Source organism: Kitasatospora sp. NPDC054795, assembly GCF_053611565.1.
On the sequence record NZ_JBSHAP010000034.1, the window covers coordinates 1 to 43882 of the forward strand.

Here is a 43882-nt window from a genome sequence, read left to right on the forward strand (position 1 = left end):
GGCCCGGACCCGGTCCGGGCCCGCCCCCGTCTTCCCCGCGTGTCCCGTTCTCCCGCCTTCCCGCACGTCCTGGCCGCCGCTCTGCGCGCTGGATCTTTAGGCCTGAAAGTCGCTATCCGAAACCGGTGATCAAACCATAGGAATGGCTCCACGGCCTGACCGGCCCCCCGACCAGAAGGAGCCTCACCCATGATTCGCCTTCGTACCACCTGTATGGCCGTCGCCGCTACCGCCGCGATGCTCGCCCTGGCCGCCGCGCCCGCCCAGGCCGCCCCGGGTGACGTCACGACCTCGTGCGCAAGCGTGGTCACCCCGGCCGGCTTCGTCGACGTGAACTGGGGCTACAGCAGCAGTTGCGGCACGCAGAGCTTCAGCCCGAACATCAAGCAGATCAAGCAGCTCACCGGACTGCCCGTCGGCACCGTGGTCCAGGCCTGCTCCACCACCTACCCGCCCGCGGGCTGGGTCCAGACCAGCTCCTACTACACCAGCAGCTGCGTCGCCTGGTCGAACCCGAGCCTCAACAACAACGCCTGGCAGCTGAAGCGCGTCTCCTGATCCGGCGCCCCCGGCGGCTCCGCTGATCCGCCGGCTCCGCCCGGACCCTCGGTCGGGTGCCTGACCCGAGGACCTGACCGAGGGCGCCGGGACCGGACGCGCCGGTGCCGACGTGATCAGCGGGCATGCTCGGGGCCGATCGAAGACCGTGCAGTTGTTGAGGTGTCGGTTGTCGCTCCACCCCGGCCCCGGTGAGCAAGTCCCTTCTCCGACCGCTCGGATCGCGCGGTCGGGCAACCCCGTCGGCACGACCGCAATGCGGGTCGGAGACCGGCTGGACGGGCTGTGGTGCAACGGGGCTCCGCGTACCGGTACCCGCGGCGACGGACGTCCGGTCCGTCCGTCCGGGCAAGAACCCCACCCGGCCCAGGACCAGGATCCTCGCTGCCGGCAACGAAGCCTGCCGCCCGACGGAGCACCTCCAGCGGCACGAGTCGTCGGAGTGCCGCCCCGGCCCACAGGCCGAGGCTCTGGGGCAGAGATCCTCGTGCAGAACTACTACCGCGGCAGGGCAGGCCGCCTGCGCCGGCGCACCGCCGGCGACGGCAGCCCGCCACCCTCCGCCTCGGCGATCGTCTCCCCCACGACACGACGGCTCGCTACGTCCCCCGCGGGCACATCATCAGCTGGAAGGGGTTCGCCGCACGTGTCACCGAAACGAAACCCCGTTATCGAGACCGCCGACCGCCTTCCAGACCTACCCGGACGAGAACGACATCCCCGGCCGAAGTCCTGCCGAACCCTTGGCACCTGAGCCCGATCACCCGAGATCACCGACAGAGTGAAGCTCGGGCGCCGCTCGCGGACGCGCGACGGTGAACGCGCTCGGCTCCTGCCACGCTGCACAGGAAGTCGGCGGGTCCGACTTCCTGTGCACGGCGCGGAATTCAGGTACTGGCTGCTTGGGTGCGGCAGTGGGTGAGGGCGTAGGTGAGGCGGGTGGGGGTCGATCCCTCCTACGTCTCCTACGCTGAACTTGCTCCTCCTGGCCGGACCCCGCCAAGCGAGAAGTTCGCACGTGATGCCGATCGGGTGCTTGAGACGGGCGGAACCCTGCTGCTGATGTGGCTCCAGGTCAAGCACTCGGCCTTGCTGGAGGGCTTTCCCGAGTACGCGGCCAATGAGACGCGGGCCAGTGAGATCCGGATCTTCGAACTCGGCATCATCCCCGGCTTGCTCCAAACGAAGTCCTATGCAGCGGCTCTTGCTAGGGCAGATGTTCGTCGAAGGGACATCACTCCCAAGCAAGCAGAAGAGAGGCTGACCTTTCTGTTCGCACGACAGGAGGCCCTGGCGCGACGTGATCCGCCGCTCATCCATGCCGTCATGGACGAGAGCTGCCTCCGGCGGATCATCGGTGGCCCCGAGGTCATGCGGGAACAGCTTGAGCAACTTGAACAGCTCTACGAGCAGGGGCGTGTGGTACTTCAGGTAGCGCCGTTCAGCATGGGAGAGCACAGGCCGTTCGCCCTGCCCATGCGGCTGCTGACGCTCCCCGATGGCTCCCTGTTTGGCTACTCTGAGTCTGAGGGGCGAGGGCACGTTGAACGTGATGACGACAGGCTCCGCGACTGGCGTAGGAGATACGATCGCCTCCAGGTAGGGGCGCTGGCCGAGTCGGCGACCCTCGAATTGATACTCCACGCTCGGAAGGACTCTCATGGCTGATTTCGACTTGACTACCGCTTCGTGGGTGAAGTCGACGTACAGCCAGCAAGGCGGCGACTGCCTTGAGGTTGCGCGTGGCTCTCGTGCATTGATGCCGGTCCGTGACTCCAAGGATCCTCAGGGCCCGGCTCTCGTCTTCCCGGCCGAGGCCTGGGTGTCGTTCGTTGCCGCTGTTCTTAGCGGCGAGTTCGGCGAGGTCTGAGCCCCCGCCCGGAGCGGAAACCAGCACCGTCCGCCCACCGGGTGGTGCTGAACGGCTGCGAACCGGACGTCACCACGCTCCGCAACGGCCGCCCCCGCTGACAGACCTCGCCGCCGACAACGAACAGAACCTGACGTTCGCGGACCGCCTAAGCGAATCTGACCCGTCGAAACCGCCAGTTTGAGGTCCTTATGTCCCAGGCGCTCGAACCGGCGGCGACCCGGTCATACATGCAGGCAACCCTGACGAACAGTGCGAGTTGGGGATAACTGAGAGGATGACCATGCACGACGGCACCACCCTCGACCAGGGCGGCTACAGCTGGGCCAAGTCCAGCTACTCGGCCGGTGAGAACGGCAACTGCGTCGAGGTCGGCCGGACCCCGGCCGGCATCATCCCGGTTCGCGACACCAAGCAGCACCGGCGCGGACCCGTCCTGGAGTTCACCCCCGCGGCGTTCCAGGCGTTCCTTGACGCCGTCAAAGCAAATGAGTTCCCGGTTCAGCTGTAACGGGTGAATGACGGATGGGTGGGCCCTGGCGAATCAGCCGCCGGGGCCCACCCATCTTCTTGCATACCACCTAGCCACGACAATGAACGCAAGTGGCCCTCACAACAATTCGGCAAGCTCACCTAAAACCGTCAACTGACGCACAGCAGCGCAGCCCTGTCCCAGGGGGCTGGCCAACGGCCGGCGTCCTACCTCACTTGGTGGCCGACCCTGCCCGAAGGCGCCACCGCGCTGCAGCCCGGCGGCGTCCGAACCACAGGCCCCTCCTGCCAGAAAGGTTCGGGCCGGGTCGGCGCCGTCCTGCCAGAGGTGCCTGCGATGGCGGCACGGCCGACCCGGAACTCCCCGATGACCTGCTGCACCTGTCGAACCACCGAGACACCGTTCCCCGAGCGCCCCGACCGGCACGCCGCCGAACCGGGCTTCGCACTCGCCCTCGCCTACAACGGCGAACTGCCGGTCGGGTACGCCTACGGCAACACCGGCGCGGTCCTACCGGCCGTCGCCCCCTCCCCCGTCGCACCCGCACCACCGGCCGCCGGTAGCACGGCCTCCCCCCGGTGCCGCTCCGGCGCCGGGGGCAGAGCGGCACCGGCCGCACCACCGGTGCCTTCAGGTGCCTTCAGGTGGCTTTCGGCGGACCGACGGTGCCGGCCGCCGGAGCAGCAAGGGCCCGGAGCAGCAGCAGCCCCAACCCCAGGTCGACGACCACGCCCAACGCCTGCAGCCAGTCGGCCGTCTTCCCCGGCGAGTAGATCTCCAGGTAGTCGGACAGCGCGTGCACCAGCACCAGCACCACCACCGGCAGCAGCACCACCCAACGCGCCGTCACCCCAAGGCTGGTCACCCCGCCGACCGCCAGCAGACCCCAGGCCCGGAGCAGCACCAGCACCACCACCGCGCCGGCCAGGTTGACCACGGTCGGCCCCAACTGCGGGAACCACCCCGGATCCAACGGCGGCAGTGCCTTCGCCACCACCACGATCGTCGCCTGCCGGACGGCCGCGGCCCCGACCGCCCCCGCCACCGGATGCCGGCGCACCTGGCTCCCCCATCGCGTCAGCACAGCTCGATGGTAGGCACGACACCGTCAAGTCGGCGTCAGTTCAGCGGAGTTGGAATCGTTCGCCGCACCGCCGAGACGGCTTCGGGGAGGCGGGAAGGACGCCCGTGGACCCCGCCCCGCCTCCTACGTCCGATCCGACGGCCCGCACACCGGCACTGCCGCGGCCCCTGCGCCGAACCTCCCCGTCCCCGGAGCCGCCCGGATGCCGCCCCCCGGCCCCGGCGGCGCAGGAAGTCGGCGGGGCCGACTTCCCACGCGCGGCCCCGGCGGGTTGGGCGGCCCAGGGCGAAGGGGCGTGGAGGGCGGGCGGGCCCACGCGGCGGGGCTGCGGGGTCAGGCCGGGTGGACGAGGCGGCTTTCGTAGGCGAGGACCACGGCCTGGATCCGGTCGCGGAGTTCGAGCTTCTGCAGGATCCGTCCCAGGTGGGACTTCACGGTCGCCTCCGCGAGGTACAGGGTGGCCGCGATCTCCGCGTTGGACAGGCCGCGGCCCACCTGGACGAGCACCTCGCGTTCGCGGGCGCTGAGCCGGCCCAGCCGCTCGTCGTGCTCGGCGTTGCGCCCGTCGGGGATGTGCGGGCGGAGGTTCTCCAGCAGGCGGCGGGTGATCCGCGGGGAGATCACCGCGTCGCCCGCGGCGACGTTGCGGATCGCGGTGAGCAGTTCCTCGGGCCGGGCGTTCTTCAGCAGGAAGCCCGAGGCCCCGGCGTTGAGTCCGGCGAAGGCGTACTCGTCCAGGTCGAAGGTGGTGAGGATGAGCACCCTGCTGTGCGGGGAGGCCGCGACGACCTGCCGGGTCGCCTCGATGCCGTCGGTCCCGGGCATCCGCACGTCCATGAGGACGACGTCGGGGCGCAGCTCCCGGGCGAGGCGTACGGCCTGGGCGCCGTCGGCGGCCTCGCCGACCGGTGCCATGTCGGGCTGGGCCTCCAGGACGGTGCTGAAGGCCATCCGGAGCAGGGCTTCGTCGTCGGCGATCAGGATGCGGATCGTCATGCGGGCGCCGTCGCCCTCGCCGCCGCTTCGCCGCTGTCGAGCAGCAGGCGGGTGCGGACTGCCCAGCCGCCGTCCGGGAGCGGTCCGGCCCGCAGTGTCCCCCCGTAGGCGGCCGAGCGCTCGCGCATGCCGGGGATGCCGTGGCCTGACGGTGCGGTGGCGGGGTGCGGGTGCGGCGGTCGGGGGCCGTTGTCGGTGACGTCCACGGTGACGGCCGCGGTGGAGCACTGGATGCGGACCGTGGCGCGGGTGCCGGTGGGGGTGTGCTTGAGGGTGTTGGTCAAGGCTTCCTGTACCAGTCGGTAGACGGTGAGTTGGGCGGTGGCGGGGATGTGGGCGTGGCCGCCGTGGACGTCGAGGCGGGTGGGCAGTCCGGCGGCGCCCATCTGGTCGGCGAGGGCCTGCAGTTGGGCGATGCCGGGCAGTGGGTGGCGCTGCGCGTCCGGTTCGTCGGTGCGCAGGACGCCCAGCGAGCGCCGCATGTCGGTGAGGGCCTGGCGGCCGGTCTCGGAGATCTGGAGCATCGCGGTGGTGGCCCTGTCGGGCGAGCGGTGCTGGGCGTAGACGGCGGCGTCGGTGAGCGCGACCATGACGGACAGGTTGTGGGTGACGATGTCGTGCATCTCCCGGGTGATGCGCGTCCTTTCCTCGGCGACGGCCAGTCGCGCCTGCTGTTCCTGTTCGTGCTCCAGGCGGGCGGCCCGTTCCTCCAGGGCGGCGAGGTAGGCGCGCGTGGTGCGCACGTTCACGCCGAGGACGGCGGCGGCGACGACCGTCGCGGTGACCGCGACGAAGGGGGTCAGGAACGCGCCTTCCGTCGCCCAGCGCAGGCAGGCCAGCAGGGCGCCCGCCTCCACGAGGGCACCGGCGACGAGCGTGCCACGCCGGCCCGAGGTGGCGGCCACCGTGTAGAGGGCCACCAACAGGGCGACGTCCGCGGGCAGTTGGACTCCCGTCAGCCACTGGACGAGGGCCGCGGCCGCCACCGCGCCGAACACCGTGCGCGGGGCCCGGCGCCGCCACAGCAGGGGCAGCGCGAGGGCGGCGGTGAGGGCCACGGCCACCGGCAGCTCGTGCGGCGGGCGCGTGGTCGCGGCGTTGAGGAGCAGGAGCGCCGGCAGCAGCGCGTCCCGCACCGCGGGCGGCAGCCGGGAGCCCCGGCGCCCGGCGGCTCTCACCGGTCGCGCCGCTCGTGCGCGGGCACGGTCGGCGTACTGCGTCAGTCGTGGGGCGGTCCTCGCCCACCACGCCCGCACTCGCGCCCGCACAGGCACCTGGTTCCGGTGGGCCTGGCCGGGTTCCGCGGCCGCCTCGGTCATCGCACGTCCCTGTCGATTCGGCGTCATGGTGGCCCCGGCCGGGGCCACCGCCGCGGACGGCCGGTTGCGGGTCGGGCACGGGGACCGTACGCCTCGCGCCGCCCCGGCACGCACCTCGGCCCGGCGTGCACCGCTGCCCGGCACGTACCGCGGCCCTGCTCACGGTAGGCCGCCGGCCCGCGCGGCACATGCGTCCACCGTCTGATCGTGCCGGGCCGGGATACGCCCGCAGGAGGAGTCCCGATACCTCCCGTGGTCGCAGTGCGGCCGCCGATCCGGCGTGCTCGACCACTGCCGCGGTCGTACGGGGACGTTGCGCGGTTTGCGACCCCGGTCGCAGGCGGCGGCGACCCGTGAGCGATGCGGCGGCGCACGCCCGGCGCCGAGCATGGCCGGGTGACCGAGAACATCGCGGGACTGCCCATGTCCCCCCTGGAAATCCTCGCCCTGCTGGGTGCCGTCGCGCTGGTGGCGGCGCGCTGGCTTCCCCCCGCCGCCCGCCCGCGCGTGACGATCGCGGCGGGGACGCTCCTCGTGCCGTCCGCGCTCGCGCTGGCCGTGACGGGGATCCGCTGGCAGCTGCTGCCGGTCCTGGCCGGCGCCGCCCTCGCGGCGCCGTTCGCCCTCGCGCCCCTGCTGCGAGGCCGCCGCCGCACCGGCCGGCCGGCACGGCGGGCCCGCTGGTGGCTGGCGCTGCCGGGATCGGTGGCCTGCGCCGGCCTGATCGCCACCGGCCCGGTGGCCGCCTGGGCCCTCCCCGTACCCGTGTTCCCCGAACCGTCGGGCGCCTTCGCGGTCGGCACCCGCGTGCTGCAGTGGACCGACCCGCGCCGCCCCGAGACCTTCACCGCCGATCCGAACGACCTGCGCACCGTCGTGGTCCAGCTCTGGTACCCGGCGCGGAAGAGCCCCGCGGGCACGCGGCGGGCCCAGTACCTCGGACGCACCGAGCGCGAGGCGCGCACCGTCTCCGAGGCTCTCGCCCGCGGCGTCGGCCTGCCGGGCTTCCTGGTCGACGGCGTGCCGCGGGCCCGCAGCCGTTCGGTCTTCGACGCCCCGGTGGCCGGTGGCGGCGGGCGGTTCCCGGTCGTGCTGTTCTCCCCCGGGTCGGGCGGGGTGCGCACCCAGAACACCGCCTGGGCGGAGGAACTGGCCAGCCACGGCTACGTGGTCGCCGCCCTCGACCACCCGTACGACTCCGCCGCCGTCGTCCTCGCCGACGGCCGGACGATCACCACCGAGACCGCCTCCAGCGGCGACCGGGACAAGGACGACGAGCTGGCGGCCGGCTGGACGGCCGTCCGGGCCGCCGACCTCGGCTTCGCCCTCACCCAGCTGGACGCCCTGGACCGAAGCGGGATCGCCGACCCGCTGACCGGACGCCTGGACACCGGCCGGGTCGCGGTGAGCGGCCACTCCATGGGCGGCGCCGCCGCCCTCCAGGCGGCCCGGCAGGACCGCCGGTTCGCCGCCGCCATCGACCTGGACGGCTCCCCCCACGGCCCCACCACGCCCGCCCTCGACCGGCCGACGCTCGCACTCACCCAGGCCCTCACCCCGGGAACCGACCCGCGCTACCTGCCCCGCCTCACCGAGGCGCTCAAGGCGAGCACCGCGACGAGCTACCGCCTCACCGTCCCCGGCGCCGCGCACCTCACGTTCATGGACGGCCCCCTGTACCTGCCGCCCGTGCCCTCGCTCGTCGGCTCCCTGGGCCGCACCGAGAGCCCGCGCGTCGTCGCCGCGGCCACCCTCGCCTTCCTGGACGCCGTTCTGCGGGACCAGCCCGGCGACCCGGCCGGCGCCCTGCGGGCCTACGGCGACCTCACCGTCCACCGCCCGGGCGGCCGTGGGTGAAGCCGGGTGACGGGCGGCCCGGGGCCGGCCCGGTGACGGGCGGCCGACTCGGCGCCGGGCGGCCCGCTCAGTGCCGGGCGGCCGGTTCGGCCGCGAGCGCGCCGAGGAGGCCGAGCGCCTCCTCGGCCCGGCTGCCGGGCGCCGCCGTGTAGACGACCAGCAGGTGGTGCGCGGTGCCGGGGGCGCGGAAGGTCTCGTAGTCGAGGGCGACCTCCCCGACGGCCGGATGGTGGAAGCGCTTGCGGCCGTGGCTCTTCTCGTGCACATGGCGCCCGGCCCACAGGGTGCGGAACTCCTGGCTGCCGAGGGAGAGTTCGCCGAGCAGGCGGACGAGTTCGGGATCGTGCGGCCGCCGCCCGGCGGCCATCCGCAGGATGCCGACGGTGGTGCGGGCGGCCTCCGCCCAGTCGAGGTGGACCTCGCGCGCGTCCGGGTCGAGGAAGAGCCGGCGGGCCATGTTCCGTTCGCGCGGCGGCAGACGGGGGAAGTCGGCGATCAGCGCGGCGGCCATCCGGTTCCAGGCCAGCACGTCGTTGCGGTCGTTCATGACCAGGGCGGGGGTGTCCGCCATCGCCTCGACCACCCGCCACAGCGCCGGGCGCAGCGCCTCCGAACGCCCCGGGGCCCATCCCGCCGACCGTCCCGCCACTCGGCCCGCCGCCCCGCCCGCCGCCCGGCGCGGCGGGCGGGCCAGGTCGTACAGGTGGGCGCGTTCGGCGGGGCCGAGCCGCAGCACCCGTCCGATGGCGTCCAGTACCTCGTCGGAGGGCCGGTCGGCGCGGCCCTGTTCGAGGCGTACGTAGTAGTCGGTGCTGAGCCCGACCAGTTCCGCGACCTCCTCGCGCCGCAGTCCCGGCACCCGCCGGCGGCCGGTCGGCGGCAGCCCGGCGTCCTCGGGGGTGAGCAGGGCGCGGCGGGTGCGCAGGTACTCGCCGAGGCTGCCGGCGAGCGGGTTCGGGTCGGCCATGCGTTCCAGTATGGGGGCGCCGGGGGGTGCCGTTCGGGGGTGCGGGGCCCGCAGGGTGGCCCTGTCGGACCCAGGGAACGGGACTCCCTTCCCGCCGCTCGCACGGCCCGCCGACGATCGGCGCATGACCACCTCCGCAAGCCCTCCCACCTCCGCGGGCTCTCCCACCTCCGCAAGCCCTCCCACCTCCGCGGGCGGCCTCCCGACCGCGGCGGGCGCCGGCCGGGACCGCTACCGGGCCACCGTCGCCGCGGTCGGCTGCGCCGGCGTGATGCTGCCGTTCTCGGTGACCGGCGCCGCCGTCGCGCTGCCCGACATGGCCGCCCGCCTCGACGCCTCGACCGACGCCGCCCAGTGGATGCTGAACGCCTTCAACATCACCTTCGCCGCGCTGCCGCTGGCCGCGGGCGCCCTCGCCGACCGGCTCGGCCGGCGCCGGGTGCTGCTGGCGGGGATCGCGCTGGTCGGCGCGCTGTCCCTGGTGGTCGCGCTCGCGCCGTCGATGGCGGTGGTGGACGCGGCCCGCGCGGTGCAGGGCTGCGGGGCGGCGGCCGTCCTGGCGGCGGGCGCGGCGGTGCTGGCCCACTCGACGTCCGGGCGGCGGCGCCGGGTGGCCTTCGGCGTGCTCGGCACGTCCTTCGGCACGGGCCTGGCGGTGGGGCCCCCGGCGGCCGGCGCGCTGGTGCAGGCGGGCGGCTGGCGGACGGTGTTCCTGCTGGTCGCGGCGCTGGCCGTGCCCGCGTACCTGTGCGCCGTCCGGGCGCCGGAGTCCCGGGCGCCGGGCCGCGCGCCGATCGACCTGGGCGGGCTGGGCTGCTTCACCGCGGGTCTCGCCGCGCTGTCGTTCGCCCTGGTCCGGGCCGGCGGCGCCGGCTGGACGGCGCCGGGCACCCTGCTGCCGCTGGCCGGCGCGGCCCTGCTGGTGGCGGCCTTCGCGGTGGTGGAGCTGCGCCGGGGGCCGCGGGCGATGTTCGACGTCCGGCTGTTCCGGCGGCCCGAGTTCCTCGCGGTCGTGTGCCAGCCGTTCACCGTGACCCTCGGCTTCGTGGTGCTGCTGGTCTACCTGCCCGCCTACCTCCAGGGGGTGGGCGGGCGTTCCGTGCTGACCAGTGGTCTGCTCCTGCTGCCGCTGACGGTGCCCGTCCTGCTGCTGCCGCTGCCGGCCGGGCGCCTGGCCGCGGCGTTCTCCGTCCGTACGGTGCTGACCGGTGCCTCGGCGCTGATCGCGCTGGGCGCCCTGCTGCTGGTCACGGTGCGCGGCGGCGCGGGGTGGGCGGCGCTGACGGTACCGCTGCTGCCGTTCGGGGCCGGGGTGGGGCTGGCGTTCGGGGTGATGGACGACGCGGCGGTGGGCACGGTGCCGGTCGAGCGCGCCGGGGCCGCGGCGGGCGTCTTCAACACGATGCGGATCACCGGCGAGTCGGTCGCGGTCTCGGGCGCGGCCGCGCTGCTCACCACGCTGACCGCCGCTCACCTGCCCGGCCTGCCGGGCGGCGAGGCGGCCCGGCTCGCCGCGCGGGCCGTCCAGGGGCAGGTGGACCCGGCCCTGCGGGAGGCGCTGGCGGCCGGGTTCACCGGGGCCCTGCACGTCCTGGGGGTCGTCCTGGCGGTGCTGTCCGCGGCGGGGGCGGTGCTCACCCACCGGGCGCTGCGGGAGCGGGGCGGGCGGGATTCGAAGGTGCGCCGGGGGTGAGCCGGGGGTGCGCCGGGGCGGTGCGCCGGACGGGCCAATGCCCCGTTGACGGCCGTGCCGCGCCCCTCTACAACGGAGCACAGGCCCCCATCCGCAACGGAGCACCGGCCCGGACACGCCGGCCCCGCCGCGGGGCACCGTCCACCGGGGCGTGCCCGACAGGTCCCGAGTTCCTGACAGGTCCCGAGAGTTCCTGAGTTCCTGAGTTCCTGAGAGCCCGTGAGGAGCAATGCCATGGCTCCGGACGACAACCGCTGCCCGGTGCTGGACATGACCGCCCGGCGCGTCCACCAGCAGAACGCGGAGCTGCGCGCCGCCGGGCCCGCCGTACGGGTCGAACTCCCCGGCGGCATCATCGCCTGGTCCGTGACCCGCAGCTCGGTGATCCGTGCCCTGACCGGCGATCCCCGGATCTCCCGCGACCCGCGCAGGCACTGGCCCGGCCTGGCCTCGGTGCCCGAGGGGTGGCCGATGGGGCCGATCGCGTTCCAGCAGAACTTCTTCAACCTCTACGGCCGCGAACACCGCTCGGCACGACGGCAGATGGCGCCCTCCTTCTCGCCCCGCCGGGTGTCCGGGCTGCGGCCCGGGATCGAGGCGACGACCGCCGCCCTCGTCGGCGCGTTCCGCGGCCTGGGCCCCGGCGAGGCCGTGGACGTCCGCCGGGCGCTGTCGCTCCCGTTGACCATGACGGTGATCTGCGACCTCTTCGGCGTGCCCGCCGACATGCGGCCGCGGATCGGCACATCGATGGACGCCCTGCTGACGACGACGGCCACGGCCGAGCAGATGACCGCCTCCCGGGCGGCGATCAACGTGGTGCTGGCCGACCTGCTGGAGCTCAAACGGCGCTCCCCCGGGCCCGACCTCGCCACCGACGTGGCCGCCGTCGCCACCGGCGGCGGGACGGGCCGCAGCGAGGAGGAGTCCCGCGACATCCTCTTCCTGATGCTGGGCGCCGGGTACGAGACCGCGGTCAACCTCATCACCAGCGCCGTCCAGGCGCTCCTCACCCACCCCGGCCACCTGGCCCGGGTCCGCGAGGGCGGCCTCGGCTGGGGGGACGTCATCGAGGAGACCCTGCGCCACGAGAGCCCGGCGATGCACATCCCGCTGCGCTACCCGCTGGAGGACATCGACCTCGGCGAGGGCGTGGTCGTCCGGCGGGGCGAGCCGATCCTGCTCGGCTTCGGCGCGGCCGGCCGGGACCCGGAGGTCCATCCGCGGCGGCCGGACGACTTCGACCCGACGCGCCCCGACAAGGAGCACCTGGCCTTCGGCCACGGCCCGCACTTCTGCCTGGGCGCGCCGCTGGCCCGCCTGGAGGCCGAAGTGGCCCTGGACGGGCTCTTCGGCGCCTACCCGGGCGCCGTCCTGGACCCGTCCAGGGCGGCGCCGGCCCGGATGGAGTCCGTCATCATCAACGGCCCGTCCGAGCTCTGGATCGTCCCCACGCCCGCCCCGGCCGCCTGACCTCTGCCGCGAACGCCCGTTGTGTGCACAGTCGTTGCGGTACGTTCCGTGACATCAACCGAAGACAGGCGACCCCGGCGGTGCTACCAACACCCCGGGGTCCGGCAACAGGAGCAACCACTCCCGATGCGCGTTCATCGTAGCGCCCACGTGCGCGATTTCACCGTGTTGCCCAACGGCATGCTGCAGTGCCGGCGGCTCTCCCACACCGCCCGCGGCCTGCTCGCGGACCTCCTCTCCCGCCCCGACGACCGGCGCGAGGACGGCCGGCACATGGCCGACACCAGCCCCCAAGGGCGCGGCGCGATCCGCAAGGCCCTGAAGGAGCTGACCGCCGCCGGGTACTACCGGGTCGAGCGGATCCGCAGGCCCGACGGCACGATCGTCACCGAGACCCACGTCTACGACACCCCGCAGCCCGCGCCACCGGGTGCCACCCGTCCGGCTCCCGGCGAAGCGGCCGCCGGCGGCGCTGACGCCCCTCCAAAGGACCGGAACCAAGAACCCTCCCTCTCCGACGTAGAAATGACGGATCATCAGGAGGGCCGGGAGCAGCTCCGTGCGGCGATCGCCACGCTGTTCCGGGTGATCCGGCCCGAGCCGCGCCTGCGCCTGGGCGAGACCGAGGCGCGTGAACTCGCTCCCCTGGTCGCGCGGTGGCTGGAGCGCGGCAGCAGCGCCGCCGACCTCGCCCAGGCCTGCTGCCGGGCCTGCCCAGCCCGTTGCACTCGGCGGTCGCGGTGCTCCGCTACCGCCTGTGGCACAAGCTGCCGCCCTCCCCGACTGCCGCGGCGCCCAAGCCAGTTCGGTACGCGGAGTGCGCCCGCTGCCACGACCCGGTGCCCCGCCCCGGCACCTGCGGCCCCTGCGCGGGCCTCACCCCCCGTCCGCCCGGCGTCGGCTGCGGCGCGGCGGCCACCCGCCTCGGCGCCGCCTGACCACCGCCCGACCACCGCTGCCGGCCTCGGTGTGCCGTCCGGCGTTCAGGAGGACTCGGAGGATGGGATGTTGGTGCTCAGCAGGGTGAGTCCGAGATGGGTCAGCGTGTGAAGGACCGCCTTCCGCTCCCGGGTCAGGGCGGCCAGCCCGGCCTTGCGCAGGGTGGTGGCGTGCTCGCTGGCACTGGCCGGCGAGATACCGGCCCGCTGCGCCAACTGCGTCGTCGTGCAGGCGGGATGGTCGGCTATGACGCACAGCACGATCGCCCTGCTGCGGCCCAGCAGCGCGGCCAGGGCCGGCGGCACCTGGGCACCGCCTCGGCGGGTACCGGCAGGCGGTGCCCACAGGGCCGCCGCGTCGACCGGGTCGTGCAGTGCCTGGTAGACCATGACCACCGTGTCGTCCTCGGAGCCGGCGAACAGCTGGGGAACCGGCCCGCAGAACACCGACGGAGCCAGGACGAACGAGCGGCCCGACAGGTGGAGGTCGGCTTCCGGGTGGTTCAGCGGCCGGTAGCCGGGGATCTCCAGCACCGGCGGGTTCCACACGGCCATCGGGCGCAGGCCGTCCAGGAGCGCTCCCACCCCGCCCCGTGCCATGAGCCTGCCCCGTCGCGCCACTTCGCCCTGGAGGTGCTGGTCGATGCGCGGCCAGTAGGGGGCGACCGCGACGTGGTGGCAGTGCTGCAGGGCGGCGCCCAGCCGCCGCAGCGCCCGCGGGGCGGCGTCCATCGCCTCGGTCAGCCATGGTGCCGCAGACCCGTCCGTGCGCGGCTTGACGGAGAACTCCGCGCGCAGCCGCGAGGTCGGCGTGCTGATCAGCCGCTCTATCCCCTCCTCCACGCAGTCCACCGCGCCCACCAGGGTGAACAGGTCCACCAGTGCTCCGCAGGCGGCCGGGCTGAGGAACCGTGCGGCCTCCCTCCCGTCGGCGCCGATCCGCGGGCCGGTCCGCGCGCGCCACCCGCCGAACAGCACCGCGCGGTCGCGCCACTGCACGGTCCGCAGGCTCAGCTGCGTCTCGGCGAGCGGCCCCAGCACCGTGACCCGTACCCGCGCCAGGTCCTCGGCGGTGAAATGAACCCGTAGCACGCCGTCCTCCTCATCCGCGCCCACACCCTGCGGATGAGCCTTGCTGACGCACTCGTTTCGGGGCAGACCGAAACGAGTCGAATCCCGCACGGCTCGGATGGACTCTTGCATCCGGCAAAGACGCGAACGATCCCGACAACAGATCACTGAGACAAAGAGTTGGCTGGACAGACCCCCTGAATCGTCCGCACTCGGTAGACAAGCAGCGACACTGATCAACTCGATGACGAGGAGCCCGGATGGATGACCTATCACCCAAGGACGGCAAGACGCACGAGCGACTCGTGTCCCGCCTCAGGCTGCTGACGTCGGCGGTTCTGGTGCTGCTCCTGCTGATGGCCCGTAGCTGGTTCGAGGGCCAGAACATGATCGGCAGCGCGATGCTGTTCTTGGCTGTCGCCGTGTGGGTCGGCGCATCGGCCGTCCTCCACCTGGCGGGGCGCGAGGGGAACAGCAAGGCTCATGGTGCTGCCGCGCCCGCCATTCAGGCGCCGGTCCGGGCGCAGGGAACCACCGGTCCGAGCCCCACCCGGCCGTTTCAGGGGTGGCGTGGGACATTCCGTCCCGGGCTCAACAGCCTTGTGGTGCTGACGGTGGTGGCAACGATCGTGCTGGTCGCCGACCGCCCGTGGAATGCACCGTGGTGGCCGGGGCGACACGAGGCTTCGCAGCTGCCGCAGGCGTGCACGGCCGGGGCCACGGCAGCGGCGCATCTGACGCCGAATGCGGCTGCCGACGGGAGCGAACGCCTCAGCGCCGGCTACGGTTCCGGCTCACGGTGCGTCTGGCGCGACCGGGAGATCGGCACCACTCTCGTGATCGACTACGTGCTGGTCAAGTGGGAGGGCACCTTCGGCTCCGACGCCACCACGAGCGCGCGCAAACAGCAGGCGCTGAACATACGCGCTGCCAACGGTCCCAGGTCACACTCCGGCACGATCACCGACTTCGGCGACGAAGCCCGCAGCGTGTACCAGCCCGGTGGCACCGTGCACGTCCTCGTCCGGCGCGCCAACGTGGCACTCAGCGTGTCGTACTCACCAACGCCCAGCCTCGGTCAGAACACGGACCAAGTGGACGCGGTCAGCCTGGCCGCCACTGAACAGGCCGCCCGGGAGGCCCTCACTCCCGTACGACTTGACTAGCCTGCGCGTCTCATCCGGGGTCGCGTCCGGATGGTGATCGGAAACGCGAAAGGGCTTTCTGAGCTGCAGCGATAAGGCTTGTCCAAGCTTGGCTTCTAAGGTCGGCGGGTTTGGTGTTCCTTGATCGACTCGGCGCGTTCGACCGTCTTTCCGACGTGGTGGCACCTGGCTCTGTGCTCGTTCTTCGAGCCGGAAAGCCGTCCCGCGCCCGGCCGGGACGGTTTCGGTGCGGCCGCCGGACAGACCGCCGTCACGCACGCAACGCAACTGATCGTTTCACCGGGACGATACAGCCGCGCCGGATTCCGCCGACGCTGCGCCTGACCGGCTCCCGTACCCCGGGCGCCCCCACCGACGCCGTCGATGCCGGCTCGGCCCTCGCCGACCTGACCGCCCTCCTCGCCGACCACGCCCGTGGAGCCGGCCGGTGCCGAGTTCCTCCGGCTCCTAGACGTGGAAGTGATGGCCGTTGAGCAACGCGCCGCCGAGGGGGGTGAGCGTGTGCAGGACGGCACTGCCGCGTCTGGTGGTGATGATGAGGCCGGCCTGGCGGAGTACGGAGGCCTGCTCACTCGCGGTGGGCAGCGACGCGCTGAGGCGTTCGGCCAGCTGCCCGGTGGTGCAAGGGCCGTCGCCGATGGCATGGAGGGTCCGGGCCCGGGTGCGGCCCAGGAGCGCGGACAAGGCGCCGTCGACCCCGCGACAGGACGACGTCAGCAGTGCGGTGACGTCGGAAACGCCGCGTATGACGGGGAGGAAGAGCAGGACGGGTGCCTGGTCGTCCATCGGGTCGGTGTAGGGAATCGGCCTGGTCTGACAGAAGGCGGACGGGACCAGCAACAGGCCCCTGCCCTCCAGGTCGACAGTGCTCGTGAGAGCGCCTCTGCCGACCTCCAGCGTCGGCGGCTTCCAGCGGAACTCGGGCGGCAGTCCCGAGAGCATCGCCTCGGGCCCGTCCTGGGCGAGCCTGAGCGCGTGCGCGGTCTGCTCCGCCCGCAGCCGGGGCAGGATCCGCGGCCAGTGGGGAGCCACGGCGACGCGGTGGACGTTACGGAGGAACACCAGCAGTTCCTCACGGTCCGCCCGGTCGTGCGCGATGTCGCCCCACGCCACAGCCGCCCAGGGGTCCGTGCGGCATAAGTAGCGGGCCCGCGCCTTGACGGACGGCCCCCTCGAGTTCGGTGCGCAGGCGCTTCGCCGGTGCCGCGCGCAATGCCTCGATCCCCTCCTCGACGGACGATGAGGCACCGGTGACTGTGAACAGGTCCAGGACGGTCTCATGGAAGAGAGAGGAGGCCGGATGGACGCAGGCGGCGGAACGAGCATGGACCTCGAGTCTCCATGCGCCGAACAGCGCGCGGCTGTGCGGTTGCTGCAGGGTTGTCAGCGCGTGCAGCGTCTCGCCGAGCGGGCCCCAAGTCGCCGCTATCCGGGTCTTGGCGAGGTCCTGCGGGGTGAACGTGATGCGCAGCATGTGAGGGTCTCCCGGGTTCTGTTCGGACGCCCGCCTTCCCGGCGCCCGCCGTCTCCGGTCGCGCACGACTGCTTCAAGTGGGCCTCACCACAGGGGTTTCGGCGACAGCCGAAAGGACTGGGGCCGCGCCCGCCGGCACCGTCAGGATGGGTTCCGAGGGCGGCGGACCGGGGACCCCGGGAACACCGGTGGTCCCCCGGGCCTGATGGCCGTCCGAATCGAGAAACCACCCATGGAGGCGTTCATGCGTATTCGTCGTGCTCTCGCGGTCACCGCTGTTGGTGTCACGCTCGCTGTGGGCGCCGCGGCCGCACCGGCCGGCGCCGCCGCCGCGCCCTCTGCCGGCGTCACGGTCACTTGCGGCAACGCCTACTGGCCTCACACGGACAAGGACAACGGGTCCGGAACCATCAACAAGTCCGACGGCGCGGCGGTCCACACCGGCCCGTACGGTGCGTGCACCAGCGTCGGTACCATCGGCGATGGGATCAAGGTGGAGTACGAGTGCTACTCCGTCAACGGGTACGGCAACAGGTGGACCTGGGTCCGTATGGTCGGCGGTGGAAGCTTCGGCTGGGTGTACAACGCCTACCTCGACAATGGGGGCGCCACCGTGCGCTGCTGAGCGCGCTCGGCCCCACCGATCCGTCGCACGCGCAAGGGGCCCGCTGTCCCACCGGACGGCGGGCAGGCGCACGGCATGCCCTACCCGGCCGGGCGTAGTGATCGAGGGCCACGTCCTCTCCTGCACCGCCGACCCGCAGCGCCCACTCTTTCATCCGTGCCCGAGGCACACCCACACATCCACGAAGCGACAGAGGAGAACGCCCATGCGCGCACGTCTGCTTCTCACCGGCCTGGCCCTGGCGGCGACCGTGCTGGTGGGCGGCGCCGCCACCGCCCAGGCGGCCCCCGCGCCCTCCCGGGCCGACACGGTCTCGGCCGCGGTTCCGGGGCACTGGGTGGTGAAGGGCCCCTACACCGAGTCGATGTGCATCGCCATGAGGGACTCCTACGCCGGCGACGCCTACTGCTCCTACTCCGGCACCAACAAGTACTACCTGCACTTCTGGGTCCTCTGACCCTCTCCTCGCGGGCTGCTCCCGCAGCGGCCCCGTCGTGAGTGCGCGGCACCATGGGGCCCGGGGGGCGTCGGCGGCGCGTCAGGAAACGGTTCCGGCCCTTCGGTTCGTCCGAAGGGCCGGAGTCGCGCCGGGCGGGGTCGAGTGCCCCGGCCTCGCTCTACGGGGTCACGGGTTGACGGGGCCGAAGATCGTGGTCGGCTTCTTCTGCTGCGGGGTCTCCAGGCTCTGCAGGCAGAGGGTGTACTTGGTGCTGCTCCGCTTGTAGGTGAAGTAGCCGTCGGCGGTGGGGAACTTCCTGCACGCGGCCTCGCCGTCGTTGGTGTCCTCCTCGCGGCCCACGACGCGGGCCTCGGCCTTGGGGTCGGAGCAGGGCACCACTTCGACGTCGGGGTTCTTGTCGACGAGGCCGGGCAGGGCGGCGGCGATCGGGTTGTTGTTGTGGATGCAGTCGCCGGCCTTGGCGAAGTCGGGGTCGCGCTTCGCGACGAGGTAGATCACCGTGATCAGGAGCGCCGGGATGAGGACGCCGAGGATCGTGGGCCGCAGGTACACCGGCTTGCCGGGGTCCATCGGCGGGCGGGGCGCGCCGGGCAGCGGCTCCGCCAGCTTGTCGACCTTCAGGCGCTGCGGGATGTTGATCAGCATGATGATCGGGTTGACGATCATCGAGGGGATGCCCCACCAGCCCTGCCAGAGGCTGTCGGAGGTCATCTCGCGGTGGGTGGCGATGCCGCAGCTGCGGCAGAACGGCCCCCGGGTCTTCAGGTATTTCAGGATAATGACGAGGCCCAGGTGCCCGCGGAAGGTCGCGTCCACGGCCGGGACGGATCCGCAGTGCTGGCAGCTGAGCTGCCCCTCGCCGTAGCCGGGCAGGCCCGGACCGGGTGCCGGGGCGTCGGAGGCGGGCTCGGTGGGCGCAGCGCTCTCGGGCAGCTCGGCAGACTGAGTGGAAATGGTGAAATCCCCCGTGACGGTCACGAATATGTGCGTCGGGAAACCTACCGCCGCCGGGGAGCGGGGAGGAGCGATTTGATCCCCGGGCGGACGGAAGGTCGCCGAACCGTGATCACAAACCGGCCGATCGATGCCGAAACCCCCCGGGGACCGGCCCCTGTCGGTGGCCGCGCGTACGGTCGCCCCATGGATGACCAGCGGGAATCGCACACGAGCGGCGCTCCGGCGCGCGGGGCGGCGCGCGGGGCGGGAGACGACGTCCGGCAGGCGTGGGGCCGGGTGACCGGGTGGCTGGAGCGGCACGACCCGGCGGTCCTCGCCGCGCTCGTCGGCCCGGTGGACCCGGAGGCCGTCGACCGGGCCGAACGGCGCATGGGCCTGACGCTGCCGCAGGAACTGCGGCAGTGGCTGCTGATGAACGGCATCGACGGCGGCGGGCCGCCCGACATGCCCTCGTGCCTGGTGACGCGGGACTGCGCCGTGCCCCTGCCCGGCGGCCACATGCTGCTGGGCCTGACGGACATCCAGCGGGTGTACCTCAGCCGGATGGGCCTGGAGGAGGCGGAACCGTCCGAGGACCCCGACTGCCCGTTCTGGCACCGCGCCTGGGTGCCGGTCGCCGCGGAGCGCGACGGCCTGTACGGGACGTTCGTGGACACGGTCACCGGAACCGTCGGAACGTGGGCGGAGGCGTACTGTCCCGAGGGGGGCGTATACGCCTCGCTGTCGGCGTTCTTCCACCGCGCCGCGGACTGCCTGGAGAAGGTCCCCGCGGGAAACCGCGGCGGCCCCGGCAGGCCCGCCGCCACCCGTGACCCCGACCCCCGGCCCCAGGAAGAGCCGATCCGCCGCTGGGCCCGCGCCCACGGCATCCTCGTCAACGATCGCGGACGCGTCCCCGCGACCGTCCGCGAGGCCTACGAGGCGTCCCGGAGGTGAGCGGCCCCGCCGCCTCCCCCGGTGTCGCGGGGCGCGGCAGTGCAGCCGTCGGCTGCGGCGTGCGGTGGCGCCCGGTGGCGTGCGACGCACGAAAAAAGAGAGTGAATCAGCGCCCCTCGGTGGTGCCCGAAACGGCCTCGTGCGCGGCCTCGGCGGTGCCGTGGCCGCACTGCGGCGGCCGTCCGGGACCCCTGGGGCAGGCACCTGCGGGCAGGCGCTCACGCGCCCGCCCACGCCGTCAACAGACCGGCTCTGACCTGGTGTTTTTCCGAAATTCACCTAGGCTGTGGAGTTCTGCCGGACCATCTTCGGAGGGGACACCGTGTGCCAGGAATCCACCGGTTACGACGCCGCCCGCATCCAGGTGCTGGAGGGGTGGGAAGCCGTTCGCAGGCGGCCCGGGATGTACATCGGCTCGACCGGTGAACGCGGCCTGCATCAGATGGTGTTCGAGGTCGCCGACCGGGCGGTGAAGGAGGTCCTGGCGGGCCGCGCCGGCCGCGTCGAGATCACGCTCGGGTCCGACGGTGGCGTGTGCGTCGCCGACGACGGCCCGGGCGTGCCCGTCCACGACGAGGGGGATGCCGGCGAGCCCGGCCTCGAGGCCCTGCTGACCCGCATGCGCGCCGGCGCGGGGCTCGGCGGCGGCCGCCACGACGTGATGCTCGGCCACTGCGGCGTCGGGCCCACCGTCACCAACGCCCTGTCGAGCCGGCTGACGGCCGAGGTGCGGCGCGAGGGGGTCCGCTGGGAGCAGGAGTACGAGCGCGGTGTCGCGGTCGCCCCGCCCATCGAGGCGGGCCCGGCGGCCGGCAGCGGGACCGTCATCACCTTCTGGCCGGACACCGGGATCTTCGGTGCGGCGCAGTGCTCGTTCGACGAACTGGCCGACCGCTTCAGGGAACTGGCGCTGCTGAACCGGGTCCTGGACATCTCGCTGACCGACCGGCGCGGCCCGGGCGAGCCACGGTCGCTCCGGTTCCGCTTCCCCGGCGGGGCACGGGACTTCGTCGCTCTCCTCGACGGCCGGGATGCGGTACCCGCTTCCACGGACATCATCGGCTTCGAGGGCGAGGACCCGCGGATGGCGGGGACGGTGGAAGCGGCCTGGCGGTGGCGCGACTCCCCCGAGGAGCGGATCCGGAGTTTCGCCAATGGCCGGCCCACGCCGCGCGGCGGCACGCACGAGGCGGGCTTCCGGGACGGGGTGGCGGCCGCGGTCAACGCGTATGCGAGGGGGCGGCTCCTGTCGGCCGCGCCGGACCCCGGCCCGACCGCCGAGCAGGTCTGCTCGGGCCTGACGGCGGTCGTGTCGGTGAAGCTCGACGCGCCCGAGTTCCACGGCTCCACCCGGGACGTGCTCGGCAACGACACCGTGCGCGTCTGCGTCGCGCGGGCCGTCCGGGACCACCTGGGCGCCTGGCTGGAGCAGCACCCGGAGCAGGCCGCGGCCGTCATGGGCCGCCTCGTCCACGGCGCCTGAGCACCCGGCCCCGCCGCCTCCCTCGAAGCGGCGGGGCCGGGGCGTTCGGCGCGGTGCGGGTGTCAGGCGGGGCGGATGCCCGGGTTGCCGGCCTCGGTGGTGAAGGAGGCGGCGGTGGACAGGGTGCCGCCGGGGCGGGTGATGTGGGAGACCACCCGGTAGTCGGCGCGGGCGCGGTGGCGGTCCAGGGTGAGGACGGTGTAGCCGCGGCGCCCGTCGTAGAACTTCATGTGCGGGTTGGCCGACATGAGGTTGTTCCAGTTGGAGGGCTTCTCCTCGCCGTCGCCGTCGCTGCTGATCGAGGTGCCGACGAACTCCACGCCCACGGTGCGGGAGTTGGGGTCGTCGAAGTTGCGCTTGACGTCCAGGGCGTAGGCCACGTGCACGTCGCCGGTGAGCAGCACGAGGTTCTTGACGCCGGAGCGGTCGACGGCCTGCAGGAAGCGCTCGCGGGCGGCCGGGTAGCCGTCCCAGGCGTCCATGGAGAGCTTGGAGCGCTCGGCGGTGGTGTTCTTGCGGCGGGAGAAGACGACCTGCTGGGGCACGACGTTCCAGGTGGCCGTGGAGCGGCGCAGGCCCTCGGCGAACCAGCGTTCCTGGGTGGCGCCCATCAGGGTGCGCCCGGCGGCGTCGGACTCCGGGGTGGGGTACTGCCAGCCGTCGCCGTTGGCCTGGTCGTCGCGGTACTGGCGGGTGTCGAGGATGTCGAACTGGGCGAGTCGGCCGTAGTGGACGCGCCGGTAGAGGGTCAGCTCGGTGTTGTGCGGCTGGGGCATGCGCAGCGGCTGGTTCTCCCAGTAGGCGCGGTAGGCGGCGGCGCGGCGGGCGACGAAGGGGGCCGGGTCCTGGTTCTTCTCCGGGATGCCGGCGGCGTAGTTGTTCTCCACCTCGTGGTCGTCCCAGGTGACGTACCAGGGGTGGGCGGCGTGCGCGGCCTGGAGGTCGGGGTCGTTCTTGTAGAGGGAGTAGCGCAGCCGGTAGTCCTCCAGGGTGGTGGTCTCGTGGTTGAAGTGGGCCGCGAGGGTGCGGTCGGTGTACTTGCGGTCGCCGCCGGCGGCGTCGATGCCGTATTCGTAGATGTAGTCGCCGACGTGGAAGACGGCGTCCAGGTCCTCGTTGGCGAGGTGGCGGTAGGCGGTGAAGTAGCCGTCCTCGTAGGCCTGGCAGGAGACGAAGGCGATGCGGGCGCTGTCGAGCCTGCGGCCGCGCGGCGGGGCGGTGCGGGTGCGGCCGACGGGGCTGGACCAGGGGCCGACGGTGAAGCGGTACCAGTACTCGCGTCCGGCGTCGAGGTCGTCGACGTCGATGTGGAGGGCGTAGTTGAACTCGGCGTGGGCGCGGGCGGTGCCGCGGCGCTCGACGCGGCGGAACTTCTCGTCGCGGGCGATCTCCCAGCCGACCTTGACCGAGCCGGTGGGCGGCAGGCCGGCGCCGGGCTCCAGGGGGCGCGGGGCCAGGCGGGTCCAGAGCACGACGGCCTCGGGGGTGGCGTCGCCGGAGGCCACTCCGAGGGTGAAGGGGTTGTCGCCGATGGCGCGCGGGGCGATCTCGTTGTCGGCGGCGTGCGCGGAGGGCAGGTTGACGCCGAAGGCGAGCGCGGCGGCGGCCGAGGTGACGGTCAGGAAGCGGCGCCGGTCCAGGCGGGCGGCGGCCTCGCGCAGCATCCGGTCGGGCGTGGGGTGGTCGGCGGGGCGGGTCATCGGCGTGGTGGCCTTTCGCAGCTCGGGGGGTGTGCGAAGGGAATTGGAGTGGACCGCGCCGTACTGCGGGGGTCGGGATCACGGCAGCAGAGTGATCATCCGGTGGGAGAGCGGTGAAGGTCCGGCACTTCACCCCGAACCGGACGGAGGGCCGTATTCCGGTCGCGTTCGCCAAGCCCCGCCAAGCCCCGCCCGGCACCGCCCGGCACCGCCCGGCACCGCCCGGCACCGCCCGGCACCGATGATGAGGATCCGCGATTTTCCCCACCCCTGCTCTCGGTTCCCCGGGTTGTTCTCCGTTGAAGCGAGTGGCGAAGTTCAGCGAGCGGGGGTTCTGGGCCACCCGTCCATCGGGTGTTCGGCTGGCCCGCCCCGGCACGGGCACCTTCGGCATCGCTGAGGGGTGGTGGAGTCGACTCAGGAGGCCGACGCGGGAACCAGGTGGTCGAGGCCCTGTGCACTGCCCGTCGCGGCCTCGATCGAGCGCGGCAGCATGACGCGCTCGTAGGCGTGGATGGCGTCGCCGACGCTGGATTCGGTGACGAGGGCGTGGGCGAGGTCAGCGCCGTCGAGCATGGCGAGGTTGGCGCCCAGCCCGACCGGGGGCATCAGGTGCGCGGCATCGCCGAGCAGCGTCACGCCGGGAACGTGCTCCCAGGCGTGCGGGGCGGGCAGCGCGTGCAGGGGCCGGTTGACGAAGCCGTGGTCGCTGTCGCGCAGGATCCGCAGCAGGCTCTCGTCCCAGCCGTCGAACATCTCCAGCAGGTGTTCCTGCACGGCCCGTTGGTCGCCGAGGTCGAGTCCGGCGGCTGCGTGCCAGTCCTGCGGCTCGCGCAGCACGAGGTAGCCGCGGATGTGACCGTTGCTGTTGCGCTGGGCGACCAGGGTCCGGCCGACGCCCTTCGCCAGCAGCGATCCGTTGCCGACCAGCCGGGCGAGTTCGGGGTGGCGGGTGTCGCACTGGTCGAAGCCGGTCTCGACGAAGGTGACACCCGTGTAGTGGGGTACGGCGGGCGACAGGGCCGGACGGACCCGTGACCAGGCACCGTCGGCACCGACCACCAGGTCGAACTCCTCGGCCGTACCGTCACCCAGGAACAGCCGGCACGTGCCGCCCGCCGGCGGGGCGACCCCGGTGGCGGCACGGTTCCACCGCACCGTGCCCGGGACGAGCGAGTCCAGCAGCAGGCCGCGCAGCTGGCCGCGGTCGATCTCCGGGCGGCCGCCGCCCGCGGTCGGCCCCCGCTGCGCGAGGAGGGCGCCGGTGGCATGGTCGAGCACCCGCCACTCATCGCCCTCGGGGCGGGCAAGGGCGCGGAACCGGTCGAGCAGGCCCGCCGACCGCAAGGCGGCCTGGCCGGTGTCCGCGTGCATGTCGAGGGAGCCGCCCTGCGGGCGGGCGTCGGCGGCGGCTTCGCGTTCGAACACCGTGACGGCGCGGCCGTGCTGCTGCAGGACCCGGGCGCAGGTCAAGCCGCCGAGGCCGGCGCCGACGATCGCGATGCGAAGGTCACGGACAGCGGGCATGGGTGTGTCTCCTTCCGGTGGTGAATGGGTCGCCGGGCGGCCGGCACCACCAAGAAAGCACACTCGCTAAATAAGTGCAACGACTACACTTTCGGAGTGGATGCACGTCGGGCTATGGTGATCGAGTGACCGAAGCGATGGGGCGCCGCGAGCGCAAGAAGGCCCAGACCCGCCAGTCCCTGGCCGACGCCGCACTCGAACTCTTCCTCGAACGCGGCTACGACCAGGTCGGCGTCAAGGACGTCGCCGACGCCGCAGACGTCTCGGTGACCACCCTGTTCAAGCACTTCACCGGCAAGGAGGCGCTGGTCTTCGACCAGGACGACGACCTGGAAGCGGCCCTCGTCGCGGCCGTGCGCGAGCGGCCCCCGGGCCGGTCGATCCCGCAGGCGCTGCGCGAGCACCTCCTGCTGCACCGGACCCAACTCGCCGTCCACGCCGCCGACCCGCGGTTCGCCGCCTTCACCCGCCTGGTGCAGGAGACCCCCGCGCTGCGCAACTACTCCCAGCGCATGTGGACCCGCCACGAAACGGCCCTGGCACGGGCCATCGCCGAGGCCGTGGGCGCACCCGAGGACGACACCACCTGCGCCGCCCTGGCCCGGTTCGCCCTGGCGGCCCGCAGCCTGATCCTGCAGCACCCCGAACCGCGCCGGGCCGCCGACGAGGCCTTCGCCCTGCTCGAACACGGCTGGGCAGCCTCCCGTCTCGGGCACGTCGGGCGCTTCCAGCAGCCCAAGGAGACGGGTCAGGCCCGTGGGGAACCGGAGTGAGCAGGTCTGGCCAACGCCTGGGTGCCGGGTGGCCGATTTCAGGGATCGCCATCACCGACCGGCCCCGCCGCGCACCCCGCGGGCCCCGGCACCCTCCCGTACGCCCGGTGGGCGCGGCCCGCGCAATGGGCGGGTCAAGGGCGCGCGGGCCCGGGGCGGCGCGTCAGACGACTTCCAGGTTGGCCATCATCCCCATGTCCTCGTGCTCGGCGTTGTGGCAGTGGAAGAGGTAGCGGCCGCGGTAGCCGTCGAAGCGGGTGATGATCTCCGCGGACTCCCCCGGGCGCAGCGAGACGGTGTCCTTGAGGCCGGCGTCGTGGGGCAGCGGGGGTTTGCCGCCGCGGGTGAGGATGCGGAAGCCCACCAGGTGGAGGTGGACGGGGTGGTGGACGTCGGCGATCAGGCGCCAGATCTCGGTGTCGCCGAGGGGGACGGTGACGTCGGTGCGGGCGGGGTCGAAGGGGCGGCCGCCGATCAGCCAGCCGCGGCCGCCGTTCATGCGGCCGGCGCGGAAGGCGAAGTCGCGGGTGCGCACGGCGTCCTGGCGGTTCCAGTCGGGCAGGTCGGTCGACAGGACGGGTGGGATGCGGCTGTCGTCGGCGGCGGGGCGGCGGGTGATGCGGAAGGCCATGATGTCGCGGGTGCGGCCGGTGCCGAGGCGGTTGACGAGGCGGACCAGGGAGCCGACGGGGGCGGCGGCGAAGTCGACGACGAGGTCGTGGCGTTCGGCGGGGGCGATGGGCAGGCAGTGGTGGGTGACGGGGGTGGCGAGCAGGCCCTGGTCGGCGCCGATCCGGACGAGGTCGAGGCGGCGGCCGTCCTCGGTGCGGGCCTCGATCTCGTAGTGGCGGGCGTTGGAGGCGTTGAGCAGGCGCAGGCGGTGGCGGGCGGCGTCGGTCTCGTGGACGGGCCAGGGGGCGCCGTTGACGAGGACGACGTCGCCGAGGACGCCGGCGAGGTGGGGTTCGGTGACGCCGGGGCGCTCGCGCAGGGTGGGGTCGAGGGAGGGGTAGGTCAGGGTGCCGTCGGCGGCGAAGGCGCGGTCGGTGATCATCAGGGGGATCTCGCGGGGGCCGGCGGGCAGGCCGAGGGCGTCCTCGGCGTCGTCGCGCACGATGTGCAGGCCCGCGAGGCCGCGCCACAGGGCGGGGGCGGTGAAGTCCATGCGGTGGTCGTGGTACCAGAGCAGGGTGGGGCGCTGGTCGTTGGGGAAGGTGTAGTCGCGTGTGCGGCGGCTGGTGACGGCGCGGGGGTCGGTCATGGCGCCGCCCGTGCCGGGCATGCCGTCCGCGTCCTGCATGCCGGGCATGACGTGGGGGGTCTCGGGCCAGCCGGCGGGCAGGACGAGGTCGGTGGGGTAGCCGTCGGAGTCGGCGGGGGTGTGCCCGCCGTGGAGGTGGACGACGGTGGGTACCGGCAGTTCGTTGCGGTGGGTGACGGTGACGGGCCGGCCGCGGCGGGCCTCGATGGTGGGGCCGGGGAAGGTGCCGCCGTACGTCCACAGCCGGGTGGTGAGGCCGGGCAGGATCTCGGCGTCGGTCTCGCGCTGGACGATCTCGTAGCGGTCGGCCGCGCCGTCGGTGGACAGGGGCCTGGCGACGGCGGGCAGCGGCAACGGCACCCGGTGGGGCGGTGGCAGGGCGGCGGTGCTGCGCAGCTGGGCGCCGGTGGTGGCGGGGCGGCGGGCGAGGGTGGCGGCGGTGGCGAGGCCGGTGGTGGTGAGCAGGCCGAACGCGCCGCCGATGCCGAGGATCTGACGGCGGGTCATGTCGAGCGGACGGCCGGGGCGGGGTTCAGTCACGGTCGCCCTCCCGGCGGGCGGGGCGGCGGGCGGCGGGGCGCGCGGGCAGCGGGGTGCGCCACAGGGCGATGGTGAGGACGACGGTGGCGGCGATGGTGGCCACGCCCAGGGGCAGGTGCAGCCACAGGGCGCCGTCGCGTCCGGCGAAGTACTGGACGGTCTCGGCCGCGACGACGGCGAGGGTGGCGGCCGCCGGCCGGCGGCGGCGCAGCCGGATCCACACCACGAGGGCGGCGATCAGCTGGAGGTAGCCGAGGGAGGTGACGACGTTGGCGCCGGTGGCGTGCCAGGTGAGGGCGTCGTAGTCGCCGCTGAGGTAGACGCCGGCGAAGACGGGCTGTCCGAAGACGGCGGCGGTGTGGGCGGCGGCCAGGGCGCGCAGGGTCCGTCCGGCGGGCCCGGTCCGCTCCCCCGCGGCGGACCGGGCCTTCGGCTCCGGTGGGGTCCTGTCGGCGGCGATGGCCATGGGCGTCCTTCCTCGAACCGGTGCCGGGCCGCACTGTGTGCCGGTGCGCGGCCCCGCCCATGACGCTATGACCGTCCGGTTATCCTGTCCAAGATCAATATTGCTATGGCGTTATGACGCCTCGGGCATGGGGGCGCCGGTGGACCTGAACACGCTCGCGCAGTTCCTGGCGGTGGCACGGCTGGAGCACCTGAGCCGGGCCGCCGAGGAACTGCGCGTCGCCCAGCCGTCGTTGAGCCGCTCCATCGCCCGGCTGGAGGCCGAGCTGGGCACCCCGCTGTTCGAGCGGGGCGGGCGGCTGCGGCTGAACGCGGCCGGGCACCTGTTCCGCGGCTACGCGGAGCGTTCGCTCGGCGAACTGGAGGCGGGCCGACGGGCGGTGGCGGAGGCCGCCGGGCAGGGACTGGGCACGGTGCGCCTGGCCTCGGAGACGTTCCTGGCCTTCAGCGGGCCGCTGGCGGCGTTCAAGCGCGGCCACCCGGGGGTGGAGATCGAGTTGCACCAGCTGCCCGCGCAGGAGGCGGCGCGGCGGCTGCGGGCCCAGGACGTCGACCTCGCCGTCTTCTCCCAGCCCGTCACCGCCGAGGGCCTGGAGTCGGTGCCGCTGCTGGACGAGGAGGTGGGGCTGGCCGTCCCGGTGGGCGACCCGCTGGCCGGCCGCACCTCGGTGGGCGTCGAGGAGCTCGCCGAGCGCCCGTTCATCGCCGCCCGCCCCGGCCACTGGCAACGCCGCCTGCTGGACCGGCTGTTCGCCGCCCGCGGGCTGGTGCCGCGGATCGTCTGCGAGAGCGACGAGGCCGGCGCCATCGCCGAACTGATCAGCGCGGGCCTGGGCATCGGCCTGGTGCCCGCCGTCGCCCGGCGCACCGCCACCCGCCTGCCGCTGGTGTGGGTCGGCGTCGACAGCCCCGACTGCCGGCGCTCCCTGACCCTGTTCTGGGACGCGCGGGCCCGTCTGCCCGCCGGCGCCCGGCTGCTGCGCGAGGCGATCGCGGGCTGGGACTGGGCGGGCGGCGGGCGGGCTGCCGGCGGCGGGCGGGCGGACGGCGGCTTCTGACGGCCGCCCCCCGGTTCGGCGCCGCTACAGCTTCGCGGCCGAGAAGGTGTCGCACTGGGCGAAGTCGCCGCCGCGGTAGCCGGTGGTGAACCAGGCCTTGCGCTGCTCGGCGGAACCGTGCGTCCAGGCCTCCGGGTTGATCCGCCCGGTGGCCTGCTGCTGGATCCGGTCGTCGCCGACCGCCGCCGCCGCGTCCAGGCCCTGGGCGATGTCCTGGTCGGTGAGCGAGGCGATCAGCGGACGGCCGGTGGAGGGCTGCGGGGTGGTCGTCGCGTGGTGCGCCCACACCCCGGCGTAGCAGTCGGCCTGCAGTTCCAGGCGCACCGAGCCGCTGGTGGCGCCCTGGCGGTCGTTGCCGACCTTCTGCATGGCGCCGGTGAGGTTCTGGATGTGGTGGCCGTACTCGTGGGCGACGACGTAGGACTCGGCGAACGGGCCGCCCTTGGCGCCGAAGCGGGCGGACAGCTCGTTGAAGAAGCCCAGGTCGACGTAGGCCTTCTTGTCGCCGGGGCAGTAGAACGGGCCCACCGCCGAGGTCGCCGCCCCGCAGGCGGTGGAGACCTGGCCGGTGAACAGCACCGTCTCGGCGTTCTTGTACGGGACCTTGGCGGCGCGCGGCAGCTCGGTGCGCCAGAACTCCTGGAGGCTGTTGGTGACCGCCACGATCCGGCAGTCCTGGCGCTTGTTGGCGTCCGCCCCGGTCTTGCAGGCCTGCTGCGCCTCGCCGGCGGTGCGCACGCCGGAGGAGTTGGAGGAGGAGCCGGAGCCGGAGGACAGGCCCAGCAGCTGCGGGTCGACCCCGAGGACGACGGCGAACAGCACCGCGATCAGGCCCACGGCCCCGCCCCCGATGGCGATCTTCCCGCCCGGGATGCCGCGCCGGTCGTCCACCTGCGAGGTGTCGAGGTCGCCCTGGTCGTCGAACTGCATGTGCCCCTGCCTGCCCGTTTCTGTCGCGTTCCGCCCTACTGGTGACGGTCTGTACCGTCGACGGCCCGGCCCAGCCTACGGGCCCCGCCCCGGATCGCGCCGCAGCGGGTCCCGGCTGCCCCGCCCCGGTCCGCGCCGCCGCCGGTCCCGCCCCGGTTCGTGCCGCGGCCCCGCCCCGGCGGCCCGGGCGCGGTCAGGCGGGCGCGGTCAGGCGGGTGCCGGGGCGCCGACGACGCGCAGCAGCTCCAGACGGGAGGCCGACTCGCCGCCCGGCGCGGCGGTGTGCACCAGCAGCAGCTGGTCCTCGCCGCCGGCGGCCAGCACCTCGCACTCCAGCTCCAGCGGCCCCACCACCGGGTGCAGCACCCGCTTGCGGCCGCTGCGCCGCCGGGCGACCTCGTGGCGCTCCCAGCAGGAGGCGAACTCCTCGCCGCTGGCGAGAAGTTGCTCCAGCAGTTCGGCGGCGCGCCGGTCCCCGGGGCGGGCGGTGCGGGCGGCGCGCAGGGAGGCGACGTGGGCGCGGGCGAGGTCCTCGTGGTCCTCGGGCGGGAACAGCGCCCGGACGCCCGGTTCGGTGAACCAGCGCAGCAGCAGGTTGCGCCGCTCGGGCGCCAGGGCGGTGACGTCGCCGAAGACGGCGGTGGCCATCGGGTTCTGCGCGAGGACGTCGCCGAGGTCGGAGACGACCTGGGCGGGCGTGTCGTGCAACCGGTCCAGGATCAGCAGCAGCCCCGGCCGCACGTGCCCGAGCGGGCCGTGCCGGCGCGGCGGCTCGTGCCCGGCGAGGCGGAACAGGTGGTCGCGCTCGTCCTCGCTCAGCCGCAGCGCCCGCGCCAGCGCCGCGAGCAGCTGCGGCGAGGGCTGCGGGCCGCGCCGCTGCTCCAGGCGCGCGTAGTAGTCCACCGACAGTCCCGCCACCTGCGCCACCTCCTCGCGGCGCAGCCCCGGTGTGCGCCGCCGGACCCCGGGCGGCAGCCCCAGGTCGGCGGGGGCGAGCCGGGCCCGGGTGCGGGTGAGGAAGTCGGCCAGTGCCGCTCGGTCGATCATGCCCCCAGCATGGCCCGCCGGAGCCCGCCGCCACCAGGGACCGGCGGTCCCCCGCTCGCGGACGCGGCCCCCGGTGCCGCGTCCGTCCGGCCGGCGCCGGCGCTCACGGGCGGGGACGCCGTCACCCGTCGGCGTGCGGCGGGTGTCCGCGGCGCCGGGCCCGGAACAGGACGTGGCCGCTGTCGCCCTCGGGCACGAACTCCTCGTGGACCACGTCGAAGCCGGCGCTCACGAGCCACCCGCGGTTGGTGGCGGCGTCGGCGTGGCTCCACCACATCGCGGCCCCGCCGCCGAGCCAGTTCTCGTCGGTCCCGGTCCAGGCCCGGTGCCCGGTGGTGCTCAGGAACCAGCCTCCCGGCCGCAACCAGTGGGCGATCCGCTCCAGCAGGGCCGGCTGTTCCTCCACCGGCACATGGATCAGGGCGTACAGGCAGACGACGGCGTCGAAGCGGCCCCGGGGAAACTCCACGGTCGTGGCATCGGCCCGGACGAAGTCGGCACCCGGCACGAGCTGCCGGGCCCTGCGGACCTGGACCTCGCTGATGTCGACCCCCGTCACCCGGTGACCCGCCGCGACCAGGGAGCGGGCCACGGGAACCCCGGTGCCGCACCCGATGTCCAGGACGGTCGCGGCCCCGGGGAGCCGGCCGAGCAAATCCTCGATCCACGGTCCGTACTTCGTCCCGCTGCCGAACGCCCGCTCGTAGTGCTCCGACAGCACGTCGTACCCGCGCCGGACCACTTCCTTCGGATCCTCGTCGTCCACCCGCGCACGCTACGGCGCGCCCCGCCGGGAGCGCGACCGCTTTTCGCACGGCCCCGGCCGGCCCTGCGCCCGGGCCCCCAGCCAGGGATCGGCGGTCCCTGGATCGGGAGGTCTCTGCCGCACCGCTCGGGGCGCGGGCAGGGTGGTGGGTGTCGAAGGTGATCAACTCTCCTGGAGGAGGCGGACGATGGCGACGATCCTGGTGACGGGCGCGACGGGTTCGGTGGGCAGCAGGCTGGTGCCGCGGCTGGTGCGGTGGGCGCAGGCGGACGGGTCCTCGGTGCGGGTGCTGGTGCGGGACGCCGCGAAGGCGCGGGACCTGGACGGGGTGGAGGTGGTGGTCGGCGACCTGTGCGAGGAGACGGACCGGGCGCGGGCGCTGGAGGGCGCCGAGGTGGTGCTGAACGTGGCGGCGGCGCTGCGCGGGGTGCCGGACGAGGCGGCGTGGGCGGTCAACCGGGACGCGGCCGTCGCCCTGGGGCGGGAGGCGGCGAAGGCCGGGGTGCGGCGGTTCGTCCACACCAGTACGAACCTGGTGTACGGGCGGGGGCTGGGGCGCCCCGCCGTGGAGGGCGACCGGCTCGCACCGGATCCGGCATGGGGGGTGTACGCGGCGTCCAAGGCGCAGGCCGAGGCGGGGCTGCGCGCACTGGGGGCCGAACTTCCGCTGGTGGTGGCCCGGTTGGCGTTCGTGTACGGGCAGGGCGATCCGCATCTGGCGCAGTCGCTGCACTGGGCGGCGAACTGGCCCGCGCACCAGCGCCTGGCGGTGGTGCACCACGCGGACGTGGCGCGGGCGCTGTGGCGCGCGGTGGTGACGCCCGGCATCGAGGGGCGCACGTACAACGTCGGCGACGACGCGCCGCTGACGGCCTGGGACCTGTACGCGCTCAACGGTCGTACGCACCCCGGCAGTTCGCCGGACGAGCCGATCGAGGCGTTCGACCCGTGGGAGGGACAGGTGTCCACGGCGGCGGCGCGCCGGGAGCTGGGCTGGCGTCCGCTGTACCCGTCGGCGTGGGCGGCGGCCGACGCCGGGGCGCTGTAGCGGACGCCGCCCGGCCCTCCCGGTACGGGGAGGGCCGGGCGACGCCGCACAGCCGGCCGGTGCCGCTCAGCCGGCCGGCGTGGGCGCGGGGGCGTAGCCGGCCGGTCGGGTGGTGAAGGTGCCGCGGCCCTGGGTGCGGCCGCGCAGGCGGCCCGCGTAGCCGAAGAGTTCGGCCAGCGGCACCAGCGCGCCGACCCGGGCGGTGGCGCCGTGGCCGGGTTCGGTGGAGCGGACGTGGCCGCGGCGGGCGGCGAGGTCGCCCAGGACGGTCCCGAGGGCGTCCTCGGGCACGGTGACGCTCACTTCGGCGAGCGGTTCCAGCAGGTGCATCCGCGAGGCGCGCAGGGCCTCGCGCAGGCCGAGGCGGGCGGCGGTGCGGAAGGCGAGCTCGGAGGAGTCCTTGGGGTGGGTGGCCCCGTCGGTGAGGGTGACGGCGACGCCGGTGACCGGGTGCCCGCCGAGCGGGCCCTCGGCCAGGGCGTCGCGGCAGCCGGCCTCGACGGCCTGCACGTACTCGCGGGGCACCCGTCCGCCGGTGACGGTGGAGGTGAACGCGAACTCCCCCTCGGTGCCCGCCGGCAGGGGGTGGACGTCGAGGACGAGGTGGGCGAACTGCCCGGCGCCGCCGTCCTGTTTGGCGTGCCGGTAGGTGAAGCCGGTGACGCCCTCGGTGAGGGCCTCACGCAGCGCGACGCGCGGGCGCCCGACGACCGCCTCCACGCCGGCCTCGCGCCGGACCTTCTCCACCGCCACCTCCAGGTGCAGTTCGCCCAGGCCGGACAGGGTGCGCTGGCCGGTCTCCGGGTCGGTGGCCACGCGCAGCGAGGGGTCCTCCTCGGCCAGGCGGGCGAGGGCGGCGGCGAGCTTGTCGGTGTCGGCGGCACGGCGGGCCTCGACGGCGACGGTGACGACCGGTTCGGCGCTCACGGGGGCCTCCAGGACGATGGGGTGGTCGGCGTCGCACAGGGTGGCGCCGACGCGGGTGTGCTTGGGGCCGACGACGGCGACGATGTCGCCGGCGCGGGCGCTGTCGGTCTCGGTGTGGCGGTCGGCCAGGACGGTGAGGATGCGGGCGACGCGCTCGCGGCGGCCGGTGGCGGTGTCGAGCACGGTGGCTCCCTTGTGGAGGGTTCCGGCGTACAGGCGCAGGTGGGTCAGGCGCCCGGTCGGGGCGGAGGTGACCTTGAACGCCAGGGCGGTCAGGGGCTGTTCGGGGTCGGGGTCGCGCTGCTGGGCGCGGTCGGCGGAGCGGGTGGGCGGGACGTCGAGCGGGGAGGGCAGGTAGGCGACGGCGGCGTCCAGAAGCGGTTCGATGCCGCGGTTGCGGTAGGCGGAGCCGCACAGCACCACGACCACCTCGCCGGTGCGGGTGAGGTCGCGCAGGGCCGCGGTGAGGGTGTCGGCGCCCAGGGTGGCGCGCGCGCAGAACTCCTCCAGGGCCTCGGGGTGCAGTTCGGCCACCGCCTCCTCCAGGGCGCGGCGGCGCTCGGCCGCCCGGGCTTCGAGGCCGGCCGGGACCGGGCCTTGGTGCAGGGTGCCGTCGTCGTCCCAGGTGAGGGCGCGCAGGCCGACCAGGTCGACGACGCCGGTGAACGACTCCTCGGCGCCGATGGGCACGTGGACGGCCAGCGGGCGCGGATGCAGGCGTTCGCGGATGGCGGCGACGGCGGCGTCCAGGTCGGCGCCGGCGCGGTCGAGCTTGTTGACGAAGGCGATGCGCGGCACGCCGTGGCGTTCGGCCTGGCGCCACACCGACTCGCTCTGCGGCTCGACGCCGGCGACCGCGTCGAACACCGCCACCGCGCCGTCGAGCACCCGCAGGGAGCGCTCGACCTCGTCGGCGAAGTCGACGTGGCCGGGGGTGTCGATGAGGTTGATCCGGTGCCCGGCCCAGGCGCAGCTGACGGCGGCGGCGAAGATGGTGATGCCGCGGTCGCGCTCCTGGGGGTCGAAGTCGGTGACGGTGGTGCCGTCGTGGACCTCGCCGCGCTTGTGGGTGGTGCCGGTGAGGTAGAGGATCCGCTCGGTGACGGTGGTCTTGCCGGCGTCGACGTGGGCGAGGATGCCGAGGTTGCGGACGGCGGCGATACCGGCGGTCGCGGCGGCGGCGGTGGTGGTGGTGGTGCCGGTGGCGGTGCTGCGGGTGGTGGTGCGGGTGGTGGTGTGGGTGCGCATGGCCCGGGTGCCTTTCGAGGCGGTTCTGCTCGTGGGGTGGGCGCGCGATTCCAGCAGTGCCGACGGATCGTCGGATTCATGACCACGGAATGGGATGGCGGCCGGACAGGCCGGTGTCAGACGGTGGCGGCACTGCTCCGGTGCCGGCCGCGCAGCGGGCACCGGGAGGCCGGGGACACCAGGATCACCTCGTACCGCGACGCGGGAGAGGGGGCGGCGGCGCTCTGCTTCGGCATGGCCGCCCGCCCCCTCTCTCGTCTCGTTCGTCGTCGCGGTCGTCGCGGTCGTCGTGGTCGTCGTGGTCGTCACATTGTCGTGGCGGGCCGCGCGTCGGGGCGCGGCCGCGTGGCGAGTGTAGGGAAGGCGGGCCGGCCGGTGCGACGGGTTTTACGGTGCCGGGTCCTACGGCGCCCGGAAGCGCAGCACCGGCTCCGACCAGCCGTCGTCGCGCACCCCGGCGTCCAGGGCGGCGCCGATGGCGCGTTCCTCGTAGCCGAAGTGGGAGTCCATGATGGCGGCGAGTCCGTCGAGTTCGCGTCCGATCGCCTCCAGGTCGGCGCCGGTGGCGCCGGCTTCGGCGGCCCGGTCGGCGAGGTGGCGCACCCGGGTGAGGATGTGGGTGATGAAGCCGTGGTCCTCGACGAGTTTGCCGATGGTCGGCGCCAGGTCGGGGCGTTCGTACAGGAGTTGGGCGAACAGGCCGGTGTCCTCGCCCTGGTGGTGGTTGGTCAGGGCGGTGCAGAAGGCCAGGCAGTGGGTGAGGAGTTCGTTGCCGTCGCCGTCCGGGCGGCGGGGCCGGCCGAGATTGGTGCGCAGGTCGGCGAGGCGGCGGCGCAAGTCCTGGTGCGCGCGGGAAAGTTGCAGACTGAGGGCGGCCGTACGGCCGGTGGAGGGGGAGGCCACGGGTGGCGGTCCCTTCGGTTCCGCACCTCCATGCCTGACGCAGTCCGCCACCGGCACGCGATGCTCGCGCCATCGGATCACGCGCCCCGGCCGGAGGGCAAGCGGGGGCTCCCGCGCCCCTGGTGGTGCCCCGGGGCCGCCGTCACGCTCCGCCGGCGAGGTCGCGCAGGGTCGCCCCGGCCTTCGGGGTCAGGACGAGCGGACCCCTGCCGCTCGTCCACACGGCGCGCACGTCGAGGCTTCGCAGGCGCCAGCCGTCGGGGGTGCGCACCGCCTCGCCGGTGAAGGTGCCGCCGACGTCGAAGTGGCCGCCGGGTTCCTCGCCGCGCGCCTGCTGGGTCGAGGCGAGGTGGACGTGCGCCATGACGGCGTTCCAGCGCACCGCGGCCCGGTCCCCGTCCAGGTCGATCATGTGGTTGGCGCCCACGTGCTGGGTCCGCTCGAACTTCCCGAGGGTCGCCTGCTCGGACTCGGCCAGCCCGTCGATGCCCTCGTGGTCCCCCACCGGCGTGGTGATCCGCACGTCGGGGGTGAAGTAGCGCCGCGCCCACGCCTCGTCGAACCGCCCGCCGCCGCGGGGCACCGTGTCGAGGCTGAGCAGGTAGCCGTCGATGAGGCCGGTGATGTCGGCGCGGTCGGTGAGGACCTGGACCCGCCGTTCGAGCGCGGCGAGGTTCGCGGTGGTGGTGATGGTGGTCATGGCCCTGACTCCTCGGGATCGCTGTGCGTGTCGCGTCCGGTCCGGTCGCGCACCACGGACGCTACGACCTCAAGTCGACTTGAGATCAAGGTCCCGGTCCGGAGTCCGGCGGGCCCGCCCGGCGGCGGGAGCGGGCTCGGGACCGGCAGAGGGCCCGGCCGCGGGACCGGGCTCGGCGGCGGGTTCGGCGGCCGCGTCGGCGCGCGGGCGCCCGAGCAGGATGCCGGCGACCACCAGCGCCAGTCCCGCGCCCTGGCGCACCCCGAAGGGGTCGCCGTCCAGCGCGGTGCCCAGCAGCACGCCGGTGAGCGGGTTGAGCAGTCCGAGCAGGCCCACCGTGCCGGCCGGCAGGTGGCGCAGTCCGGCGAACCAGCAGGTGAAGGCGAGCGCGGTGGCGACCGCGGTGGTGTAGCCGAAGGCGAGCAGGGTGGGCCCGTCCGCCGGCGGGGGCGCGCCCTCGGCGACGGCGGCGAGCGGCAGCAGCACCAGGCCGCCGGCGGTCAGCTGCCAGGCGGTGGCGGTGAGCGGGTCGGCGCCCTCGCGCCAGCGGGCGGCCAGCACGTAGCCGACGGAGGAGACGAGCATCGCGGCCGCGGAAGCCGCCGGCCCGGCCCAGCCGATCCCCTCCCCCGTTCCGGCCAGTGCGAGGGCGACCCCGGCCAGGCCCACCACCGACCCCGCCAGGTGCGCGCGGCGCGGCCGCTGCCCGGCCAGCGCCCAGGCGGTGAGCAGCAGGGCCAGCGGGGAGGCGGCCATGAGGGTGGCGGCGGCGCTGGTGGGCAGCAGTTGGGAGGCGAGGTGGAGCAGGACGAAGAAGGCGGCGGTGTTGAGCAGGCCGAGCAGGGCGCTGCGCCACCACCAGGCGCCGTGCGGGCGGCGGCGGGCGAGGGCGAGCAGCAGCAGTCCGGCGGGCAGGGCGCGCAGGGCGGCGCCCCACAGGGGGCGGTCGGCGGGCAGGTGGGCGTGGGTGACCCAGTAGTTGGCGCCCCAGGCGACGGGGGCGAGGGCGGTGAGCAGCACCCAGCGTTTGGTGCCTTCCATGGAAGGCAATATAGCTTCCTGGGAAGCTACTGGCGTAGGGTGGTGTCCATGGAGCCCGACCAGCACGAGGACCGGCACGAAGAGCGGTACGAGGACCGGCACGAGGAGCGGCCCCCGGACCACGTCGCCCAGATCCAGGCCGCGTGGCGGCGCGAGCGCCCCGACCTCGACGTCTCCCCGCTGGCCGTCATCGGGCGCCTGCACCGCCTCGCCGCCCGCCTGACCGCCGAGCTGACCCTCGTCTACCAGCGCTACGGCCTGGGCGAGGGCGAGTTCGACGTGCTCGCCGCGCTGCGCCGCGCCGGCGCCCCGTACGAGCGGGCCCCGGGCGAGCTGGCCGCGCACACGATGGTGACCACCGGCGCGATGACCAAGCGGATCGACCGGCTGGAGCGCGCCGGGCTGGTCACCCGCCGCCCCGCAGCGGACGACCGGCGCGGGCGCGTGGTCGCCCTCACCGACGCCGGCCGGCGCCTGTTCGACGAGGCGTTCACCGCCCACCTGCGCAACGAGCACCGCCTGCTGGCGCACCTGAGCGCCGAGGAGGCCGCAGCCCTGCAGGGCCTGCTCACCGCCTGGCAGCACCGCCTGGACGGCACCGGGGACGCGGGTGGAAGCCGCACCGGGGGAAGCCGCACCGGGGGCACCGGGAACGCGGGCCGTACGGAGCGGGGCGGTGACGGCGGCCCGTGAGAAGCTGACGCATGGCCAGCGAGACTCCCCCGCCCGACGCCCCGCCGCCGCACCACCGGCCCTCCCCCGCTCCCCCGCCCGGCTGGGAGAACCCCGAGGTGCGGGCCGACCGGCGCCTGGTGGAGATGCTCCAGGAACTGCGGGTGCTCCAGACCGGTGTGCAGATCGTCTTCGCCTTCCTGCTCGGCGTCGCCTTCACCCCGCGCTTCACCCAGCTCACCGACACCCAGCAGGACATCTACGTCATCACCCTGCTGCTGTCGGTCATCGCCGCGGCCGTCCTGGCCACCCCCGTCGCCCTGCACCGCGGCCTCTACCACCACCCCGGCAAGCAACGGATCGTCACCGTCTCCGTCCGCATTGCCCAGGTGGGCCTGCTGCTGCTCGCCTCGGCACTGACCGGCGCCGTGCTGCTGGTCCTCGACGTCGTCCTCGGCACCGCACCGGCGGTGCCGATCACCTGCACCATCGCGCTGATCTTCGCCGTGCTGTGGTTCGTCCTGCCCTGGGCGGTGCGCCGCGCCGCCGCCCGCGACCAGGCCTGACCCGACCGCTGCCGCCGCCCGCAGCAAAATTGCACGGGCGGCGGACCACGGACCGGGCCGGGGCCGGCTGCCGGGCGCCGGGGGCCGGGCCGGGAGGCGCCCGGCGGGCCGCCTCCCCCACCCCACGGAGCCCACCCGCACCCCGGACCGCTTACCGTGCCGGTATGCATACCGACGAAAGCCCGTGGGACGTCCTGCTGATCGGCGGCGCGTCCGGCATCGGCAAGAGCCGAGCCGCCGCCCGCCTGTCCGCCCGGCACGGCGCGTTCGTGGTCGAGTTCGACGACGTCGTGGCCGCCCTCCAGGCCGCCACCACCCCCGCCGGCCACCCCGGCCTGCACCACTTCGCCACCGTGCCCGACCCCGACGCGCTGCCCGCCGACCGCGTCCTGGAGCTGCAGATCGCCACCGCCCGCGCCCTGGACGACGCGCTGCTGGGCGTCGTGCGCAACCGGCTCACCGTGGACGTGCCCGCGATCGTGGAGGGCGACTACCTCACCCCGGCCGCCGCCGCCCGCGCCGCCGCCGAGGCCGCCGGGCAGGGCCGGCGCGTGCGCGCGGTCTTCCTGCACGAGGACGACCCGCGGCGCATCGGCGCCAACTACGCCGACCGCGAGCCCGGTTCGGGCCCGCAGCCCGAGCGCGCCGCCGTCAGCGCCCGCTACAGCACTTGGCTCGCCGGCCAGGCCCGCGCCCACGCGCTGCCCGTGGTCGACTGCCGCCCGTACGCCACCCTGCCCGAGCGCCTGGCCGCCGCCCTGGCGTGACCGCGGCCGGGCGGGGCGGCGGGGCGGGCGCCCGGCGGGCCCGGTCAGCCCTCCTCGATGTCCGAGATCAGCCTGGTGTCCAGGTCGCTGCGCACCGCCAGCCGGGTGTGCCCGGCGTCGGGGCCGGTGCCCCAGGTCAGGGTGACGGTGGTGAACAGGTGCCCGGCGCCCGCGTCGTGGTGGCGCACCTCCCAGCGGGTGGGCACGTCCTGGGCGCGCAGCACGCCGTCGGCGTGGTTGACCTCCTCCCAGGCCGCCAGCCGCTGACGGAAGTCCTCGGTGAGGTAGTGGGAGCGAAGCCGGTCGCCCAGGTCGTCGGTGCCGTCGTCGACGGCGTCGATGTAGGCGCCGTAGAAGTCGGCCACCCGGTCCACCGCGGCGTCCGGGCTGCCGCTGCGGACCGCGGAGCCCGCGGCGGTGTCGGTGTCGGTCATGACGTCCCCATCCGTCAGGGCCGGGGGCGGCGCGCTCCCGCCCCGGCCGGTCGGTTCGACCCGTACGGCCCAACGAGCCGCCCGACGGGAGGTTGCGCCCCGCCCTCGTCTCCCCCGTCGGCCCGCCCGGCCGGGGACCCGCCCCGGCCACGGGCCTTCGGTCAGCCCGTTGCCCGGTGCCCGTCGTCGTACGCGGCGCGCGCCGCGAGCACCTGCGGCATGTGGTACTCGGCCCAGGCCTTGATCTGCCGCACGAGCGGCAGCAGGTCGCGTCCGAGCGCGGTGAGCGCGTAGTCGACGCGGGCCGGCACCCCGGCGGTGACGGTGCGCCCGACCAGGCCGTCGCGTTCCAGGGCGCGCAGGGTCTGGGTGAGCATCTTCTCGCTCACCCCGGCCAGGCGCCGGCGCAGGCCGCTGTAGCGCAGCGGTCCGTCGGCGAGGGCGTTGACGACGAGGCTGGCCCACTTGTCGCCGATCCGGTCGAGGAGTTGGCGGGCCGGGCACTCGGCGAGGTAGGCGTCGTAGTCGGCGGCCTCGGCGGCGCGGCGCTGGGCGGCGGTCGTGGTGGGCACCGGCCCACTCTCCTTTCCGTACGGTACGCACCTTCGGGTGCGTCCTTCCCTGTGGAGAGTAACTCTCCTTAGGTTGGGCGGAGTTGCCGAGGCCCGAGCCGAGGCGCGAGCCGAGACGTGAGGGGTGTGGGTGCGATGCGTGCCGTGGTGGTGCGGGAGTTCGGCGGTCCCGAGGTGCTGGAGCTGGTGGAGGTGGCGCCGCCGCGGCCGGGCCGCGGGCAGGTGCGGGTGCGGGTGGCGGCGGCCGGGGTCAACCCGGTGGACGCGGTCACCCGCTCCGGGGCGCTCGCCGGGGCCGGGCTGATGGCGCCCCGGGCGGTGACCGGCATCGGCTGGGACGTGGCCGGGACGGTGGACGCCGTCGGCCCCGGCGTGACGCGATTCGCCCCCGGGCAGCGGGTGGTGGGCCTGCGCGACCTCCTGGACGCCGACCTCGGCACCTACGCCGACCAGGTCGTCCTGGACGCGGACGCCCTGGCCCCCGCCCCGGCGGGCGTCACCCTCGCGCAGGCCGCGACGCTGCCGCTGAACGGCCTCACCGCGCTGCAGGCCCTGGACCTGCTCGACCTGCCGGCCGGCTCCACCGTCCTGGTCACCGGCGCCGCGGGCGCGGTCGGCGGCTTCGCCGTCGAACTGGCCGTCCTGCGCGGCCTGCGGGTGGTCGCACTGGCCGGGGAGGGCGACGAGCGGCTGGTGCGCGCTCTGGGCGCCGAGTGGTTCGTGCCGCGCACGGCGCCCGATGTGGCCGCCGCCGTACGGGAATCGGTGCCCGGCGGGGTCGACGGCGCGATCGACGCCGCCCTGCTGGGCGTGCGGGCGCTGGGCGCGGTGCGCGGGCGCGGCGCCTTCGTCGCGGTCGCGGCCGGCAGCGCCCCGGCGGCCCTGCGGGGCATCCGGGTCGCCAACGTGTGGATCGCCGCCGACGGCGCCGCCCTCGCCCGCCTCTGCGTCCTCGCCGCCGACGGCCGCCTCACCCTGCGGGTCGCCGACACCCTCCCCCTGACCCGCGCCGCCCACGCCCACCGCCGCCTGGAGGAGGGCCACCTGCGCGGCCGGCTGGTCCTCGCCCCCTGAACCGCTGCCCCGGGGAACGGAAAGAAGGCCTGCTCCCTTCACGGGGCAGGCCTTCTTCGATGTGATCCGCGTCACGGCGGGACTGCGGCAACAGCGCTCCGCCCGGGGAGACCGTCCGGGTTGAGGGGAAGGGCTCTCGGGTGGCACTGTCGCAGCCGGCGGGGCATCGGCCAAGCCGGCCGGACGACTTCGGACAGTCCCGGACGCCTTCGGACGCCGGATCGCCCTGAGCAGGCGTGATCCCGTGACTGCGCCCGCAGGCGCGCGGAGAGCTTCGGACACCCCCGGACGTGCGAGCACCGGCGCCGGCGCGGCGATGTCCGAAGCCGTCCCGAGAAGCCGTCAAATCCCCTCACCAGATCCCCATTTGCCGCCGGTCGCGCCCACCGGCAGGAACTTGCGCGGGCCTTCGCGGCCCGCGCATGATCTGACCCGGCCGCCCGCCGGGCGGCCCAGGGGACGGCAATCCCCACGTCCGGGTTGAGGGTTCAGAGAGGGATCACAGTGCTGTTCGAGTTCCGATGCGCGGTGCGGCGCACGCCGCCGCCCGCGCAGTACGCCGAGAGCCACGACCTGCGGCGCGCCGCGCTGTCCGCGGCGTTCCTCGCGGTCGCCCTGGCCGGCGTCATCGCCCTGATCGTCCTCGGGTACACCGTCGAGGCGCTGGTCACCGTCGTCGTCACCGCGGCGGTCGAGGCCTCCGGCTCACTGGGACGGCGACCCCGGGCGGTCACCGGCACGGCCGCACGGGGGCGGCGATGAGCACGCCGGCTCACGCGGAGGACACCGCCCGCGCCCGGTTCGTCGCCGAGCTGCGGCAACAGCGCCTGCTGGCAGGTCTGCCGTCCCTGAGCTCGATCGTCAGAGGGCGCGGCCTGTCGGTCGCCACCGCGAGCAGCATGCTCACGGGCAAGCTGCTTCCCTCGGAGCGGGCGCTGAGAGCACTGTTGGACGGGATGGGCGTGAGCAGTCGCGACCAGCAGCACGTGCTGCTCCTCCGCGATGCGGCCGAGGAAGCCCGTGCCACTGCTCGGCGCGCCGCCGCCGAGCGCCCCGCCGCTGCCGAGCACGTCCCCGACGAGCGTCCCGCCCCCGACTGGCGCGTGCCGGTCCCGGCCGCGGGGGAGCCCGATCCGGTGATGTTCTCCACCGTGGAGGAGTTCGTCGCGGGCCTGGAGGACGTGAGGATCTGGGCCGGCGAGCCGTCGCTGCGCCGGCTGGAGGAGCGCAGCGAGAGGCTGCACCGGCAGCGGCACACGGCGTACGGCAAGGTCCTGCGGCGCAGCACGATCTCCGACATGCTCAACGCCGCGTCCCTCCCGCAGATGGAGAAGGTGCGGCACTACCTGCAGATCTGCGGGGTGCGGGACATCGACGCGTGGGTGTACACGTGGCGGCGGATCCGGACGATCGAGAAGGCCGCCCTGCGCCGGGCGGCCTGACCCCTCACGGCCGCGGAGCGGGAGGTCGGCGGGTCCGACTTCCCACTCCGGTTTCCTGCTCCGGTTCCCTGCTCCGGTTTCCTGCTCCGGTTCCCTGCTCCGGTTTCCTACTCCGGTTCCTTGCCCGCGGTAAAGGCCGGCTTGGTGTGGAGGACTTCGCGGGCCTGGTCGGCGGCGCGCACGATGCTCTCGCTGATGAAGTCGAGGAAGCGGGCGATGTTCTCCAGGCGGACGGCGGCGGGGGTGCCGGGGCCGAGGACGGTGACGCCCTGGCGGGCGGCTTCGATGACCCGGTCGTTGGCGCGGGCGCTGGCGATGACGGCCTGGTAGTAGAGCTCGTCGTCGACGATGTAGCGGTCGCGGCGGCGTTCGTCGCGTTCGCGGCGTACCAGGCTCTGGCTCTCCAGGAAGGCGATCGCCTTGGAGACGGAGGCCGGGCTGACCTGCAGGCGCTGGGCGAGTTCGGCGGCGGTGAGGCTGCCCGCGTCGGTGGTGGACAGGCAGGTGATCACCCGGGCCCCCATCCGGTTGAGGCCCGAGCCCATCAGGACGGTGGTGAGCTGTTCCTCGTAGGCGGCCACGGCCTCGCTGTCGCGCCCGTGGGGCTGCGGGCCGGAGTGCTGTGCGCCGGGGGTGGCGGGCCGGCGCCGCTGGGCGCGGTGTTCGGTGGCGCGGTGGGCGAGGTCGGCGCGGTAGGCGAGGGGGCCGCCGTTGCGCATCACCTCGCGGGTGACGGTGGAGGTGGGGCGTTCCAGGCGCCGGGCGATCTCGGCGTAGGGGAGGTTGTCGGCCAGCCCCAGCGCGATCTGCCGGCGTTCCTGCTGGGTGAGCCTGCCTCCGGGCATCGCGTTCTCCTCGGTGGTCGTCGCCGCATGGTTCGCGGCCTGGTTCGCGGCGTGGGGCGCGCCGGGGTGGCGGGGGGGGGCCCCCCCAGTCAGGGTCACAAAAAACAAGCACAAAATTGAACACGTCGGCGAGCAGTGCAAGCAAAAAAAAAAGAT

General features: G+C 74.3%; 44 protein-coding genes. 22 read left to right on the forward strand and 22 right to left on the reverse strand.

Going from position 1 to position 43882, the window contains the following annotated elements:
- Positions 1-189 precede the first annotated feature (189 nt).
- The 4 genes from ACWGJO_RS14685 (at position 190) to ACWGJO_RS14700 (ending at position 2939) form a co-directional block, all read left to right on the forward strand.
- A complete protein-coding gene (locus ACWGJO_RS14685) occupies positions 190-558 on the forward strand; it encodes a hypothetical protein (protein WP_452183799.1) in 369 nt (122 codons plus the stop codon).
- Positions 559-1497: 939 nt separating this feature from the next.
- The gene (locus ACWGJO_RS14690; RefSeq protein ID WP_452183800.1) at positions 1498-2226 is read left to right on the forward strand and encodes a DUF5753 domain-containing protein; all 729 of its coding nucleotides are present in this window, start codon (positions 1498-1500) and stop codon (positions 2224-2226) included.
- A complete protein-coding gene (locus ACWGJO_RS14695) occupies positions 2219-2428 on the forward strand; it encodes a DUF397 domain-containing protein (protein WP_401055449.1) in 210 nt (69 codons plus the stop codon). Before ACWGJO_RS14690 ends, ACWGJO_RS14695 begins: the two co-directional genes overlap by 8 nt.
- 277 nt (positions 2429-2705) lie before the next feature.
- Positions 2706-2939, forward strand: coding sequence for a DUF397 domain-containing protein (locus ACWGJO_RS14700; RefSeq protein WP_452183802.1), 234 nt, complete (start codon positions 2706-2708; stop codon positions 2937-2939).
- A gap of 622 nt (positions 2940-3561) precedes the next feature.
- Here ACWGJO_RS14700 and ACWGJO_RS14705 read toward each other — a convergent pair.
- The 3 genes from ACWGJO_RS14705 to ACWGJO_RS14715 all read right to left on the reverse strand — a co-directional run bounded on the left by ACWGJO_RS14705 (position 3562) and on the right by ACWGJO_RS14715 (position 6179).
- Positions 3562-4005: a hypothetical protein gene (locus ACWGJO_RS14705; RefSeq protein ID WP_452183804.1), complete on the reverse strand. Its 444-nt coding sequence runs from the start codon at positions 4003-4005 to the stop codon at positions 3562-3564.
- 333 nt (positions 4006-4338) lie between these two features.
- Positions 4339-5001, reverse strand: coding sequence for a response regulator (locus ACWGJO_RS14710; protein ID WP_452183806.1), 663 nt, complete (start codon positions 4999-5001; stop codon positions 4339-4341).
- The gene (locus ACWGJO_RS14715; protein WP_452183808.1) at positions 4998-6179 is read right to left on the reverse strand and encodes a sensor histidine kinase; all 1182 of its coding nucleotides are present in this window, start codon (positions 6177-6179) and stop codon (positions 4998-5000) included. The genes ACWGJO_RS14710 and ACWGJO_RS14715 overlap by 4 nt, the downstream gene beginning before the upstream one ends.
- 501 nt (positions 6180-6680) lie before the next feature.
- On the opposite strand from ACWGJO_RS14715, the gene ACWGJO_RS14720 reads away from it, so the two are divergent.
- Positions 6681-8177, forward strand: coding sequence for an alpha/beta hydrolase family protein (locus ACWGJO_RS14720; RefSeq protein ID WP_452183810.1), 1497 nt, complete (start codon positions 6681-6683; stop codon positions 8175-8177).
- 67 nt (positions 8178-8244) lie between these two features.
- Here ACWGJO_RS14720 and ACWGJO_RS14725 read toward each other — a convergent pair whose 3' ends face one another.
- Positions 8245-9144, reverse strand: coding sequence for a helix-turn-helix transcriptional regulator (locus ACWGJO_RS14725; RefSeq protein WP_452183812.1), 900 nt, complete (start codon positions 9142-9144; stop codon positions 8245-8247).
- Between the two features lie 124 nt (positions 9145-9268).
- On the opposite strand from ACWGJO_RS14725, the gene ACWGJO_RS14730 reads away from it, so the two are divergent.
- From ACWGJO_RS14730 to ACWGJO_RS14740, 3 genes are all read left to right on the forward strand, one after another.
- Positions 9269-10837 (forward strand): MFS transporter, encoded by a 1569-nt coding sequence (locus ACWGJO_RS14730; RefSeq protein WP_452183814.1) that lies wholly within the window; start codon positions 9269-9271, stop codon positions 10835-10837.
- A 234-nt stretch (positions 10838-11071) separates the two neighbouring features.
- Complete coding sequence (locus ACWGJO_RS14735; RefSeq protein ID WP_452183816.1) at positions 11072-12310, forward strand: cytochrome P450 family protein; 1239 nt, start codon at positions 11072-11074, stop codon at positions 12308-12310.
- Positions 12311-12966: 656 nt separating this feature from the next.
- Entirely contained in the window at positions 12967-13248 is a 282-nt protein-coding gene (locus ACWGJO_RS14740) for a hypothetical protein (protein ID WP_452183818.1), read from the forward strand.
- A 45-nt stretch (positions 13249-13293) separates the two neighbouring features.
- Here the strand turns inward: ACWGJO_RS14740 and ACWGJO_RS14745 are convergent, their stop codons facing one another.
- Positions 13294-14340, reverse strand: coding sequence for a winged helix-turn-helix domain-containing protein (locus ACWGJO_RS14745; RefSeq protein WP_452183820.1), 1047 nt, complete (start codon positions 14338-14340; stop codon positions 13294-13296).
- 239 nt (positions 14341-14579) lie between these two features.
- Between ACWGJO_RS14745 and ACWGJO_RS14750 the strand changes: the two genes are divergently transcribed.
- Positions 14580-15485 (forward strand): hypothetical protein, encoded by a 906-nt coding sequence (locus tag ACWGJO_RS14750; protein ID WP_452183822.1) that lies wholly within the window; start codon positions 14580-14582, stop codon positions 15483-15485.
- A gap of 447 nt (positions 15486-15932) precedes the next feature.
- On the opposite strand, the gene ACWGJO_RS14755 is transcribed toward ACWGJO_RS14750, so the two are convergent.
- Together ACWGJO_RS14755 and ACWGJO_RS14760 are read right to left on the reverse strand one after the other, a co-directional pair.
- Positions 15933-16547, reverse strand: coding sequence for an ArsR/SmtB family transcription factor (locus ACWGJO_RS14755; RefSeq protein WP_452183824.1), 615 nt, complete (start codon positions 16545-16547; stop codon positions 15933-15935).
- A gap of 10 nt (positions 16548-16557) precedes the next feature.
- Positions 16558-16959, reverse strand: coding sequence for a hypothetical protein (locus ACWGJO_RS14760; protein ID WP_452183825.1), 402 nt, complete (start codon positions 16957-16959; stop codon positions 16558-16560).
- Positions 16960-17191: 232 nt separating this feature from the next.
- Here ACWGJO_RS14760 and ACWGJO_RS14765 point away from each other — a divergent pair, with 232 nt between their 5' ends.
- Both ACWGJO_RS14765 and ACWGJO_RS14770 read left to right on the forward strand, forming a co-directional pair.
- Positions 17192-17584, forward strand: a complete 393-nt coding sequence (locus ACWGJO_RS14765; protein WP_452183827.1) for a hypothetical protein — start codon at positions 17192-17194, stop codon at positions 17582-17584.
- A gap of 205 nt (positions 17585-17789) precedes the next feature.
- On the forward strand, positions 17790-18041 hold the full coding sequence (locus ACWGJO_RS14770; RefSeq protein ID WP_401045404.1) for a hypothetical protein: 252 nt from the start codon (positions 17790-17792) through the stop codon (positions 18039-18041).
- Positions 18042-18209: 168 nt separating this feature from the next.
- Here the strand turns inward: ACWGJO_RS14770 and ACWGJO_RS14775 are convergent, their stop codons facing one another.
- Positions 18210-19022: an LppU/SCO3897 family protein gene (locus ACWGJO_RS14775; protein ID WP_452183829.1), complete on the reverse strand. Its 813-nt coding sequence runs from the start codon at positions 19020-19022 to the stop codon at positions 18210-18212.
- A 162-nt stretch (positions 19023-19184) separates the two neighbouring features.
- On the opposite strand from ACWGJO_RS14775, the gene ACWGJO_RS14780 reads away from it, so the two are divergent.
- Positions 19185-19937 (forward strand): Lsr2 family DNA-binding protein, encoded by a 753-nt coding sequence (locus tag ACWGJO_RS14780; RefSeq protein ID WP_452183831.1) that lies wholly within the window; start codon positions 19185-19187, stop codon positions 19935-19937.
- A 322-nt stretch (positions 19938-20259) separates the two neighbouring features.
- Complete coding sequence (locus ACWGJO_RS14785) at positions 20260-21420, forward strand: ATP-binding protein (RefSeq protein ID WP_452183833.1); 1161 nt, start codon at positions 20260-20262, stop codon at positions 21418-21420.
- Between the two features lie 62 nt (positions 21421-21482).
- On the opposite strand, the gene ACWGJO_RS14790 is transcribed toward ACWGJO_RS14785, so the two are convergent.
- Both ACWGJO_RS14790 and ACWGJO_RS14795 read right to left on the reverse strand, forming a co-directional pair.
- Positions 21483-23120, reverse strand: coding sequence for an alkaline phosphatase D family protein (locus ACWGJO_RS14790; protein WP_452183835.1), 1638 nt, complete (start codon positions 23118-23120; stop codon positions 21483-21485).
- 417 nt (positions 23121-23537) lie between these two features.
- Positions 23538-24647, reverse strand: a complete 1110-nt coding sequence (locus tag ACWGJO_RS14795; RefSeq protein WP_452183836.1) for an FAD-dependent oxidoreductase — start codon at positions 24645-24647, stop codon at positions 23538-23540.
- Positions 24648-24784: 137 nt separating this feature from the next.
- On the opposite strand from ACWGJO_RS14795, the gene ACWGJO_RS14800 reads away from it, so the two are divergent.
- Entirely contained in the window at positions 24785-25420 is a 636-nt protein-coding gene (locus ACWGJO_RS14800; RefSeq protein WP_452183906.1) for a TetR/AcrR family transcriptional regulator, read from the forward strand.
- Positions 25421-25583: 163 nt separating this feature from the next.
- Here the strand turns inward: ACWGJO_RS14800 and ACWGJO_RS14805 are convergent, their stop codons facing one another.
- Together ACWGJO_RS14805 and ACWGJO_RS14810 are read right to left on the reverse strand one after the other, a co-directional pair.
- Positions 25584-27221, reverse strand: coding sequence for a multicopper oxidase family protein (locus ACWGJO_RS14805; protein ID WP_452183837.1), 1638 nt, complete (start codon positions 27219-27221; stop codon positions 25584-25586).
- Positions 27214-27687, reverse strand: a complete 474-nt coding sequence (locus ACWGJO_RS14810) for a hypothetical protein (protein WP_452183839.1) — start codon at positions 27685-27687, stop codon at positions 27214-27216. The genes ACWGJO_RS14805 and ACWGJO_RS14810 overlap by 8 nt, the downstream gene beginning before the upstream one ends.
- Positions 27688-27826: 139 nt before the next feature.
- Here ACWGJO_RS14810 and ACWGJO_RS14815 point away from each other — a divergent pair, with 139 nt between their 5' ends.
- Positions 27827-28744: a LysR family transcriptional regulator gene (locus ACWGJO_RS14815; protein ID WP_452183840.1), complete on the forward strand. Its 918-nt coding sequence runs from the start codon at positions 27827-27829 to the stop codon at positions 28742-28744.
- 24 nt (positions 28745-28768) lie between these two features.
- On the opposite strand, the gene ypfJ is transcribed toward ACWGJO_RS14815, so the two are convergent.
- From ypfJ to ACWGJO_RS14830, 3 genes are all read right to left on the reverse strand, one after another.
- The gene (gene ypfJ / locus ACWGJO_RS14820) at positions 28769-29674 is read right to left on the reverse strand and encodes a KPN_02809 family neutral zinc metallopeptidase (protein WP_452183842.1); all 906 of its coding nucleotides are present in this window, start codon (positions 29672-29674) and stop codon (positions 28769-28771) included.
- Between the two features lie 207 nt (positions 29675-29881).
- Complete coding sequence (locus ACWGJO_RS14825; protein ID WP_452183908.1) at positions 29882-30718, reverse strand: helix-turn-helix transcriptional regulator; 837 nt, start codon at positions 30716-30718, stop codon at positions 29882-29884.
- Positions 30719-30842: 124 nt separating this feature from the next.
- Entirely contained in the window at positions 30843-31487 is a 645-nt protein-coding gene (locus ACWGJO_RS14830) for a class I SAM-dependent methyltransferase (RefSeq protein ID WP_452183844.1), read from the reverse strand.
- Between the two features lie 187 nt (positions 31488-31674).
- Here ACWGJO_RS14830 and ACWGJO_RS14835 point away from each other — a divergent pair, with 187 nt between their 5' ends.
- A complete protein-coding gene (locus tag ACWGJO_RS14835) occupies positions 31675-32535 on the forward strand; it encodes an NAD-dependent epimerase/dehydratase family protein (protein ID WP_452183846.1) in 861 nt (286 codons plus the stop codon).
- 66 nt (positions 32536-32601) lie between these two features.
- On the opposite strand, the gene fusA is transcribed toward ACWGJO_RS14835, so the two are convergent.
- The 4 genes from fusA to ACWGJO_RS14855 all read right to left on the reverse strand — a co-directional run bounded on the left by fusA (position 32602) and on the right by ACWGJO_RS14855 (position 37354).
- Positions 32602-34710: an elongation factor G gene (gene fusA, locus ACWGJO_RS14840; protein WP_452183848.1), complete on the reverse strand. Its 2109-nt coding sequence runs from the start codon at positions 34708-34710 to the stop codon at positions 32602-32604.
- A 402-nt stretch (positions 34711-35112) separates the two neighbouring features.
- Positions 35113-35613 carry a hemerythrin domain-containing protein gene (locus ACWGJO_RS14845; protein ID WP_452183849.1) on the reverse strand — a complete coding sequence of 167 codons (501 nt, stop codon included), beginning with the start codon at positions 35611-35613 and terminating at the stop codon, positions 35113-35115.
- Positions 35614-35755: 142 nt separating this feature from the next.
- Positions 35756-36313 carry a nuclear transport factor 2 family protein gene (locus ACWGJO_RS14850; protein ID WP_452183851.1) on the reverse strand — a complete coding sequence of 186 codons (558 nt, stop codon included), beginning with the start codon at positions 36311-36313 and terminating at the stop codon, positions 35756-35758.
- A 69-nt stretch (positions 36314-36382) separates the two neighbouring features.
- Complete coding sequence (locus tag ACWGJO_RS14855) at positions 36383-37354, reverse strand: DMT family transporter (RefSeq protein WP_452183853.1); 972 nt, start codon at positions 37352-37354, stop codon at positions 36383-36385.
- 48 nt (positions 37355-37402) lie between these two features.
- On the opposite strand from ACWGJO_RS14855, the gene ACWGJO_RS14860 reads away from it, so the two are divergent.
- The 3 genes from ACWGJO_RS14860 (at position 37403) to ACWGJO_RS14870 (ending at position 39359) form a co-directional block, all read left to right on the forward strand.
- On the forward strand, positions 37403-38047 hold the full coding sequence (locus ACWGJO_RS14860) for a MarR family winged helix-turn-helix transcriptional regulator (protein ID WP_452183854.1): 645 nt from the start codon (positions 37403-37405) through the stop codon (positions 38045-38047).
- An 11-nt stretch (positions 38048-38058) separates the two neighbouring features.
- The gene (locus ACWGJO_RS14865) at positions 38059-38592 is read left to right on the forward strand and encodes a DUF6328 family protein (RefSeq protein ID WP_452183856.1); all 534 of its coding nucleotides are present in this window, start codon (positions 38059-38061) and stop codon (positions 38590-38592) included.
- 164 nt (positions 38593-38756) lie between these two features.
- Positions 38757-39359, forward strand: a complete 603-nt coding sequence (locus ACWGJO_RS14870; protein WP_452183858.1) for an AAA family ATPase — start codon at positions 38757-38759, stop codon at positions 39357-39359.
- A gap of 44 nt (positions 39360-39403) precedes the next feature.
- Here the strand turns inward: ACWGJO_RS14870 and ACWGJO_RS14875 are convergent, their stop codons facing one another.
- Entirely contained in the window at positions 39404-39793 is a 390-nt protein-coding gene (locus ACWGJO_RS14875) for a hypothetical protein (protein WP_452183860.1), read from the reverse strand.
- 161 nt (positions 39794-39954) lie between these two features.
- The gene (locus ACWGJO_RS14880; RefSeq protein ID WP_452183861.1) at positions 39955-40365 is read right to left on the reverse strand and encodes a winged helix-turn-helix transcriptional regulator; all 411 of its coding nucleotides are present in this window, start codon (positions 40363-40365) and stop codon (positions 39955-39957) included.
- A 135-nt stretch (positions 40366-40500) separates the two neighbouring features.
- Between ACWGJO_RS14880 and ACWGJO_RS14885 the strand changes: the two genes are divergently transcribed.
- The 3 genes from ACWGJO_RS14885 to ACWGJO_RS14895 all read left to right on the forward strand — a co-directional run bounded on the left by ACWGJO_RS14885 (position 40501) and on the right by ACWGJO_RS14895 (position 42881).
- Positions 40501-41439, forward strand: coding sequence for an NADP-dependent oxidoreductase (locus ACWGJO_RS14885; RefSeq protein WP_452183862.1), 939 nt, complete (start codon positions 40501-40503; stop codon positions 41437-41439).
- A 504-nt stretch (positions 41440-41943) separates the two neighbouring features.
- On the forward strand, positions 41944-42201 hold the full coding sequence (locus ACWGJO_RS14890; protein ID WP_452183864.1) for a hypothetical protein: 258 nt from the start codon (positions 41944-41946) through the stop codon (positions 42199-42201).
- Complete coding sequence (locus ACWGJO_RS14895) at positions 42198-42881, forward strand: hypothetical protein (protein WP_452183866.1); 684 nt, start codon at positions 42198-42200, stop codon at positions 42879-42881. The genes ACWGJO_RS14890 and ACWGJO_RS14895 overlap by 4 nt, the downstream gene beginning before the upstream one ends.
- Before the next feature lie 107 nt (positions 42882-42988).
- Here ACWGJO_RS14895 and ACWGJO_RS14900 read toward each other — a convergent pair whose 3' ends face one another.
- Complete coding sequence (locus tag ACWGJO_RS14900) at positions 42989-43726, reverse strand: helix-turn-helix domain-containing protein (RefSeq protein WP_452183868.1); 738 nt, start codon at positions 43724-43726, stop codon at positions 42989-42991.
- Positions 43727-43882 lie beyond the last annotated feature (156 nt).

Coding starts and splice junctions, on each gene's coding strand:
- ACWGJO_RS14835 (WP_452183846.1), top strand. CDS start 31,675: ATGGCGACGATCCTGGTGACGGGCGCGACGGGTTCGGTGGGCAGCAGG.
- ACWGJO_RS14750 (WP_452183822.1), top strand. CDS start 14,580: ATGGATGACCTATCACCCAAGGACGGCAAGACGCACGAGCGACTCGTG.
- ACWGJO_RS14735 (WP_452183816.1), top strand. CDS start 11,072: ATGGCTCCGGACGACAACCGCTGCCCGGTGCTGGACATGACCGCCCGG.
- ACWGJO_RS14780 (WP_452183831.1), top strand. CDS start 19,185: ATGGATGACCAGCGGGAATCGCACACGAGCGGCGCTCCGGCGCGCGGG.
- ACWGJO_RS14875 (WP_452183860.1), bottom strand. CDS start 39,793: ATGACCGACACCGACACCGCCGCGGGCTCCGCGGTCCGCAGCGGCAGC.
- ACWGJO_RS14685 (WP_452183799.1), top strand. CDS start 190: ATGATTCGCCTTCGTACCACCTGTATGGCCGTCGCCGCTACCGCCGCG.
- ACWGJO_RS14790 (WP_452183835.1), bottom strand. CDS start 23,120: ATGACCCGCCCCGCCGACCACCCCACGCCCGACCGGATGCTGCGCGAG.
- ACWGJO_RS14760 (WP_452183825.1), bottom strand. CDS start 16,959: ATGCTGCGCATCACGTTCACCCCGCAGGACCTCGCCAAGACCCGGATA.
- ACWGJO_RS14770 (WP_401045404.1), top strand. CDS start 17,790: ATGCGCGCACGTCTGCTTCTCACCGGCCTGGCCCTGGCGGCGACCGTG.
- ACWGJO_RS14695 (WP_401055449.1), top strand. CDS start 2,219: ATGGCTGATTTCGACTTGACTACCGCTTCGTGGGTGAAGTCGACGTAC.
- ACWGJO_RS14725 (WP_452183812.1), bottom strand. CDS start 9,144: ATGGCCGACCCGAACCCGCTCGCCGGCAGCCTCGGCGAGTACCTGCGC.
- ACWGJO_RS14885 (WP_452183862.1), top strand. CDS start 40,501: ATGCGTGCCGTGGTGGTGCGGGAGTTCGGCGGTCCCGAGGTGCTGGAG.
- ACWGJO_RS14860 (WP_452183854.1), top strand. CDS start 37,403: ATGGAGCCCGACCAGCACGAGGACCGGCACGAAGAGCGGTACGAGGAC.
- ACWGJO_RS14700 (WP_452183802.1), top strand. CDS start 2,706: ATGACCATGCACGACGGCACCACCCTCGACCAGGGCGGCTACAGCTGG.
- ACWGJO_RS14720 (WP_452183810.1), top strand. CDS start 6,681: ATGCGGCGGCGCACGCCCGGCGCCGAGCATGGCCGGGTGACCGAGAAC.
- ACWGJO_RS14870 (WP_452183858.1), top strand. CDS start 38,757: ATGCATACCGACGAAAGCCCGTGGGACGTCCTGCTGATCGGCGGCGCG.
- ypfJ (WP_452183842.1), bottom strand. CDS start 29,674: ATGCAGTTCGACGACCAGGGCGACCTCGACACCTCGCAGGTGGACGAC.
- ACWGJO_RS14800 (WP_452183906.1), top strand. CDS start 24,785: ATGGGGCGCCGCGAGCGCAAGAAGGCCCAGACCCGCCAGTCCCTGGCC.
- ACWGJO_RS14850 (WP_452183851.1), bottom strand. CDS start 36,313: ATGACCACCATCACCACCACCGCGAACCTCGCCGCGCTCGAACGGCGG.
- ACWGJO_RS14855 (WP_452183853.1), bottom strand. CDS start 37,354: ATGGAAGGCACCAAACGCTGGGTGCTGCTCACCGCCCTCGCCCCCGTC.
- fusA (WP_452183848.1), bottom strand. CDS start 34,710: ATGCGCACCCACACCACCACCCGCACCACCACCCGCAGCACCGCCACC.
- ACWGJO_RS14730 (WP_452183814.1), top strand. CDS start 9,269: ATGACCACCTCCGCAAGCCCTCCCACCTCCGCGGGCTCTCCCACCTCC.
- ACWGJO_RS14795 (WP_452183836.1), bottom strand. CDS start 24,647: ATGCCCGCTGTCCGTGACCTTCGCATCGCGATCGTCGGCGCCGGCCTC.
- ACWGJO_RS14810 (WP_452183839.1), bottom strand. CDS start 27,687: ATGGCCATCGCCGCCGACAGGACCCCACCGGAGCCGAAGGCCCGGTCC.
- ACWGJO_RS14895 (WP_452183866.1), top strand. CDS start 42,198: ATGAGCACGCCGGCTCACGCGGAGGACACCGCCCGCGCCCGGTTCGTC.
- ACWGJO_RS14900 (WP_452183868.1), bottom strand. CDS start 43,726: ATGCCCGGAGGCAGGCTCACCCAGCAGGAACGCCGGCAGATCGCGCTG.
- ACWGJO_RS14865 (WP_452183856.1), top strand. CDS start 38,059: ATGGCCAGCGAGACTCCCCCGCCCGACGCCCCGCCGCCGCACCACCGG.
- ACWGJO_RS14710 (WP_452183806.1), bottom strand. CDS start 5,001: ATGACGATCCGCATCCTGATCGCCGACGACGAAGCCCTGCTCCGGATG.
- ACWGJO_RS14765 (WP_452183827.1), top strand. CDS start 17,192: ATGGAGGCGTTCATGCGTATTCGTCGTGCTCTCGCGGTCACCGCTGTT.